Raw genomic sequence first — 57671 nt, 5'->3', positions numbered from 1 at the left:
CCAGACGGTGTGTTCGAGCGCCACACTGGTGGCCAGCCCGAGCTTTTCCGGAAGGCTACGCTTGCGCTGGTAACTCACCGAGACTACGTCTGCCCGGTCGCAGGCTTCAATCAGATATTCGTCGGATGTCTTGATCTCATCGATCAGTTTTACATCCAGCGCCCGTTTGCCGAACCAGATGTCGCCATTGGCCACCGCCGCGATGTCGAGGTCTGGCCGACGTTCGCTGACGTACTCCTTGAACAGCCCGTGGGTGTCCTCAAGGTCCTCCAGGAACTTCTGGCGGCCTTTGTCGGTATTCTCCCCAAAGATGGTGAGGGTGCGCTTGTGCTCCCCTGCAGTGAGCACCTCGAAATCGACGTCGTTCTTTTTAAGAAACCGGTGGAAATTCGGCAGCTGGGCGACCACGCCGATGGAACCGAGGATGGCGAACGGGGACGCGACAATCCGGTCGGCCACGCAGGCCATCATGTAGCCACCGCTGGCCGCAACCTTGTCGACACAGGCGGTCAGCCGAACACCCTTGCTACGAATGCGGTCCAGCTGTGCGGCCGCCAGACCATAGGAGTGTACGAGTCCACCGCCACTTTCCAGACGGATCACCACTTCGTCCCTTTCCGGATCGGCAACGCTGAGCACGGCGGTAATCGCCCGACGCAGAGGGTCGGTATCGCTGGCCTTGATATCGCCATCGAAGTCGAGCACAAAGACGCGCCCACGGCTTGAGTCCTCGTCTGACTCTTCTTTTTTCTTTTTGCTCGCCTTCTTCTCCAGCTTATCCTTCTTCTTGCGGGCCTTCTCGAACACCTTGCGTTGCTGATCAGACATCAGCCTGGCTTCAATGGCCTCCCGCAATTTCCGGTATTTCTCATTCAGTTTCCGGATCTTGAGTTCGCCCTCGCCGTCCTGATCGCCACGATCCTTCTGGGCGGCCGATACAACCACCGAGATCACCACCACGGCCGTAATCACGAAGGTGACGATCTTGGCCAAGAACAAACCGTATTCTGTGAGGAACTCCAAGGTGTTTCTCCATCTGTGTGTGCTGAAGGGTAAAGTGTAACTTACCGAAATTACGGTGATAAGAAGAGCAAAAAAATTAAAACAAGCGTTCGATCGACCTTGACAGGACCGACCACTCACCATAAAGTCGGATTGCGAGGTCGGCTCTGCCCGGGAACCCCTCAGGCTCAGGCCTCCGGGGACACCCAGCCGTCGTGATCATGAATAGACAACCATCAAAAGGGTAAAACCATGTCTGTAGCTCAGGTATTTGAACAGCTCGAACAGAATTTCAACGCAGACGCAGCGCAAGGCCTGGACCTGGTATTCCAGTTCGACATCGAGGACGACAAAACCTATCACCTGGTCATCAACGACGGCACCTGCAAGCTGCACGAAGGCGCCCATGACGATCCTTCCGTTACCCTGATCATGAGCTCCGAAACCCTTCAGGGCATCGTTTCAGGCGAAACCGATGGTATGCAGGCATTCATGGCGGGCCAACTGCGCGCCGAAGGTGACATGATGCTGGCAACCAAGCTGGGTGAACTGTTCAAGATGGGCTGATGGCCGCCTCAACGGACATCCGGAAAACCTGCGCTTTCGCGCAGGTTTTTTTATGTCTGAAGATTTATCGGGACAGAATCCAATGGGCAACGAACGGGCCGTATTTCCAGCACTACTGGTCCCAGAGCTGAACCGCCGCGCGAGCCTGCTCATTGACCGGCACTGCAACCAGCCCGGAAGCTGACAGGCGCACATCGAACATGGCCCCGTCGCGCATTGGCATGAAGGTGGCGTTGCCATACACCCCCTCTACAAACGGCAGGTTGAATTGCCGGTCCAGTTCCCAGAGATCCGGCCAGGTGGCGTCGGACAGCCCGATGACCGTACGGGGCGCGGAACGCTCCTGTTCAAGAGAGGTATACCGACCTCCGAGACGCTCTAGCCGGTACCCCGGAGCAACACCAAGCCAGCGAATCGGCCCCGCAAAGCGGATGATTCTGGCATCAATCTGCCACTGATCACCCCGAAGGGTTCGCACGGTTGGAGTGCCATCCGCTGTTTCCAGCGTCACCCGCCAGATTTGCTCGCCCTCCTGACTCGTGGAAATGGTCGCTACGGTTTTCATTCCCTCGAGGGACTGATACGCGGACAGGTTGACGGCGATCGCGAGTGCGTAGAGACCAAGGACAATAACGCCGAATACCGCCATGCCCTTGAGCCATCCGAGGAGCCAGCGCGGGCGAAGGAAAAACAGCAGACCTGCGATCACCAGTACCGCGCCGAGGGCGCCAATTACCATGGTGGCGAGGTCGTGAGACATGACTTACAAACCCACGTCGTCCAGCGACGATTCGGCCAGTTTGAGCAGATCCCGGTTGCGGTCTTCGCGCTTGCCAATGCTCTCGATGTAATACTCCAGGGAGGTCAGGGCGTCAGCCAGCGCTTCCAGAACCTGGGCGGCCGGCGATTCCTTGGCATCAAGCAGGCGCTCCTGAATGGAGGAAGCCACGCGCTCGAGGACACTGGCGGCCTCGGGATCGTTCACCATCTGTAGCCCACCCCAGATGCTGTGCAGCGTCGCGGGCAGATTCGCAAGGTGGAGTTTGTCGTAGTCCGATTCGATAAAGGCGGTGATCGCACGCTTGGCCAGTGTCAGCGCGCTGCGGGCCTCGTCGGCAACAACGTACAAGGCTTCCCTCAGGTAGACCGACTCTTCCTGTTTGCGATCGCTACCGGCAAGGGCATCGGTCTCGGAGGTGATCCCGCGGGTTACGATCTGCATGATGGCATCTTCGATGCCCAGCACAGAATCAGCCAGACGATAGAGCTCCTCATCGCCCGGGAGTCGCTTTTCCTCTTCCCATCCACGCAGCCTGACGGCCTCTTCCCGGGAAATGCCCGCCAGCTTGTGCAGATCAAGCATCACCAGGGTGTTGGCCAGGCGCTCCAGGGCGTCCGCGATGGAGGACAGCTCGGCAAGGTCAGGCTCGATTCCCCTTTCGATGATATCGAGCTTGTCCTTCAGCTGGTTCAACTCGTCCTGCAATGCGTCCGAGAGGGATTTGAGAACATCGCTGCCAGGGCCATAGAGACGGCGCGCGTGGGCCTCGAGCATGGCATCCGGAAAATCAGCGGGCGCCAGTTTGTAGGCCGACAGGACGGAGGTGACTTCCGGGTTGGCCGAACCGCTGCGATACAACAGATAAACCAGATCCCGGATCAACGAGTCCGGCGCGTCCTTGGCGGTGGCAACCTTACCCACGTAGACCACTTCCCGGGCGTATTTCTCGATGCGCATGAACATGCGCTTGCGGGCCTTGGTGAACAGCATGGCACGGTCAAGCATGGTGTCCGCGACGATGCTCACGAGGCACCACATCTGGCCCATGGGAGCGCCCTGGCAAAGACGGGCCAGGCCACGGGCAGCACGCCCGATCAGCTTCTTGTTCACCGCGTCGTTGCGCTCGCGCAGGATGCCAAGCAGCGCCACCTGGAACGTCAGGCGCATGCGCCTGGCCATGATTTCGTAATCCGCCTCGTTACCATCGAAGGGCTCAAGTGCCAGACCACCGCAAAAATCCGGACGCTCTTTTACATCGACATCAAAGAAGCAGGACTCGGGATACGGCTTTTCGCGACGTGCCTCGCGCAGGTCGTTGATGACTGGCAGCAGAAGTTCCGGATGGTCCTGCCGTTGCTGGTGGTAATACTCGACGTATCGACGGAGGATGAAGAGCGCGCTGTTGAGGGTGGTAAGCAGGATATTCTTGTCATCGTTCGCGCCAACGGGGACATCGTTGGCCATGGTGACCGCTTCCTGACAAAGCAGCGTGCCGCCGCGCAGCTCCACCAGAATGAAGATGCCCCGGAGCTGATTGATGAAGTCCACGCAGTTCTGGAGATCCTCTCCCCGTTCGCGGTTCTCCTGGAAGCGTTCAAGGCTGGATTCTGCCTGCTTGATGGTCTGCTCGATTTCACTTTTGACCAGGTCAAACGACTGCGATTTCGTCGCGAGAGACGACTGAACCATACACGCTTCCCGTTAGCTTTGCGGAGACTACCGCATCCTCTTTGGTGGACAACGGCCCGGTAAACACGGACCCGGCCTTATTGTTCTGGGCCGGGCACCCTCGTCCGGCCAAAGCGTTCGCAAAAAACTGGCGAACTTATCATTACTTATAACATAAAACTCAAGTAGCTCAAGAAAGGCGGAATGTAACATTTGGTACAGGCCAAACCAGTTCTCATTCCGCGTTCTCGAGTTTACGCCACACTGACTCGCCGGCCTGTTTCTCCAGCACGGCCATGAACTCCTCGTGAGCGGCACTTTCCTCTTCCGATGCCCGCAACACCGCAAGGGGCGATCGATCGCCGGAGAGCCGGCGAATGCCACCGGCCCCTCCCCCACTGTCAGACCCGGCGTCCAGGGACAACGCGGTCTGACCGCCGGTCAGCAGCAGATAGACATCAGCGAGTATCTCGGCGTCCAGAAGTGCGCCGTGCAGCTCCCGGTTGCTGTTATCAACGCCGTAGCGTTTGCACAGGGCATCAAGGCTGTTCTTCTGGCCCGGGTGGCGGGCCCGTGCGATGGCCAGGGAATCCACAATGCCGCAGTGATCGGCTGTCTTCCGGACGGGCTTCAGGCGGGCAAACTCCGCGTCCATGAAGCCCACGTCAAAGGCTGCGTTGTGGATGACAAGTTCCGCACCCTTGATGAACTCGAAGAACTCATCGGCAATCTCGGCAAAGCGCGGCTTGTCGGCCAGGAATTCGTTAGTGATGCCGTGCACCGTAATGGCCTCGGCTTCCACCTCACGATCGGGATTGATGTATACGTGGTAGTTGCGACCAGTGAGCTGACGTTCCATCAGCTCAACACAACCAATCTCGATGATCCTGTGGCCTTCGGCCGGATCAATGCCGGTGGTTTCGGTATCGAGTACGATCTGTCTCATGGCCTGCGTCCGATTGTCTATGTGTGCGGGAAGATGTCAGGCGTTGGTAAGCTCGTCAACGCCCCGGTTGGCAAGCTCGTCGGCCAGTTCATTGTCGGGAATACCCGAATGGCCCTTCACCCAGTGCCAGTTGATCTGATGCCTGGCCACGGCAGCGTCCAGCTCGCGCCAGAGGTCTTCGTTCTTGACCGGCTTTTTGGCCGAGGTTTTCCAGCCGTTACGCTTCCATCCGGCCAGCCATTCGGTAATGCCCTTTCGCACGTACTGGGAATCGGTGTAAAGCTCCACCTCACAGGGGCGCTTCAGGGCACCGAGCCCCCGAATGGCCGCCATCAGCTCCATGCGGTTGTTAGTGGTATTCGCCTCGCCGCCATGCAGCGTTTTCCAGGCGTCTCCGTAACGAAGCACTACGCCCCATCCGCCCGGGCCCGGATTGCCCTTGCAGGCACCATCGGTGTAAAGCGTTACCTTGCCGGCCATTGCTACTCCTGTTCTGTTAATACCATCCGTTACTCGGCCAGGCGGGCGGGTAGCTCTTCCCGGCTGCAGCCGCGGGACGCTCCGACGGTACCTGTGCCCGGTAACGCGATAACCTTGCTCTTGCGCCACACCGGGCGCCTCGGCAACCGTGCGTGTACGCGTTTTTTGGCAAGGATACAGTAATAGGCGCCCACTGGCAGGAACCGATTTCCCGAAATCCAGCGGTCCATTCGCGAACGAGGCTTGCGACCACTGCGCTGCAGGGGCCAGCGACAGAAACGCGTAACCGACGCCTCGACATTGAAACCCAGCAGATTAAGCCAGTCTTCCATGCGTCCCCGGAACAGGAAGCGCCCACCCCATGGGCCTTCCTCACTCCGTGTAATCAGTTTTCGGGCACCCCAGAAGCTGAGCGGGTTGAAACCGATCAGCACAATGGTCCCTTCGCCTCGCAAGACCCGGGCTGCCTCGCGCAGAACCTGATGCGGGTAGGGCGAGAAATCTGCGGTGTGGTGCAGCAACACGAGGTCCATGGAATCGCCCGGAAAAGCGAGTTCATCCGCATCGCAAACCGTCACGCCATCCGGAATCTGCGGCGTCCATCGAGGTGTGGTCATGATCTTCTGGGAGAAGTCCGTCCCCGTGGCCAGCGGTAGTCGATGACTCACCCCCACCTGCAGCTGCCGCGCGCCGGTCAGGCTCTGGAGCTGGGCGTCTACGAACCGCCTCTGGTCCGCCAGCAAAGCTCGCCCAAGCGGCGTCTGGAACCATCGTTCAAAACTTTCATGTCTACTGGCATAGGCGAAAGCCTGGGATTCACTCACTGTTTGGACGCTCCCGGGATCCGGACCTGTGGTTGGGGCCTCGAAGGTATTGCTCTATCATAACAGTCACACTTTCCAAGCACATGTGGGGCCCTATGCTGACAATTACTGCGATACCAGCGTTTAGCGACAACTACATCTGGTGCCTGTCGAATTCGGCCAGCGGCAAGGCCCTGATTGTCGATCCCGGCCAGGCCCAGCCAGTACTGGACTACCTGTCTGAAAACAATCTCACGCTCGATACCATTCTGGTCACCCATCACCACCCGGATCATGTGGGCGGCGTTCAGTCGCTGGTTTCCGCCTTTCCCGACTGCCGTGTCAGCGGCCCGGCTGACTCTCCGTTCAAGGGCGCAACCAACACCCTGCACCCGGGCGACGAGGTGATCTGGGAGGAGATTACCTTCCAGGTACTCGGCGTGCCTGGCCATACCCTTGACCACATTGCCTACTTCACGGATGTTGAGGTCGAAGGGCGCCCTGTGCTGTTCTGCGGCGACACCCTGTTTGTGTGCGGCTGCGGGCGGCTGTTCGAGGGCTCGCCGGAACAGATGCGCCAGTCGCTGCAAACCCTGCGCGCCCTGCCCGACAGGACAGCGGTTTACTGCGCCCACGAGTATACCCTTGCCAACCTGCGTTTTGCCCGCAGCTGGCTGCCGGAGGACGACGGCCTCCGGGAGTTCGAGGACCTCTGCAAGAAGGCCCGGGAGGCAGGCAAGCCAACCGTGCCCTCGGTGCTGGCCGATGAAAAACGCCTGAACCCGTTCCTGCGCTGGGATGATCCGCCCGTTGTGGATGCTGCCCGGGGCTATTGCGCCAGCCATGGCCTGCCCGCTGATTCGGAAAATGCAATCTTTGCGGCGATCCGTCACGGCAAGGACCACTTCTGACGCCGTGCCCTACGTACTTAACAAATCCTCTCAGAGCCGTAACGAGAGGATTCTTGACCCTTTTTGACAGGCTCCAATAGAATCAAAAGCCTTTTTTTTGAACCGTTTCCGGATGTCTTGATATGTCGCTCAGACGCTTGTCGTTTTTTTTCCTCACAGGGGCCCTGATCACCGGGTGCAGCAGTTTGCTAAACCAGAGCGGAGAAGATTTGGACAACCCGCTTGATACCGAGCAACTGGCCGTAGCCGCCGGCGATGAAGGCCTGAAGCAGGCAGTCGCTGCCGGTGATGACAACGCCGAAACCCAGGATGGCCCGTTGGACGATGCCATTGCACCGGAACTGAAAAAGGCCGCTCAGGAGGCCAGGGACAAACTCGACAACCCGGTGACCGAGCCGGAACCGGAAACCGTTGCCCGGGCGGATCTCTGGGACCGCATGAGAGCGGGTTTTGTCCTTGATCACAGCGTGGACAATGAACGGGTACGGGACCAACTGAACTGGTACGCGAGCCACCCCAAATACATCGAACGCGTGGTGGAACGCGGCAGCCGCTACCTTCATCACATACTGAACGAAACCGAAAAACGCGGCCTTCCGGCTGAATACGCGCTTTTGCCCGTGGTGGAGAGCGCCTTTGACCCCTTCGCGTACTCCCATGGCCGGGCTGCAGGTCTCTGGCAGTTCATTCCTTCTACCGGCAAGTACTTCGGACTTACCCAGAGCTGGTGGCACGACGAGCGCCGGGACGTAATTGCGGCAACCGACGCGGCCCTGACCTACCTCGAACGGCTGGCAGATCGTTTTGACGGAGACCACACGCTGGCCCTGGCTGCCTACAACAGTGGCGGCGGCACGGTTTCCAGCGCCATCAGACGCAACAATAAAAGCAACCGGCCGACCGATTTCTGGTCGCTGGAGCTTCCCCGGGAAACCCGTCACTACGTGCCCAAGCTGATCGCCCTGGCCAAGATCTTCGACGATCCCACGGCCTACGGCATCGAATTGCCCTCGCTGAAAGACGAGCCCTACTTCGAAGTTGTCGATACCGGCTCCCAGCTCGACCTCGCCCAGGCTGCCGAAATGGCGGGCGTGGACATTGATGAAATCTATCTGCTTAACCCGTCCTATAACCGTTGGGCCACGTCTCCGGACGGTCCGCACCGCCTGCTGGTCCCGGTGGCGAGTGCCGAGGCGTTTCGCGCCGCCCTGGACAAACTGCCGGTCGCCCAGCGGGTGTCCTGGCGCAACTACGTGGTGAAATCAGGCGACAGCCTCAATACCATCTCCCGCAAGTTTTCCACCACGCCGTCCGTGCTGCAGCAGGTCAATAACCTGAACAGTGACCTGATCCGGATCGGACAGCGTCTGATGATTCCTTCGGCCTCCAAAAACAGTGATGCCTATGCCCTCAGTGCCGCCCAGCGCCTGGAACGGAAGCAATCCCGGGAGCGCGATGGCAACAAGGTGCGCTATACCGTGCGTCGGGGCGACACCTTCTGGGATATTGCCCGGGAGCACCGGGTTTCTGTTCGGGAACTGGCGGCCTGGAACGGAATGGCCCCGGGTGACCCGCTGATTCCTGGCAAGGAACTGGTGATCTGGTCGAAAACCAGTCAACCGACCGTGGTGGCAGCCAACAGCCGACGCGGCGACGCCATGGTACGGAAGGTGGGCTATCGGGTACGTAAAGGCGATTCGCTGGCACGCATTGCCAGTCGTTTTTCGGTGAATGTGCGTGACATTGCAAGCTGGAACGACCTCAACACCGCGCGTTATCTGCAACCCGGCCAAAGTCTGGTACTCTACGTGGACATTCGAAACAGCCCCTGACGTGCGAGCCCCATGACAACAACTCGAACAACCTCATTCCTTACGTCCCTCTGTTCCGTAATGGCGCTGGTTGCGGCGCCGCTGTTCTCGGCTGGATCCCTGGCACAGGAAGTCACACCCTCGCACGGTCTGGCAATGCACGGTGAGACCAAGTACCCCGAGGGCTTCAGCCATTTCGATTACGTCAACCCGGAAGCTCCCAAAGGCGGCACCCTGAAGCTCGCGGTCGTGGCCAACGGATTTGATTCGTTCAATCCGTTCGACATCCGGGGCGTTGCCGCCGCAGGCATCAGCAGTTACCTGTACGACACTCTGTTGGCGTCCTCAGACGACGAGCCTTTCTCCGCCTACGGCCTGATTGCAGAATCCATCGAAACCCCGGAGGACCGCAGTTACGTGGTTTTCAACCTGCGTGAGCAGGCGAAGTTTCACGACGGCAAGCCCATCACCGCCGAAGACGTCAAGTTCTCCTTCGAGACACTGACCACCAAAGGCCACCCGTTCTTCCGCAACTACTATGCGGACGTCAGCAAGGTAACCGTTGAGGGCCCACGTCGCATCCGGTTTGATTTTGGTGAAACGAACAACCGTGAACTGCCGCTGATTCTTGGCCAGATGCCCATCCTTCCCGCCCACTACTGGGCCGATCGTGACTTCGGCGACAACGGTCTGGAACGCCCCCTGGGCAGCGGCCCCTACCGTATCGGCGAATTCGAGGCCGGCCGCAGTGTCAGCTATGAGCGGGTCAAAGACTACTGGGCCAAAGATCTCGGCGTTCGCACCGGGCGGTTTAATTTCGATCGCATTGTCTATGACTATTACACCGACGACACCGTCGCCCTGGAAGCGTTCAAGGCGGGCAGTTTTGACTTCCGGCTTGAGTCCTCTGCCAAGAACTGGGCAACCGCCTACACCGGTGAGCGGTTCAACAACGGCACCATCGTCAAGGAAGCCATTGAACACCATCGCCCCGCCGGCATGCAGGGCTTTGTGTTCAACACGCGCCGGCCCGTGTTCTCTGACCCACTGGTGAGAGAGGCCCTGGCTTATGCGTTTGATTTTCAGTGGGCCAACAAGAACCTGTTCTTCGGGCAGTACACCCGAACCGACAGTTATTTCGAGAACAGTGAGCTGGCCTCCTCCGGTCTGCCCCAGGGGCGCGAGCTGGAAATTCTTGAGCCGTTCCGTGATCGGTTGAGCGAAGACGTCTTTAATGAGGAATACCAGCCTCCCACCACGGAAGGACAACAGGGGCTCCGCCAGAACCTCAAAACTGCACTGGACCTGCTCAATGAAGCTGGTTACGAGATCCGCAACGGCAAGATGATGAACGCCGAGACCGGCAAGCCCCTGGCGTTTGAAATCCTGCTTTTCCAGAAGAGCTTCGAGCGTGTGGTGCTTCCCTTCAAGAAGAATCTTGAACGCCTGGGTATCGACGTGACCGTCAGGCTGGTGGACAGCAACCAGTATATCCAGCGCCTGCGTGAATTCGACTACGACATGATTACCCAGGTGTTCGGGCAGTCAGACTCCCCGGGGAACGAGCAACGGGACTACTGGCATTCATCCAACGTGAACACCAAAGGCTCGCGCAACTACGCCGGCGTGAGCGACCCGGTGGTCGACGAACTGGTGAGCATGGTCATTCAGGCCCCGAACCGCGAAGAACTGGTGCATCGGGTTCGGGCACTCGACCGCGTACTGCTGCACGGGCACTACGTGGTTCCACACTGGCACCTCACCAAAGACCGGGTTGCCTACTGGAACCACCTTCAGAGACCAGCCACCACCCCGAAGAACGGGATAGACCTCGACAACTGGTGGGCCAGGCCCTGAGGAAAGCGCCGTTACATGGGCATCTACATACTCCGGCGACTGGCGCTGATCGTCCCTACCCTGATCGGAATCATGCTGCTGAACTTTGTGATAGTTCAGGCAGCGCCCGGAGGGCCGGTTGAACAACTGATTGCCGAGATGCAGGGCCACGGCGGCAGCGCCCTGGCGCGCGCCTCCGGTGGTGGAACGGGCGGCGAAGTGGCGGACACATCCGGAGATTCCAGGGGTTCCCGCGGTATTCCGGATGAGCTGCTTAAGGAAATCGAGGTGATGTACGGCTTTGACAAGCCGCCCCACGAGCGTTTTATCAAGATGCTCGGAGACTACGCCACATTCGATTTCGGCGACTCTTTTTTCCGTGAAAAAAGCGTTATCGAACTGATTCTCGACAAGATGCCCGTGTCCATCTCTCTGGGGCTCTGGTCGACGCTCATCATTTACCTGATCAGCATACCCTTGGGCATCCGCAAGGCGGTTCTGGACGGCACCCGCTTCGATGTCTGGACCAGCTCTGCCATTGTGGTGGGTTATGCAATACCCGGATTCCTGTTTGCCATCCTGCTGATCGTGCTCTTTGCCGGCGGCAGTTATCTCGACTGGTTTCCGCTGCGGGGCCTGACTTCTTCGAATTTCGACGAGCTGACCTGGTACCAGAAAATCGGCGATTACTTCTGGCATCTGGCGCTGCCGGTTACCGCGAATGTGATTGGCGGTTTTGCCACGCTCACCCTGCTCACCAAGAATTCCTTTCTCGACGAGATCGGCAAGCAATATGTCGTGACCGCAAGGGCGAAAGGCCTTACCGACAAGCAAGTGCTTTACGGCCATGTATTCCGTAACGCCATGCTGATTGTCATCGCCAGCCTCCCGGGAGTACTGGTGGCCCTGTTTTTCACCGGCTCCCTGCTCATTGAGGTGATCTTCTCCCTGGATGGCCTGGGGCTGCTGGGTTTTGAGGCCGCTCTTAACCGGGATTACCCGGTAATCTTTGGCACCCTCTACATCTTTACGTTGATGGGCCTGATCCTGAAGCTGGTCAGCGACATCACCTACGTGCTGGTGGACCCACGTATCGACTTTGAAAGCCGGGAGGGTGCGTGACGTTTCGTTCCCTGACGCCTATCCAGAAGCGGCGCCTGCAAAGCTTCCGGAATAACCGCCGGGGCTTCTGGTCGCTGTGGATATTCCTGGCGCTGTTCGGTCTCTCCCTGGTGGCCGAATTGATTGCCAACGACTCGCCGCTGATCGTGTCCTATCAGGGCGAGCTCTATTTTCCGGTTGTCGAGTCCGTGCCTGAGGAAACCTTCGGAGGGTTTCTGCCAACCGAAGCGAACTACCGGGATCCGTTCATCGCCGATGAGATCAAGGCCAACGGCTGGATGATATGGCCACCCATCCGGTTCAGCTACGACACCATCAACTACGATCTGGAGGTGCCGTCGCCGGCGCCCCCCAGCGCGGAAAACTGGCTAGGCACCGATGATCAGGGGCGTGATGTGGCCGCTCGGGTCATCTACGGGTTTCGTATCTCGGTACTGTTCGGGCTGACGCTCACCATCGCAAGTTGCATTGTGGGCGTGGTGGTTGGCGCCATCCAGGGCTTTTACGGCGGCAAGGTCGACCTGTTCGGGCAGCGGTTTATCGAGATCTGGTCAGGTTTGCCGGTGCTCTACCTGCTGATCATCCTCTCGAGTATTGTGCAACCGAACTTCTGGTGGTTACTCGGGATCATGCTGCTGTTCAGCTGGATGGGCCTGGTGGACGTGGTGCGCGCCGAATTCCTTCGAGCGCGGAACTTCGAATACGTGAAAGCAGCCAGGGCCCTGGGTCTCGGCAACCGGAAGATCATGTTCCGGCACATTCTGCCCAATGCCATGGTCGCCACCCTGACCTTCCTGCCTTTTATACTGACCGGGGCCATCACCGGCCTCACATCGCTGGATTTCCTGGGCTTTGGTCTGCCGTCCGGTTCGCCATCGCTGGGAGAGCTGATCGCACAGGGCAAGGCCAACCTGCACGCCCCCTGGCTGGGTATTTCCGCCTTCGTGTCGCTGTCGCTGATGCTGACCCTGCTGGTGTTTGTCGGCGAGGCCGTCCGTGATGCCTTTGATCCGAGAAAGAGCTGACATGACCCAACTGCTTGAAATCTCCGATCTGACCATTGCCTTTGATCAGGCAGCGCCGGTGGTGAACTCGCTGTCATTGTCGATCAGCGAGGGTGAAACCCTGGCGCTTGTTGGTGAGAGCGGGTCCGGAAAGTCCATCTCGGCCCTCTCGATTCTCCGGCTGCTCGATGAACGCCACGTAAATTACCCCCGGGGCACAATTCAGTATCGCGGTGAAAACCTGCTCTCCGCCACCCCTAAACGTTTGCGGCAGATTCGGGGTCGGGAGATCGGGATGATCTTCCAGGAACCCATGACCTCTCTGAACCCCCTGCACACCGTCGAGCGACAGATCGGGGAAACCCTGGAGCTGCACAAGGGAATGCGCGGCAATCAGGCGCGCATTCGTTGCCTGGAGCTTCTGAACCTCGTGGGTATCCAGAACGCCGAGGCCAAGCTTGGTGCCTACCCACACCAGCTGTCTGGTGGGCAGAAGCAGCGAGTGATGATCGCCATGGCCCTGGCGAACGAACCGGACCTGCTCATTGCCGATGAACCCACAACGGCCCTGGACGTTACTGTGCAGAAGCAGGTGCTCGAGCTGCTCCGTGACCTTCAGAAAAAGCTGGGCATGGCCATTCTGCTGATTACCCACGATCTGACCATCGTCCGCCGCTATGCCGATCGCGTCGCGGTCATGGAGCAGGGGCAACTGGTCGAACAGGCCGACACCCGAACCCTGTTCCAGGCGCCCCGCCATGCCTACACCCGAAAACTGCTGGATGCCGAACCGCCGGAGGCACCCATAGCCCTGGAAGGCCAGGCCGCGCCCCTGCTCTCCGTCACAGACCTCGATGTTCGCTTTCCCAGTCGCAGGAATCTGTTCGGCCGGGTGAAGGAATCGTTTCACGCGGTCCAGGCCGCGAGCTTCGACCTGAAGCGCGGCGAGACCCTGGGCATCGTCGGGGAAAGCGGTAGTGGCAAAACCACCATTGGCCATGCCCTGCTCAAGCTGACCGCCAGCACCGGCAGCATCCAACTGGACGGCGAAGAGCTGGCGCGGCTCGATCAGAAGGCCTTCCGGCCCTGGCGCCGAAGAGTCCAGATTGTCTTCCAGGACCCGTTTGGCAGCCTGAGCCCCAGGATGTCGGTGGCCGAGATTATCCGGGAGGGGCTGGAAATCCATGACGCTGCCGGCGCCGAGGACCACGACCAGAAAGTGATCCGCGCCCTGCGCGATGTCGGGCTCGATCCGGAGGCCCGGCATCGATACCCCCACGAGTTCTCCGGAGGCCAGAGGCAAAGGATCGCCATCGCCCGGGCCCTCGTTCTTCAGCCCGACCTGATCATTCTCGACGAGCCCACCTCGGCGCTGGATCGCACAGTCCAGAAGCAGGTGATTGAGCTGCTGAGGGATATCCAGGCCCGTTATGGTCTAAGCTACATCTTTATCAGCCACGATCTGGCGGTGGTTCGAGCGCTCAGCCACAAGTTACTCGTGCTTCAGCACGGCCAGATCGTGGAATACGGTAACGCTGCCGACATTTTTCAGGCGCCTCGCCGGGACTACACGCGCGAGCTGCTCAGTGCGGCGTTTTTCTACCAGGACACCACTACGACTATTTGAGCGTTACCCCGGGCCCCTGAGTTCGGGGATAATGCACCAAAATCAGGAACACAGGGAGAACGACCCATGGGAATCCTCAGTGGCAAGAAAGCACTGATCGTTGGCGTAGCCAGCAAACTGTCCATTGCCTACGGCATCGCGGATGCCTTCGCCCGTGAAGGTGCGGAGCTGGCGTTTACCTATCAGAACGAAAAGCTTCAGCCCCGTGTGGAAAAATTTGCAGAAGGCTGGGGAAGCAAGCTGACCTTTCCCTGCGACGTGGCCAAGGACGACGAAATCGAGAACGTGTTCAAGGAGCTGGCTAAGCACTGGGACCACGTCGACATCATTGTTCACGCCGTTGGCTATGCCCCCGCCCACGAGCTCGATGGCAACTACGTGGACGTCACTACCCGGGAAGGCTTCCGCATTGCCCATGACATCAGTTCCTACAGCTTTGTTGCCCTGGCCAAAGCCGCCCGCGGCATGCTGCACGAGGGCAGCTCCCTGCTCACCCTGAGCTACCTGGGCGCTGAACGTGTGCTGCAGAACTACAACGTAATGGGACTGGCGAAGGCCTCCCTCGAAGCCAACGTTCGCTACATGGCCTCAAGCCTTGGCCGCGACGGCATTCGCGTGAATGGCATCTCCGCAGGCCCGATCAAGACCCTGGCCGCCTCGGGCATCAAGAGCTTCCGCAAGATGCTCGCAGAGAACGCCAAGCGGGCCCCGCTGCGTCGCAACGTAACCATAGACGAAGTCGGCAACGCCGCCGCATTCCTCGGCTCGGATATGGCCAGTGGTATCACCGGTGAGATCATGTACGTGGACGCCGGGTTCAACATTACCGGCATGGCCGAGCTGGAAGAATAACAGTCACTGTTACCTACGGAAGAAAGCAAAAAGCCGGCATCATGCCGGCTTTTTATGTTCAGCCCTGCTCCATCGCGAGGGCAACGGCCTCCACCCACTCCACATAGGCCGTGTCATCGGACTCGATGATTCTGACGCCTACCAGGAACGCCTGTTCGTGGGGACGGCACCATACCACCTCAACCATCAACAGAAACGGTTCGCGGTGGTTACCGAGGAACACCCTCGCCGGTAACAGGGCATCCAGAGACAGCGGTTCAGGCGTGGTAAGGCACAGCCCGCCGGCGGAGATGTCCCGAATACCGCAGACCAGATCCCTGTTGTCGGAAGAGGTCTGGTCGGGCTCCCCGGATTCCAGCTCCAGAATGGCTCGGGCCCGGGCGGTCAGGCGATAACTGGTCCGGTTGTCCTGGTCGACCTGGGGTTCATTGCCGGTACCAAAACTGTAGTCGTTCTCTGCCATGTTGCTCTTCCTGCGCTGACCGGCTCAGTTACGGCCCACACGAATGCGGCCGACGACCCGGCTCAGGGTGTCATCAAACTCCGCGGAGGTTCCCAGCACCCGGATTTTACCGGCGACAATGCCCGCTACCAGGTCGTCCTCCAGGAATTCTCGCCGATTCAAACCAAGCCGGTCCACAAAGACCAGTTTTCTTGAGGCGTTGATTCGAACCGCCAGCTTGAGTCGGGCGGCATCCGAATCCGGCTCCCCGGACTCTACCACAATCCAGCCGCCCAGCTTGATGCCGGCCACCTGCTTCTCGGCGAGCAAGGTTCGCTCTTTGAGGATTCGCGCCTGTTCCGCCTCTTCATCCGCGATTCTGCGAGCTTCCGCCTCCTGCCGCTGACGCTCCAGCTCGGCCTCGCGTTCCGCCTCCTGCGCCTTCCGTCGAGCCTCTTCGGCCTCTTGCTGGCGTCGCAGCTCCTCGGCCCTGACCCTGGCTGCCTCAGCCGCCTGTTCCCGTTGCTTGCGCTGCTTTTCGCAAACGTTCGCAAGCAATTCCACGGTCTCTGAGAGTACCTGTCCGAAAGGGGTCATTTTTGGGAGTGGACGGAGCTGATTGCGATCGAGTGCCGCCTGGAATTCCGACCAGGGCTGGACGCCCAGCTTGACCCCAGCGCCGTTGGTCCAGAGGATTTCGGCGGAATCTGCGAGAAAGGCAAAGCAAAAACGGCGTTGCTCGCGCGCGCCCTCACCCTCCACGAACCATTGCCCCTCAACCGCCTGGTAGGTCTCCGGGGCGGGCAGTTCGAAGCCCAGCCAGCGGCCATCCCATTGGAACTGTCCCGCCTCCTCCAGAGCGTTTACGAGCGCCGGAGTCTCGCCACGCAGGCGTGACACCATGACTGACTCAATCCCTGACAAAGCGTCGCCCGGCAGGTCGGTCTTATAGACCTTCTTCCAGACATCGAGAATGCGGTCGCCGATTTGTTCACCCACGTGGTACAGCCGGTTTCGGTCCTGGTCCGACAGCGACGGATCCCCTATCCACACTAGCCACTCAAGAAGCTTGCTGCCATGCCGGAACGCCTCGCCCTGGAGGCCGCCTTCCCACACGGCCTGTTTGATCAGGCTCTGCCAGAAATCCAGGATGAACCGGACAATCGGTACCGGTAGTTCTCTACCCTGCAACGCCCGTCCCACCAGCGCCCTTGCAGTCTGCTCTGCCCGGCGTTGCTTTGCAGCGCCCTGTTCGGTTTCCAGGAGACGCTGGCGGAGTTTTTCTGCCTGGGAATTACGTTTTACCGCGTCGGCTTCCCATTGCCGGCAAAAAACCTCGACCGGCTGGGTGCTGCCTTCCTCGAAGCTGGCAGACACAGCGATAATCAGCGCGTCGAGCTGATCCAGCAGAACCCTTGCGGAACGGCCCCCGGAGTCGCTCCAGCCGCGCCATTCCTGCAGACTGTCGAGCCACGCCACGAGCGGTGCACTGAAGGCCTTCTTGCCCTCCAGGTTCATGCGCCAGGCCAGGTACAAACGCAACCGCGCGATGCGTCGGGCGAGTGTCGGGTGCAGACCACTGGTTTTAAGAAATACATCCATGATCCGATCGGCCACGTAGGCTGCGTTGACCTGACGGGCCGACCACTCCAGGTGGACCGAGCGAATCACATGGGTCACACGCTCGTCGCGCTGCTCCGACCAGCAGGAAATCAGCAGGGGCCGCCAGTCGCTGACCGCGTCGGGCTCGAGCTTGCCCGCAGGATACGGCAGATCCGGAACCCGGATACCGGCGAGAACGTCATCAATCCGACCGGAAACCGCCTTAATGTTGGGCACTTTTTTCAGTCTCTGGTTTTGTTCCTGATCTGTTTCGCGACATCCGTTCCTCATACTCAAGAAGCGTTGAAAAGGCCCAGTAAATAACGCAGTATAACCAACTCGCCGGGGTTTACCGCAACCGTGTACCGGCGCTCATCGAGCCAAATTGACACTGTGATGGGCATGCGCTGATGCTCAACCAACGTACAGCCAACGCACAACCAGAAACAGTGACTACGATCAGAATCGGGAAGCAGAACAACATGTCGGGCAACAAACTTGAGAATCTGAACGTGGCGAGCCAGGAAACACTGATTACTCCTGAGGCGCTGAAAAAGGAGATGCCGCTCTCCGAGAAGGCCGCGGACACCGTCGCCAAAGGCCGCCAGGCCATTTACGACATCATGGACGGCAAGGACCATCGCCTGTTTGTAGTGGTGGGCCCCTGCTCCATCCACGATGTTGAGGCCGCGCGCGATTACGCCACTCGCCTGAAGAAACTCGCTGATGAAGTCAGCGATACCCTGCTGATCGTCATGCGTGTCTATTTCGAAAAGCCGCGGACAACCGTTGGCTGGAAAGGCCTGATCAACGACCCGCACCTGAACGACACCTTCGATATCGAACAGGGCCTGCACATTGGCCGTCGGTTGCTGCTGGACATCAACGAACTGGGCCTGCCGGCGGCAACAGAGGCACTGGATCCGATTTCGCCCCAGTACCTGCAGGACACCATCGCCTGGTCCGCCATCGGCGCACGCACCACCGAGTCCCAGACTCATCGCGAAATGAGCAGTGGTTTGTCCATGGCGATTGGCTTCAAGAACGGCACCGACGGCAGCCTCGATGTGGCGGTGAATGCCATGAAATCGGTATCACACCCGCACAGTTTCCTCGGCATCGACCAGCAGGGCCAGGTGGCCATCATCAGGACCAAGGGCAATAACTACGGCCACGTGGTACTGCGCGGCGGTGGTGGCAAACCCAACTACGATTCCGTCAGCGTTGCGCTCTGCGAGCAGGCGCTGGAGAAGTCCGGCCTGCGCAAGTCCATCATGATCGACTGCAGCCACGCCAACTCGAGCAAGGACCCGGCCATCCAGCCGCTGGTGATGCAGGACGTCACCCACCAGATTCTGGAAGGTAATTCGTCCATTCAGAGTCTGATGGTTGAGAGCAATATCAACTGGGGCAACCAGTCGATTCCGGACAACCTGGCAGACCTGAAATACGGGGTGTCCATCACCGACGCCTGCATCGACTGGCCGACCACTGAAAAGGCCATTCGGGACATGCGGGAGAAACTCAAGGACGTGTTGCCCAAGCGCAAGGTTGGCTGAGGCCTCCCCTCACAAAACAGTCGGGGAGCTTCAGCTCCCCGCGGTTACCCCACCGATCCAGTCAAGCCGCTCTCTCAAAGCAACAACCTGCCCGATAATCACCAGAGTGGGAGGCTGAACTTCCTCGGCCTGCACGCGCTCGACGATGTTATCCAGATTACCGGTCACCACACGCTGCTCCGGCGTGGTGCCTTTTGAAACCAGAGCCACCGGCATCTCCGGTGACATGCCGTGCGCCACAAGCTGGCGGCAGATGATGGGCAATCCAACAAGCCCCATGTAGAACACCAGGGTCTGATTATTCTGGACAAAGTCCTTCCAGGGAAGATCGCAGGTGTCGTTCTTGAGGTGACCGGTGACAAAGCGGACCGACTGGGCGTAATCACGGTGCGTCAGCGGAATGCCTGCGTAAGCGGCACATCCAGACGCCGCCGTGATCCCCGGCACCACCTGGAAACGAACACCGGCGTCGGCCAGGGTCTCGATTTCTTCGCCGCCACGCCCGAAAATAAAGGGATCGCCACCCTTGAGTCGCACGACCTTGCGGCCCTGGCGGGCCAGGTCTACCAGCCTCTGGTTGATCTGATCCTGTGGCAGGGTGTGGTTCGCACGCTGCTTGCCCACATGAATCCGCTCGGCCGATTCGGGAATCAGCGCCAGAATCTCCGGTGACACCAGTCGATCGTACAGAACCACCTCAGCGGAGGTGATCAGCCGCCAGGCCTTGAGCGTGAGCAGTTCCGGGTCGCCCGGCCCAGCGCCAACCAGAGCCACCTCGCCGGCCGAGGTGTTGGGATTCGAGGTTACCGGATTCTTCCTGTACCGGATTGGTGCAGGCGTTGCACCAACGCCCTTCCCTGGTGCGACTTCCTTCGGATCAGTCATTGGATTCGGTCAATGCCTCCCATGTATGGCTTGAGGACCTCCGGAACCAGAATGCTGCCGTCCGCCTGCTGGTAGTTCTCCATTACCGCGATCAGGGCGCGTCCTACCGCAAGCCCCGACCCGTTCAGGGTGTGCACAGGCTCCGGCTTTCCGGTGTCCGGGTTACGCCAGCGTGCATGCATGCGCCGTGCCTGGAAATCGCGGGTATTGGAGCAGGACGAGATTTCACGGAACTTCTGCTGCCCAGGCAACCACACTTCCAGGTCGTAGGTTTTTGCCGCAGAGAAGCCCATATCGCCGCCGCACAGGGCCACAACGCGGTACGGAAGTTCCAGCAGCTGAAGAACTTTTTCGGCGTGGCCGGTCAAGGCCTCGAGAGCGGCCTCGGAATCCTCCGGTCGGACAACGTGCACCAGCTCCACCTTGTCAAACTGGTGCTGCCGGATCATGCCCCGGGTGTCGCGCCCATACGAACCGGCCTCACTGCGGAAACACGGTGTATGGCAGACCATCTGCAGCGGCAGCTCGCTGGCGTCGAGGATGGTGTCCGACACCAGGTTGGTAGCCGGCACCTCGGCGGTCGGGATCAGGTAAAGCGGATTCTCCCCCTCCATCCGGAACAGGTCTTCCTCGAACTTGGGCAACTGACCGGTCCCGTAAAGGGTGTCGGCGTTCACCAGATAGGGAACGTAGGTTTCCTGATAGCCGTGGTCGCGGGTATGCAGATCCAGCATGAACTGGGCCAGCGCGCGATGCAGGCGGGCAACCGGCCCACGCATCACCGCGAAGCGGGAGCGCGCCAGACGGCTGGCGGTTTCGAAATCCAGTCCTTTGAGCCCCTCGCCCAGGGCCACGTGATCCCGGGGCTCGAAATCAAACGCCTTCGGGGTGCCCCAGGTGCGAATCTCGACGTTATCGTCTTCGTCGGCGCCCGGTGGCACGTCTTCGTCCGGGAGATTGGGTATGCCGGCCAGGAAGGCGTTCAATTCTTCCTGAAGGGCACGGAGCTCATCCTCGGCCTCGGACCTCTGCTTTTTCAGGCTCTCCACCTCGTCCAGCAGAGGCTGGATGTCCTCGCCGGCCGCCTTGGCCTTGCCGATGGATTTGGACCGTTTGTTCTGCTCGCTCTGCAGGGTTTCCGTGCGTACCTGGATGGCACGACGACGCTCCTCAAGCTGTTCAAAAGCCGCCACATCAAAATCGTAGTTCTTGATGGCCAGCTTGCGGGCGATCTCTTCTGTCTGGGTACGGACACGTTTGGGATCGAGCATGTTTATCCTGAATCTTTCGGTTATCGATGGGATGAATGACTGGCCATTATACCTGCACAGTTGCTGGTGGCTAGCGGGGCCAGAGGGACTCAGCGGTAGCGCTTGTTGGCGCTCTCTGCGTTCCGGGCATCGAGGCGCTGGCGCTTCTCCGCCAGCTTGATTTCCAGGCCCCGGTCCACAGGCTGGTAGTAACGGCGCTGGTGGATGGCCTCTGGAAGGTAGGATTCGCCAGCGGCAAAGGCGTCCGGCTCGTCATGGGCGTAGCGGTAGGTATCACCGTGACCCATGCTTTTCATGAGCTTGGTGGGCGCGTTGCGCAGGTGCACCGGCACCTCGTAGTCCGGGTCCTGGCGAATGTCGGCCATGCACTGGTTGAAGGCCTTGTACACCGCATTGCTCTTGGGCGCCAGGGCGAGGTAGGTGACTGCCTGGGCCAGAGCCAGCTCGCCCTCGGGCGAGCCCAGCCGTTCCTGTGCCTCCCAGGCATCCATGCTGAGCTGGAGCGCGCGGGGATCGGCATTGCCAATATCCTCGCTGGCAATCCGCACCAGACGACGGGCCACGTACAGCGGGTCGCAACCGCCATCCAGCATCCGGCACAACCAGTAAAGCGAACCGTCTGGATCGGACCCACGGACAGACTTGTGCAGTGCGGAGATCTGATCGTAGAAAACGTCACCGCCTTTATCGAACCGCCGCAGGCTGGTTTGCATCACCTGCTCGAGGTGCTCGGCGGTCACCCGCTCGACACCTGAAGCGTCCGGCTCTGCGAGGTCCGCGGCCACTTCCAGAATATTGAGAGCTCTTCGGGCGTCACCGCCGGAAGCCGAGGCCATCACTGCAAGAACGCCCTCATCCACCGACAGCCGTCCCCCGAATCCCTCTTCCGAAGTCAGGGCACGACTCAGCAATTTGAGGATATCGTCTTCTTCGAGATTCTTCAGGACGTAGACACGGGTGCGGGACAACAGGGCGCTGTTCAGTTCGAAGGAGGGGTTCTCGGTGGTGGCACCGACAAAAATAAAGGTGCCATCCTCAATGTGCGGCAGGAAGGCATCCTGCTGGCTTTTATTGAAACGATGCACTTCATCCACGAAGAGCAGCGTGTCGCGGCCCTGAGACTGCTTCCGGTTACGGGCACGTTCGACAACGGCGCGGATTTCTTTCACGCCACTGAGCACGGCCGAGACGGTCTCGAAGCTCAGGTCGCTGACATTGGCGAGGAGCTGGGCAAAGGTGGTTTTACCAACGCCCGGTGGTCCCCACAGAATCATCGAATGCAGCTGACCCTGTTCCACCGCCCTCCGCAGCGGCTTGCCTGGGCCCACCAGATGGGCCTGGCCCACGTAATCGTCCAGCGTTACCGGGCGCATCCGGGAGGCCAATGGACGGAAGCCCGAGGCCTCCGCGAACAGGCTATCCTGCATCAGGCCCCGTCCCGAATGATATCCACACCCTCCGGGTACTCGAGGGTGAAAGCGCTGGCCTCAACGGGTTCGTTCAAGCGAATGTCGTCGAAACTGAGGATACTGAGCTGACCCAGGGAATCCTGCATCCGCATCTCCTGGAGCTCACCGTCGAAGAAGGTCAACCGCAGCGACGTGAACAGAGAATCCGGGCTGCGTGGCTCCAGGGTATATTCCCGGGTGTGCTCACCCATGCTGCGACCGGAAACCCGGTAGGTTTTTTCGAGGTCATCCACCTCACCGCTGAGCAGAAGTGCGGGTGTGGACTGAACCCGGTCGTCAAGGTCGTGGATGGTCACCTGCTCCAGGTCAGGGTCGTAGACTTCAACCGTGTCGCCATCACTGACGATAAACTGCGACAGGGGCGCGCTGGTCTCCCAGTAGAACATCCCGGGCCGTTTGGCCTTGAGTGAGCCACGGGTTTCCTGAACCCGGTTTCCGTTTTCATTCACCACAATCTGGATGAAGTCCGCCTGATACGACTGGTAGCTCTCAAGCGCCCGCGCCAGCTCATCAGCGCCGAGTTTCACGCCATCCGCTTTAGCGGTTTCTGCGGCGGCAGCCGAAGTGGCCATCATCGCCAGTGCGAGCAGGGTAAACAGGGATTTCAGGAGGGACTGTCCCATAGGTGTTTGCTCCTAGTCTCTCGGGGGTGGAGGCGCCAGAACTTCGCGGGCACCGTTATGACCGGCAGCGCTGACCACACCGGAGGCCTCCATGGCGTCCACCAGGTTGGCCGCCCGGTTATAACCAATCTTGAATTTTCGCTGCACCGAGGAAATCGACACCCGTCTGCCCTCGGTCACAAATGCAACTGCCTCGTCGTAGAGCGCATCGCCTTCGCTGTCGCCGCCGCCTTCGGCGAGGCTGGGCACACCGGGCAGACTCTCGCCCTCGGCACCGCTGAGCACATCGTCGACGTACACCGGCTCGCCGCGGGCCTTCCAGGCGCTGACCACCCGATGCACTTCATCGTCATCCACAAAGGCGCCATGGACACGCACTGGCAAACCCGAGCCCGGCGGCAGATACAGCATGTCACCATGCCCAAGCAGCTGCTCTGCCCCGCCCTGGTCCAGCACCGTACGCGAGTCTATTTTCGAGGACACCTGGAACGACATCCGGGTGGGTATGTTGGCCTTGATCAGGCCGGTGATCACATCCACCGATGGCCGCTGGGTGGCCAGTATCAGGTGAATACCCGCTGCCCTCGCCTTCTGGGCAATCCGGGCAATCAGTTCCTCAACCTTCTTGCCAACGATCATCATCATGTCGGCGAATTCATCGATCACCACCACAATGAACGGCAGCGTTTCCAGCTCGGGCCGCTCCTGTTCATCGTTCGCCAGATACTCATCCGGCTTCCAGAGCGGGTCCAGAATAGGCTCACCGGCAGCCATGGCATCCTTGATCTTGCGGTTATAACCGGCAATGTTCCGGACGCCGAGACTGGCCATCAGTCGGTACCGGCGCTCCATTTCCGCAACGCACCAGCGCAGCGCGTTGGCGGCTTCTTTCATATCGGTGACAACCGGCGCCAGCAAATGGGGAATGCCATCGTAGATGCTGAGCTCCAGCATCTTCGGGTCGACCATGATGAACCGGACATCGTCCGGGCCCGCCTTCAGCAGCATGCTCAGAAGCATGGCGTTGACGCCCACTGATTTACCGGAGCCGGTGGTGCCGGCTACCAAGAGGTGTGGCATCTTGGCCAGATTGGCCACCATCGGGTTTCCGCCAATGTCGTTACCCAGTGCGAGGGTGAGCGGTGAACTCGATTCCTCGAAAACCCTGGCACCCAGTACTTCACTGAGACGAACGATCTCCCGTTCCTCATTGGGAATTTCGATACCAACCACGGACTTGCCGGGGATTACCTCCACAACGCGAACACTCAGCACCGCCAGTGAACGGGCAAGGTCCTTGGCAAGGTTGGAGATCTTGCTCACCTTGACCCCGGGGGCGGGTTTGATTTCAAAGCGGGTGATCACCGGCCCGGGGTTTACTTCCACCACCTCGACCGATACTCCGAAGTCCGCCAGTTTCTCTTCCAGCAACCGCGACATGTGTTCCAGGGATTCCTCGGAATACCCTTTTTCCTTGTGCTCCTCGGGCGGATCAAGAAGCGAAATCGGGGGGATCGGGCTTTCGATGTCCTCCAACAACGACGGCTGCCGGTTGTCCTTATCCTTCGCCTTGGCCGGCTGCTCGTCTTTTTTGAACGGCGAGATCTTCACCGACCGGGAAGCCGGCTGCGGCGAGCCTTTCGCGGCGCTGAGCCGGGGCTCGACATCGGCCACCGTATCGTCGCGGGAGCTGAAGCTTTCCAGCCTTGCCGGCTCCGGATCGTCGCCGGCGGAGAATCCGCCCAGCGCCGGTTCTTTCCTGTCAAGGGAATCATCGGGAGTAGAGCCTGCCTTGGCGGCCTGTTTGGGCCGGAAACCGGGAATACGCTGCCACCAGCGGAGCTTGTCCCCACGCGGCTTTTCAGAACCGGTACGGGTCTTTTTCCGCTCGGGTTCCGCAACCCGGTCGCTGACCACCGGTGGCTCCTTGGCTGGCGGAGAAGTCCGGGCAGGCGCCGGCTGAGGGCGCGCCGGTGTTTTATCGGCCTTGCCTTTGCCAGCGAAGAGGTTACGAATGGCCTGACCGCTCTTCAGGGTTAGCCCGCCGACCTGATCCATCAGCCAGAACCAGGACAGACCAGTCGTCACCGTCAGGGCAAACAGGAAGATCGCTATCAGCAGCAAGGTGGTGGCAGGCAGGTTGAAGAACCGCACCATGGCATCAGCCACGGCGGTACCCAGCACGCCGCCGGAGGACACACCGAGCCCGAACACGGAATACAGCGACAGCAGACTGGTTGCAGACAGGAGAATCAGAATGAAACCGCCGAACCGCATCAGGAAAAGCGGCCAGTGGAGGTCCAGGGAATCATTGCGACGGCGGATCAGCATCAACGCGTAACCGGCGATCATCAGCGGGAACAGATAGGCAACCTGTCCGAAGAAATCCATAAACAGGCTGGCCAGCCAGGCCCCGGTTCTGCCCGCATAGTTATCCACGCGGGTGTCATGGCCGATGCTGGCCCAGCCGGGATCAGAGGGGCTGAAGGTCACCAACGCCATGGCCAGGTAGATCGCCAGGGCGATCAGGGCAATCACTGCACCCTCGCGGGCACCCTGTGCGGCAAGGCGGCGAAAGCGCAGCTGCTTCTCTGTCAGTTCCTGTGGTGCTTTCTTCGCTTTTGCAGATTCGGCCATGAATGCTCAGACGTTTTCGTTTCGTGCGTTCCGAAGCGCCTGGAACCCCCGATTGAGGTCGGTTTTCAGGTCTTCGACTGCCTCGATGCCGACAGATATCCGGATCAGGTTCTCCGTGATGCCGGCCCGCTCCTTGTCTTCCGGCGACAACCGCCCGTGAGTGGTGGTGGCCGGATGAGTAATGGTGGTCTTCACGTCGCCCAGATTGGCAGTAATGGAAATCATCCGGGTTGCGTCAATAAAGCGCCAGGCCTCATCACGCGCACCCTTGACCTGGAATGACAGAACGCCACCGAATCCGCTCTGTTGCTTTTTCGCCAACGTGTGCTGTGGGTGGCTTTCAAGCCCGGCATAGAATACCTGCTCAACCTCCGCCTGCTGCTCGAGCCACAGGGCCAACTCTAACGCATTGTCACAGTGGGCGCGCATACGGATTGGTAAGGTTTCCAGACCCTTCTGGAACACCCACGCGTTGAAGGGGCTCATAGTGGGCCCGGCGGATCTCAGAAAGCCATAAACCTCTTCCATGGTCTTGTGATCACCGACCACCACGCCACCAACGCAACGGCCCTGGCCGTCCAGGTATTTGGTGGCGGAGTGGATCACGATGTCGGCCCCTTGCTCCAATGGCCGCTGCAGCACCGGCGTGCAGAAACAGTTGTCCACTACGAACAGCGCGTCGTTCTCGCGGGCAAGTCGTGAGAGAGCGTCCATGTCAGCCACTTCGCACAGCGGATTGGAGGGCGTCTCGATAAACAGCATACGGGTCTCGGGGCGAATCGCCGACGCCCACTCCTCGAGGTCCGTCAGGCTCACAAACGTTGTCTCCACACCGAAACGGGCCAGATATTTCTGGAAAAGCACATTGGTTGTGCCAAACACGCCCCGTGAACAGATCACATGGTCACCGCTTTTGAGCAATGCCATGCAGGTGCTGAGGATGGCCGCCATGCCCGAAGCCGTTGCCACCGCACGCTCTCCCCCTTCCATGGCGGCTATCCGGGCCTCGAATGCCTGTACCGTGGGATTGGTGAAACGGGAGTAGATGTTGCCCGGCTCATCGCCACCAAAGCGCGCGGCAGCCTGGGCCGCGCTCCCGTAGACAAAGCTGGAGGTCGGATAGATCGCATCACTGTGCTCCAACTGCCCTGAGCGGATCTGCCCTGCCCTCACCGCCAGGGTATCAACCGACATTCCCTCCAGATCCGATTCCGGAATCCAGACAGTTTCTTCGCGGCGAAAGGTCATGAACGTCTCCTGCCCCCGTGGGCTACTTCAGTCTTCGTCATTGTACAGGTCAATAATGGCATTATCGCCGGAGGTGGCGCCCGCACTCTCGAAACGCTTCTCGTCGTTGCGCATCTCTTCCAGCCGGTTCAGGTAGGCGTCGTCCACGTCTCCAGTGACATAGTTCCCGGTGAACACCGAACACTCCCAGCCTTCGATGTTTTCATTAACGTCACTGACGCAGGTCACCAGATCCTCAAGGTCCTGATACAAAAGCCAGTCAGCACCGATCAGCTCCCGGATCTGTTCTTCGGTACGGTCGTGGGCGATCAGCTCACTGGCCGAAGGCATGTCGATACCGTAGACGTTGGGGTAGCGCACAGGAGGCGCCGCAGACGCAAAGTAAACCTTGCGGGCACCGGCGTCCCGCGCCATCTGGACAATTTCCTTGCAGGTAGTGCCCCGCACGATGGAATCGTCCACCAGCATCACGTTCTTGCCTCGGAATTCCAGGTCAATCGGATTAAGCTTCTGACGCACCGACTTCTTGCGCATCTTCTGGCCGGGCATGATGAAGGTCCGACCAATGTAGCGGTTCTTGATAAAGCCTTCGCGGAATTTGACGCCCAGCCGATGAGCCATCTGCATGGCGGAGGTGCGACTGGTGTCAGGGATCGGCATGACCACGTCGATATCATGATCCGGGAAATCCCTGAGCACCTTTTCAGCCAGCGTCTCGCCCATGCGCAGGCGGGCCTTGTACACCGACACCTTGTCTATGATCGAGTCCGGGCGCGCGAAATACACGTGCTCGAAAATGCAAGGATAGAGGTGTGGATCTTCTGCGCACTGCTGGGTGTAAAGGGTGCCGTCGGTTTCAATGTAAACCGCCTCACCCGGTGCAATGTCGCGCACCAGGCTGTAACCGGCGGCGCTAAGGGCAACGCTTTCGGAGGCAATCATGTATTCCTTGCGTCCGTCCTCGGAGGTGCGCTCGCCATAGCACGCGGGGCGAATACCATTGGGGTCCCGGAATCCGACAATGCCGTAGCCGGTGATCATCGCGATTACCGCGTAGGCGCCCCGACAGCGCTTGTGCACGGCACGAACGGCCGAAAAGATTTCGTCCTTGGTGGGGTCCAGCTTGCCCAGCTTCTGCAATTCGTGGGCAAACACGTTAAGCAGGACTTCCGAATCAGAATTGGTGTTGATGTGCCGCAGGTCGGTACGGAACAGGTCACGGCTCAGTTCATCGGCGTTGGTGAGGTTGCCGTTGTGGGCCAGGGTTATGCCATAGGGGCTGTTGACATAGAACGGCTGGGCCTCTGCGGAACTGGAGCTTCCGGCGGTCGGGTACCGGACATGACCGATACCGACATTGCCCACCAGCCGGCGCATATGACGGGTATGGAACACATCCCGTACAAGGCCGTTGTCCTTGCGCAGATAGAAGCGATCATCCTGAAACGTAACAATGCCCGCCGCGTCCTGGCCCCGGTGCTGAAGTACAGTCAGCGCATCATAAAGCGACTGATTGACGTTGGTAGTACTGACGATGCCGACAATGCCACACATGGATAAGGAAGTCTCCGAGTGTTAAAACTGAATGTTAGCGGGACGCGGACGCAGGTTCCACGCCTTCTTGCAGTAGATCTGTATCCGGTACCGGCGCCTGCTCCGGTGCCGGCCCCAGAAACCGGGCAAATTCGTCGCCCAGGGTTCGCCGCGACCAGTCCTCAACCACTGCCAGACGATCGATGATGATCGATGTCCGCCACCAGGTGTCCTGTGCCAGAGGCGTGTAGCGGGTGAAGGCAATCGCCACGATCACCACCACCACACCGCGCAGCAGACCGAACCCCATGCCAAGAACCCTGTCGGTGGCGGACAGGCCGGTCGCCCGGACCAGATGCCCGATCATGTTGTTGATGATCGCACCAATGATGAGGGTTCCGAAGAACAGAATGGCGAAAGCCGCGATAAGACGCACCAGCGGGGTCTCGACGGTGCTTTCCAGCAGGGTTTGCATCTGCGGATGAAACGTTCGGGCCAGAATGAACGCGCCGACCCAGGTCACCAGAGAAAGAGCTTCTTTGACAAAGCCCCGCTTCAGGCTGATGAGCGTGGAAACTGTAATCAGGGCGATGATGACCCAGTCAATCCAGATCAGCGCTTCCATGGAAAACCCGGTGGAGAAAAAGAAGCGCGAATTCTATCAGGAAACCCCCGCTCACCAAACCGCCTTGAGCACATAAAGGCTGCCGCAAGGCGTTATTTTCCGCCGGAGGTTACCAGACTGTTCAGGCCAAAGGCGTCGTCGAGCGCGCGCTTGGCAGCCTTGGCCTCGGATTCCGTGGCAAAGGGACCGCTGAATACGCGTGTGAAGGTCGTGTCACCCTGCGTGACCTGCTGCAGATGGGAACCGTATCCCTTCTCCCGGACACGGTCGCGAAGACGCCTGGCGTTATCCGCATTGCCAAAGCTGCCCAGCTGAACCACCCAGGCGCCCTCTAGAGAACGCTGGTACTCGGCGGACTCCGGTTTGGTGCTTTCCGCCTCACTGCTTTCTGTTTCAGCAGGTTCAGGGGCTGCGGTTTCGCGGGCGGCAGATTCGCCGGTCTCGGCAACGGGCTGATCTGTCTTCACGGCTTCGCCAGAAGTGTCGCGTTCCGGCGCCGCCTGTTCAGGCCCGGCAGTGGAAGTCTCCGGTGGCGCTTCTTCAAGAATCCGGTATCCGGGTTCATCAGACTGGCCGGGGGGTTGTGCGGGCGTCGCCGGCAGCGTGGTTTCCGGTGCCTCTACCTCAGGAAATGGCGGCTCTTCAGGGATATTGATGGTGGTGGAGGTGCGCTCGGTATGGGGCTCATCGAAGAGCATGGGAACGAAGATAACCGCGAGGGAAACAAGGACCAGTGCCCCGATGATTCTCTGCTTCAATCCATCCACGTTCTAGGCTCCCCACTGTTGTCGCCGCGCTGGCAAAAGCGCTTACCCGCAGATACTAACGGTCCCGCCGGTCGAACTCAAAGTCTCACAGCCCGGCATGGACAAAGTTTAAGACGGAATGGCCGCCAATGAACCGGACGCTGCCGCCAGATAGTCTCTCGCCTCTGCCACGGTGAAAAAAGAGCCGAACGCAATCACGAGGTCGGCGGGCCCGGCACTCGACAATGCGGCCTGGAGGGCTTCGGTGACCGTTGCAAAAGCCGTTACCTCTGGCAACTCTGCCGTGGCCAGTCGGTCCTCAAGCGCACGGTCAGACAACCCCCTGGGAACGGACAGACCACCAAGGTACCAGGCGTCCACCACACCCGAGAGGGCGGCAGCCACCCCTTCCACATCCTTATCCGACAGGGCACCGTACACGCCGTGAATACGCACCCCGGGACGTTTCAATCGGTTCAGGCGCCCCGCAAGCCAGGTGGCGGCGTGGGGATTGTGCCCGACATCCACGTAGACGGCTGGCTCACGACCGAGCTGTTCAAACCGACCTGGCACTCGGAGCCCGCTCAGCGCCTTCTCGACCGTCTCAGTAGCCAGATCAGGTTCCAGACGACGAATGGCAACCACCGCTGCGGCAACGCTGTTCACAGGCAGCGGTCCATCCGGAATTCGAATGGTCTCTCCCCGGTAACGCAACAGCAGATGTCCCGGGCCAGCTTGAGCGCCGTCCGGATCAGAAAGTGTATAGTCCCGGTTCAGCATGGCCAGTCCGACCTTTTGGGCGGCCACCTGCTGTAGCACCGATGATGGCGGATCGACATCCGCGTACACGGCCGGAATGCCCGGGCGGAGAACACCGGCTTTCTCGAAGCCAATAACCTCCCGGTTGTCGCCGAGGTAGGCGACATGATCGATATCGACCGATGTGAGAATGACAAAGTCGGCGTCCAGGGTATTCACGGCATCCAACCGTCCGCCCAGACCGACTTCAAGAATCCAGTCCTGGACACCCGCTTCTGCGAAAGCGACAAAGGCCGCCAGGGTTCCGAACTCGAAGTAGGACAACGACACTCGTCCCCGGGCCTTCTCCACGGCCTCGAAGGCCCGGATCAGCGCCTGGTCCGATATGTCAGTACCATCAAGACGCACCCGTTCGTTATAGTTCTGCAGATGCGGAGAGGTGTAGGCCCCGGTACTGCGCCCGGCGGCCCGAAGCAGCGTCTCAAGAGCGGCCACCGCGCTGCCCTTGCCGTTCGTACCGGCGACCGTAATGATGCGGGCCGAAGGTTTTCGAGGAAAGAGCTTACGCAGCACCAGCAGCACACGATCCAGTCCAAGATCAATCTCTTTCGGGTGGATCGCTTCCAGGTAGGCAAGCCACTGATCGACAGTGGAGCCGGGCCCTGGGGAAGCCAGGGCCGCGGAGGTGTTACTCGGTCGGGGCATCGGTTTCGGGCTTTTCAGACACTTCGAACTCGATGGGCTCTTCGGTTCCGGGCCGCTCCTGACCGGTAAACTTGGCCAGAACGTGGGCGATGCGCTCGCGCATCTGGTGCCGGTGCAGGATCATGTCGATGGCCCCGTGATCCAGCAAGAATTCACTCCGCTGGAAGCCTTCCGGCAACTGTTCCCGGACCGTCTGTTCGATAACCCGGGGGCCGGCAAAGCCAATCAGGGCGTTGGGCTCGGCAATGTTCAGGTCGCCCAGCATCGCCAGACTGGCTGACACACCGCCAAACACCGGATCGGTCATCACGGATATGTAGGGAATGCCCTCCTGTTTCATGCGCTCCAGCACCGCAGCGGTCTTGGACATCTGCATCAGGGAAAGAATGGCTTCCTGCATCCGGGCACCGCCACTGGCCGAGAAACACACCAGGGGGATGCGCTCTTTCAATGCCACGTTGGCTGCCTGAACGAACTTCTCGCCAACCACCTGCCCCATGGAGCCGCCCAGGAAGTTGAACTCGAACGCGCAGGCCACCAGCGGAACCCCCATCGTGGCGCCTTTCATGGCCACTAGCGCATCTTTCTCACCGGTCCCTTTCTGGGCCTGGGAGAGGCGATCCTTGTAGCGTTTGCTGTCCTTGAACTTGAGTCGATCCCACGGCTCCAGTTCCGCGGCAATCTCCTCACGACCGTCTTCGTCGAGGAAGATATCCAGACGCCGGCGGGCGGACACGCGCAGGTGGTGATTGCACTTGGGGCACACGTCCAGATTTTTCTCGAGTTCCGGCTTGTAAAGAAAGGCACCGCATTTGGGGCATTTTTTCCAAAGCCCCTCGGGAACGCCCGTCCTTTGCTTGGATTCCGAGCGAATCTTGCTCGGCATGATCTTGTCCAGCCAGTTACTCATGATGTCATCCTGTCCTTTGATGCCTGTCTGCCCCGCCGCCCGGATATCAGGAGGCGAGACTGTCCAGTGCTTCGCGCATCGGGTGAAGCAGATCGGTCAAGGCCCGTTTGAGCTGATCGGTATCTGCCTGATTTCTGGCTATTGTATCGACCAGGACACTGCCAACAATTACACCATCGGATACCCGACCAATGGCAGCAGCCGTCTCGGCGTCGCGAATACCGAAGCCAACGCCCACCGGCAACGCCGTCAATTCGTGAATATGGCTCACCCTGGCAGCCACTTCGTCGACGTTGATGGTAGCCGAGCCCGTTACGCCCTTGACAGAAACATAGTACACATAGCCGGAAGAGTGTTCGCTGATTGCGCGAATACGCTCATCGGTGGTGGTCGGCGACAGCAGGAAAATGGCATCCAGGTTCCTCTGTGTAAACAGGGGTGCCACTTCGTCCGCCTCTTCGGGTGGCAGGTCAACGGTCAATACACCATCCACGCCCGCTTCCTTGGCAGCCTCGGCAAACGTCTCATATCCCATGGCTTCCATCGGGTTAAGGTACCCCATCAGTACCACGGGCGTATCGTTGTCGGTTTTCCGGAACTCCCGCACCATGGCGATTACCTGCCGCAGGGAGGTGCCATGCACGAGGGCCCGCTCGCAAGCCAGCTGGATAACCGGGCCATCCGCCATGGGGTCAGAGAACGGCACTCCCAGTTCAATAATATCGGCACCGGCCTTAACCAGTGCGTGCATCAGATCAACGGTCACATCCGGATGTGGATCGCCCGCAGTAATGTAGGGAATAAGTGCCCTGCGCCCCTGCCCTTTGAGGGCCTTCATAACCCCTTCAATTCGGCTCATGCCTGCTCCTGTCAATTGTTCAGATCTCGATGCCTTCGAGTTTGGCGACCGTGTTGATGTCCTTGTCGCCGCGGCCAGAGACGTTGATCACAACGGTCTGGTCCTTATCCATGGTGGCGGCCAGTCGAATGGCATAAGCCACGGCATGCGCCGTCTCCAGGGCGGGCATGATACCCTCGACCCGGGTCAGCTTACGGAACCCTTCCATGGCTTCGTCGTCGGTGACAGACACGTACTGCGCGCGACCGATGTCTTTCAGCCAGCTGTGCTCGGGCCCAACTCCCGGATAGTCAAGACCGGCGCTGACCGAGTGTGTACCCGCAATCTGCCCGTTCTCATCTTCCATCAGATAGGTCCGGTTACCGTGCAGCACGCCGGGACGACCGGCGCACAGGGGCGCGGCGTGTTTACCGGTTTCAATACCCAGCCCGCCGGCCTCAACGCCGTACAGTTGCACGCTCTCGTCGGCGAGGAATGGATAGAACATGCCAATGGCGTTCGAACCGCCACCGACACAGGCCACGAGCGCATCGGGTAGCTTGCCGGTTTTCTCGAGGGCCTGACGACGGGTCTCGCGACCGATCACCGACTGGAAATCACGAACCAGCAGCGGATACGGGTGCGGACCGGCCACAGTGCCGATGATGTAAAAGGTATCGTCGACGTTTGCCACCCAGTCACGCATGGCGTCGTTCATGGCATCTTTCAGTGTCTTGGTACCGCTCTGAACCGCATGAACCGTGGCCCCGAGAAGCTTCATACGGAACACGTTCAGAGACTGGCGCTGAACATCCTCGGCCCCCATGAACACGTGGCACTCGAGGCCCAACCGCGCGCATACGGTCGCGGTTGCAACGCCGTGCTGTCCGGCACCGGTTTCGGCAATGATTCGCTTCTTGCCCAGAAAACTGGCGAGCAGCGCCTGCCCGATGGTGTTGTTAACCTTGTGAGCGCCCGTGTGGCAGAGATCCTCCCGCTTGAGCCAGATCTGGGCACCGCCGGTCTCCCGGGTGAGACGCTCGGCAAAATACAGCGGCGTCGGGCGGCCCACATAGTCCGCAAGCTCTTTATCAAAACGCGCCTGGAACTCAGGATCCTTTTTAAGCTGGGCATATTCCTTCTCCAGCGTCATCAGGGAATCCATCAGGGTCTCGGATACAAACCGCCCCCCGAAGGCCCCGAAATGACCCCGTGCATCCGGCAGTGCGCTCAGCATTTCTTCAGTCAGTTTTACAGACACGGTGAACCTCGTTAATAAAGTGACAGATTTTCCGGATATCCTTGATGCCCTTGTCTTTTTCTACACCACCACTGACATCGACAGCCCAGGGACGGACCTGTTCCACAGCGGCAAATACGTTATCAGATGACAATCCGCCGGCCAATATGAGCGGCAGTGGGCGCTCTTCGGGAATCAGGTCCCAGTTGAATACTTTTCCGGTACCACCATAGCGATCGGGATCCCAGGCATCGACCAGCAGACCTGAGGCTTCGTGATAATCCGCAAAGGCCCGCTCAATCTGACCCGGCTCCCTGACCCGTATGGCCTTGATCCAGCGGCGAGCGAATCCGGCACAGAACGACGGCGTTTCGTCCCCATGGAACTGAAGCAGGTCCAACGGCACCTGCTCAAGAACCGACTCAACATCTTCACGGGTGGGATTGACGAACAGACCAACAACCGTCACAAAGGCGGGTACCTCCTTTGCCAGAGCCCGCGCCTGGGCAGGGGACACGCTTCTGGGGCTGGGCGGATAGAACACCAGACCAATCGCATCGGCTCCGCTTTCCACTGCGGCCCGAATATCCTCGGGGCGGGTCAGCCCACAGATTTTCACCCGTGCAATCATTGTGCTGTCACCCGTTGTTTAGGATGAATGTGTGTCGGGGCGAACGGGCTGTTTTCTGAACGGGTGAACCACGGCCTCAGAAACCCGGGCCCACACTCGGCTTCCGGCACGCCGAACTCGCCTGGATAACCCACGTCGACCAGGTAGAGACCATGTGGCGGCGCGGTCACACCGGCAACTGTCCGGTCCTTCTGGTTCAGTATCTCACGAATTGACTCGACAGACTCCTTGCCGGACCCGACCGCCATGAGCGCACCGGCAATGTTTCGAACCATATGATGGAGAAAGGCATTCGCCTGAACATCGATTACGACAAAGTCCCTTTTTCGGCTTACCGATATCCGCTCCAGAAAACGGATTGGTGTCCTGGACTGGCAACCCGCTGCCCGAAAGGACGAGAAATCGTGTTCGCCCACCAGTGCCTGGGCCGCCAGATGCATCCGGTCGGCATCCAGCGGCCGGAACGTCCAGCTCACCTGCCCCCTCTGAATGCCGGGTCGGACCGGATGGTTGTAAATGATGTACCGGTAACGCCGGTAGGTCGCCGAGAAGCGCGCGTGAAAATCGCCAACACCGTTACCCGCCCAATGAACGGCAATATCCTCGGGAAGTGCAGTGTTGATACCCATGACCCACGAGCGAAGGTTACGCACCGAAGGCGTATCGAAATGAGCAATCTGGTAGCTGGCATGAACCCCGGCATCGGTCCTGCCGGCACACACCAGCTCAACCGGGTGATCGGCAACCTTGCTCACGGCACGGGCCAGCTCGGATTCCACCGACCGGACACCGGACTTCTGCAACTGCCAGCCGTGAAAACCCCGGCCGTCGTATTCAAACGCAATAATCACGCGCCCGTTGCCTATGGCGTTATCGGTGGTCAATGGCGGGTTCTGGAGGAACAAATGCTGGCCCGGAATGAGTGTTGCCCTGAAAAGCAAAGCGCCGGCTTGATACCGGAATTGCTTCCGGTTGCCGGCGCTTGCTGCCTGAACCTGATTATAACGAATCAGGACAGATTTTTAAGGAGATCTTGCGCTTCCGCCTTCTGCTCCTCGTTACCCTCAAGTGCGACTTCCTCGAGGATGTCTCGGGCACCGTCAGTATCACCCATCTCGATATAGGCGCGGGCAAGATCCAGCTTGGTGGCCGCTTCGTCGGTTCCGGCGAGGAAATCAAAATCATCGTCGTCACCGAGTTCGCTCTCGTCGATGTCAGCGACCGCGGATTTTTTCTCGCTGCCACCCACCTCGTCGGAGGCTACCGGGAGTTCGGGTTCGTCTTCGGCGTCTTCCCCGGCGCTCGCGTCAGCGGACTCTTCGGCAGTCTCCAGCGTATCCAGCCCTTCCTGCTCGAGATCCTCCGCGCTCTCTACGGTCTCTTCGGGACCTGCGCCAGCGGCATCGCCCAGGGTATCGTCTTCACCCAGGGCATCCTCCAGTCCGAGCTCTTCGTCCAGCGACTCCTGCTCATCATCCCGGTTAGCAGAGTCACCGGAATCGGAGATCTCCTCCATCAGCGCCAGGTCTTCATCAGAGACGTCCAGCTCGAGGTCATCCAGCGAAGACTCCTCCATTTCGCTGCCGCCAAGCTCGTCATCTTCGCCTGCCACCTTGTCGAGTTCCGCATCCAGGTCATCCAGGAACGACTCGTCCAGCGACTCCAGGTCGCTTTCGGATTCTTCCTCGCTCTGACCCGATTTATCCGACGCGGTATCTTCTTCCGCAACAGTTTCCTCGTCAGTCAGGTCCGACGCCTCGAAATCGAGACTCAGATCTTCTTCCTCGGACAGATCATCGGGAACTTCAGTCTGAGCGGATTCTTCAACATCGGTCTCGAATTCGGAGGAAAGATCCCACTCGCCGGATTCACCCGTCTCGGTTACTTCTTCCGAGGAAGCGGATTTGTCGACGTCCGATTCAAGTTCGATACCCGACAGGTCGAACTCGATCATGTCGTCATTGCTTTCTTCTTTTGACGTTTCAGCCTGATCGGATTCCTGTTCTTCGAACTCACTCAGGTCAACGTCTGCAAAGTCCGTATCGAACTCCCCAAATTCGTTTTCCTGCGGCTCTTCCTTCTCGGCGTCGAACTGATCGGCCAGAAGCTCATCGGAGGCCGGCTTGTCTTCGTCGCCGGCTTCTTCTGTTTCACTGGCAAATGCGCTCTCGAAATCGGCGCTGTAATCCGACTCATCCTCATCGGCAGCCTCTCTGGAAGCCGTGAAGGAATCGGAACGCAACTCAGACTCCAGATCGTCGATGCTCGGCATGGATTCGGCTTCTTCAAGCCGTGCACGCAGCTCGTTCGCACTGGCAACGGCGTCTTCGTCGTCGAGCGCCTCAATTTCACCAAACTGCTTTTCGAAGGAGTCCCGATCCTGGTTATCGGCATACACGCTCAGAAGCTTCAGCCGAAGGTCGGTACGGCTGGGCTCACGGGAGATGGCGTTTTCCAGGGTTTGAGCCGCCTGATCGTGGCGGCCATAAGCGATATAAGCATCAGCTTCGGCAATCGCATCGCCCTCTGCAGATTCCTGGCCCTCATCCTCAAGACTGAGATCGAAGGAATCCGCACCCTCGTCTGACTCGCTATTGAGCTGCTCGTAAAACGCTTTTTCGCGGTTTGCGTTCCTGCGGGCAAGCAGCAGCAACAACAGGAGCAGGACAATGAGGCCGCCACCAAGAGCAATCTGGTACATGGGATTGCTGGTGATGGCATCAATGATATTGCCCGGGAACCCTTTATCTGCGGCCGGCTGACTTGGCTTGGGTGCCGGCTGCTGGGCCTCCGGCTGAGACTGAGCCGGCTGGGTTGCCGCAGGGGCGGTCTCTGCCGAGGTATCGTCCAGATCCGAGGGATCAGAATCGGCCGTGGCATCAGCATCCACGGCCACCGGCTGCTCCGGTTCCTGAGCCGTGTCGGCGGGCACTTCTGCGGTGCTTTCCGCAGACGCCTGCGCCTCAGCGCCGTCGGTTTCGGTATCCGCCGTGTCACCGGAGACATCGTCGCCCTCGGCCGGTGTTGTCTGCTCACCACTTTCTACAGACACTTCCGCCTCTGTCTGGCTCGCTCCGGCATCGGCCCCGGCTTCGGCTTCGGCTGATGCAGTATCTGCAGGCTCACCGGCGCCCTCGGCAGCCTCATCGCCCGTCGCAGCGGACTGCTGCATTTCGGCCAACTGGGTATTCTTCAGCTCAAGCAAACGCTGCAGGGTTTCAACCTGATCCTGCAGGTCTTCCACGCGGCTGTTCAGTTCGGCGTTCTCGCGCCGCGCACTCTCGAGCTCTTCCATGGCGACTGCGGTGCCCGCATCAACGCCACCGGGCAGCTGGCCGTCGCCACCGGCTGAGCCGCTGTCTGATGGCTGCTGGTCGCCGTCATCCGCTACGATCAGTTTGAGCTCATCACCACCTGTACCGCCGGCGCCCTGTGCTGCCGAACCTGCGGACTGCTCTGCAGTGGCGTCTACGGTGCGCCGAGGTGACTGGAAGGCTTGATTCTGCTGGGCCACCAGGCGGGTGGCTTCGGCACGGGAGCGGCTCTGGATCTGGTCCATGGAAGGAATCCGGAGAACCTCACCCCGCTTCAAACGGTTGATGTTGTTGCCCATGAAGGCGTCTGGATTCAGATCCTGGATTGCCAGCATCACCTGCTGCATGGACACGCTGTCGTCCGGGCGAACTTGCGAGGCAATTGTCCAAAGGGTGTCGGACGGACCGGTGGGACCGAAGGTGTTGGCGCGGTAGCCGGAGCTGAGAGACTGCTCGGCCCGGGCCTGACGCCTGGCGGACTCGGCACTGCGTGCGGCGGTCGGTTGCTGAGCTGTCTGTGTCGAGCTCACGGTGGGTGCACTGACCTGCTCCTCGACACCGGACTCTTCGGCATAAACGGGCGGATCAACCAGCACCGCGTATTCCCGCAACAAACGGCCATTCGGCCAGGTCAGCTCAAGCAGGAAATTGAGGTACGGTTCACGCAGGGGCTCGCGAGAAGAGACGTTGATGATAAGACGACCATCGTTACCCGGCACCACCTGGAACCTGAGCTTGCTCAGAAACTGGTTACGATCCAGCCCCACGCGCTCATAGGCCTCGGGTGAAGCAATATTGACGAACACGTCCGCTGGATTGATGCCTCGGCTCTGAGGCAAAGTGATCTCCGCGTCCAGTGGCTCGTTCAGATAGGACTGAAGTTCGAGTTCACCCAGTCCCAGGGCCTGTGCGACGCCGGATCCGAGCCCTCCCGCCAGAGCCAGGGCAACCGCAAGCTTGCGTACCTTCATGCTTTTTCCTTTCCAGTCTCCGTTATTCGTTACTGCTTTTTTCAAACAGAATCGGACGAGGTTGGATGACTTCCGTCTGGATCGTTCTCGTTATTATGTGTTCTTTTTAATATTCAGTCCGGCAAGTATTGTTGATAAAACCTCTTTTATCAATCAATCAGCCGCAATCCTTGTACCGATTTTTTATCAATCACGCGGAACTGCCTAGCGCTCTTGAAAATAACAGGGGCGGAGACTGAAATCAGCCTCCGCCCCCTTACCGGTTCATTGAAACCGGACACAGTTGGCATTTATTGCCTCTGTGTAACAATTTTTAACGCTCCTGAAGAATCCGGAGCATCCGGCGCAGCGGCTCGGCAGCGCCCCACAGCAGCTGGTCACCCACGGTGAACGCGGAGATGTACTCCGGCCCCATGGACAGCTTGCGGATACGGCCGATGGGCACGCTCAGGGTGCCGGTGACCTTCGCCGGGGTGAGCTCCTCAATGGTCGCATCACGCTCATTGGGGATGACTTTCACCCAGTCGTTCGCCTTGGCCAGGATCGACTCGATTTCCGAAACCGACAGATCCTTCTTGAGCTTGATGGTCAGCGCCTGACTGTGGGAGCGCATGGCACCGATCCGCACACAGATACCGTCGATAGGAATCGGATTGGCGGAGCGACCGAGAATCTTGTTGGTCTCAACGCCGGCTTTCCACTCTTCCTTGCTCATGCCGTTATCGAGTTGCTTGTCGATGAACGGAATCAGACTGCCAGCGAGCGGAACCTGGAAGTGCTCGGTGGGAAAATCACCGGAGCGCATCGTTTCGGTAACCTTGCGGTCAATCTCCAGAATCGCGGAGGATGGATCCTCAAGCTCGCTCTTCACGCTCTTGTTGAGCTCGCCCATCTGATTGAGCAACTCACGCATGTTCTGGGCACCGGAGCCGGAAGCCGCCTGATAGGTCATGGGCGACACCCACTCGATCAGGTCCTGCTCCAGCAGGCCACCGAGGGCCAGCATCATCAGGCTGACAGTACAGTTGCCACCGATATAGTCTTTGACGCCTTTTTCAAGCGCGGCATCAATGACGTTCCGGTTCACCGGATCCAGCACGATCACGGAATGATCGGCCATCCGCAATGTGGATGCCGCATCAATCCAGTAGCCCTGCCAGCCAGCATCGCGCAACTTCTGATAAACCTCACCGGTGTAGTCGCCGCCCTGACAGGTAACGATCACATCCATGGTTTTCAGAATGTCGATGTCAAAGGCGTCCTGCAGAGGGGGTACGCCCTCCTTGCCCACATCGGGTGCAGGCTTACCCGCCTGGGATGTGGTAAAGAACACCGGCTCGATGTCTGCGAAATCGTTTTCTTCACGCATGCGCTGCATGAGGACAGAGCCCACCATGCCACGCCAACCTACAAGTCCAACTCGCTTCATGGGCGATCTTCAGACCTCGTTTTATGCCCGCCCGCTACCGTTATCGCTGGCAGGGACAGGGTGGATGATCCCGCGGCAACTGCATCCCGTTACCGTCGGGTCTCAAATTCTCGGATTGTTCAGCGGCTGATTATAACGCAGCGAGAACAGCCTCTCCCATTTCCCGGGTGGACACCTTGTTCGCACCCGCGGACATGATGTCCGCTGTTCGCAGCCCCTGATCGAGCACCTTGCTGACCGCAGCCTCGATCGCTTCGGCCGCTTTCTCTTCGTTCAGACTGTAACGAAGCATCATGGCGGCACTGAGAATCGTGGCCAGAGGATTTGCGACGCCTTTGCCGGCAATATCCGGTGCCGAACCATGGCAAGGCTCGTACATACCCTGCTTCCGGGAATTCAGGGAAGCCGAGGGCAACATGCCGATAGAACCCGTCAGCATAGCCGCTTCGTCCGAAAGAATATCACCAAACATGTTGCCAGTCACAATCACGTCGAACTGCTTGGGCGCCCGAACCAGCTGCATGGCGGCATTGTCCACGTACATGTGGGAAAGCTCGACATCCGGGTATTCCCGGCGCAGATCGTTCATGATTTCCCGCCACAGAACCGTGACTTCCAGCACATTGGCCTTGTCTACGGAGCACAGCTTTTTGCCCCGCTGTTGGGCCGCTTCAAAGGCAACGCGACCGATTCGGCGAATCTCGGATTCCTTGTAAGCATAGGTGTTATACCCCTGGCGCTCTCCGCTCTCAAGCTCCCGAACGCCTCGTGGCTGTCCAAAATAGATACCGCCAGTGAGCTCCCGCACGATCATGATGTCGAGGCCAGAGACCACTTCGGGCTTGAGGGAGGACGCTGAAGCCAGCTGCGGATACAGGATCGCCGGGCGCAGGTTGGCGAACAGCTCAAGGTTGGAGCGCAAGCCCAGCAGCCCCTTCTCCGGCCGCTTGGCCATGGGCAGACTGTCCCACTTCGGTCCACCGACCGCACCAAGCAGAATGGCGTCGGCGGCCTTCGCTTTCTCCAGGGTTTCGTCCGGAAGCGGCGTATCGGTGGCGTCGATGGCGGCGCCACCCACCAGTCCCGCCTCGAACGTGAGACCGAGACTGAACTGATCGTTAACCTTGTGAAGGACCTTTTCCGCTTCCGCGACAATTTCCGGACCGATGCCGTCGCCGGGAAGCATGAGGATTGTTCTGGACATGTTATTTCCTTGTTGAATTCCTTTATGTCGGATTACGCTGCGCTAATCCGACCTACTAGGGAGCTTGCGAACATTTCGGGATCGTAGGTCGGATTAGCGCAGCGTAATCCGACACCAAAGTCAGCTGCCGGCGCCAAACAACCAGGGAGCGGTCTTGCGACGGCTCTCCTCGTAAGATCTGATAGCATCCGCGTCTTCCAGCGTGACGCCAATATCGTCCAGACCGTTCAACAGACAATGCCGGCGGAAGTCGTCCACTTCGAACGTGAAAGTCTCACCGGTGGGGGTCGTGACGGTCCTGGCCTCCAGATCCACCGACAGCTGATAGCCCTCGCTCTGGTCTACTTCCTCGAACAAACGATCTACAACTTCCTCAGGGAGAACAATAGGTAACAGACCGTTCTTGAAGCAGTTATTGTAGAAAATATCGGCAAAGCTCGGGGCAATGATCACCCGAAAACCGAAGTCTTCAAGCGCCCAGGGCGCGTGCTCGCGACTGGACCCACAACCAAAGTTGCGACGGGCCAGCAGCACGCTGGCGTTCTTGTAGCGATCCTGGTTGAGCACGAAATCCGGATTGAGGGGCCGGGTGGAACAATCCTGATCCGGCTTGCCTTCGTCGAGGTACCGCAATTCATCAAACAGGTTCGGGCCAAAGCCCGTGCGCTTGATGGATTTGAGGAATTGCTTGGGAATGATCATGTCCGTATCCACATTGGAACGGTCCATGGGGGCAACAATACCCTGGTGTTGCGTAAATGCGCGCATGGTTCTCTCCTGTGGATCAGTGCATCAGCTCACGAACATCAACAAAATGGCCGGTAACCGCGGCCGCAGCGGCCATGGCCGGGCTCACCAGATGCGTCCGCCCGCCAAAGCCCTGACGGCCCTCAAAGTTCCGGTTCGAGGTGGAGGCACAATGCTCTCCCTGCCCCAGCTTGTCGGCGTTCATGGCCAGGCACATGGAACAGCCCGGGTCGCGCCACTCAAGACCGGCCTCGATAAAGATCTTGTCCAGCCCTTCCTGCTCGGCCTGGGCCTTCACCAGACCCGAACCCGGTACCACCATCGCCTGCTTCAGGCTCGGTGATACCTTGCGGCCTTTCACCACCGCCGCCGCCTCGCGCAAATCCTCAATCCGGCTGTTGGTGCAGGAGCCGATGAATACGCGGTCCAGCTTGATCTCAGTGATCGGCATATTCGGCTTCAGACCCATGTATTTAAGGGCACGGACAATGCCTTCACGCTTGATCGGGTCGGCTTCCTGCTCCGGGTCCGGCACATTGCCATCAACACCGGCGACCATCTCGGGCGAGGTGCCCCAGCTGACCTGCGGTTTGATCTCGGAGCCTTCCAGCTCCACCACTTTGTCAAACTCGGCGTCATCATCACTGCGCAGCGTGCGCCAGTACTCAACCGCCGCATCCCACTGCTCACCCTTGGGGCCGAACGGGCGGTTACGGACGTACTCGATGGTGGTGTCGTCCACCGCCACCATACCTACCCGGGCGCCGGCCTCGATGGACATATTGCAGATGGTCATCCGCCCTTCCATGCTCAGGCCCTGAATGGCCTCGCCACCAAACTCAATGGCGTAACCGGTACCACCGGCGGTGCCGATCTTGCCGATGATGGCCAGCACCACATCCTTGCCAGTGACACCCGGCCCGAGCTTGCCGTTCACCTTCACCAGCATGTTCTTCATTTTCTTCTGCACCAGGCACTGGGTGGCGAGCACGTGCTCCACCTCGCTGGTGCCAATACCATGAGCCAGACAGCCGAAAGCGCCGTGGGTGGAGGTATGGGAGTCACCACAGACGATGCTCATACCCGGCAAGGTGGCACCCTGCTCTGGCCCAATCACATGCACAATGCCCTGGCGCTGGTCCTTGATCTTGAACTCCAGAATCCCGAACTCGTCGCAGTTCTTGTCCAGGGTTTCCACCTGGATCCGGGACACCGGATCAACAATGCCTTCCACGCCACGTTCGCGATCGGTGGTCGGCACGTTATGGTCTGGCGTGGCAATGTTGGCATCAATACGCCACGGCTTCCGGCCGGCAAGACGCAGGCCCTCAAACGCCTGAGGCGAGGTCACTTCGTGCAGCAGGTGACGGTCGATGTAGATCAGCGCGGAGCCATCGTCCCGCTGTTTGACCAGATGGTCGTCCCACAATTTGTCGTATAAGGTTTTGCCCGCCATGGTTCTCTCTCACTCTCTGGGGGTTTCTGGTTCGTGCGTTACGTTAGTCTAATATTAACGCCGGGCCACGAATAACCGCAATTCATGTTTTTTATTCATCGCATTCCATCCGGTTATTACATATCCTTGGGAGCAGGTCGCATGGAGGGATCAACCGCCCAAAACACGCCCGTAAATACATCCCTGTAGGGCTCGGTCGCGCCATCCCTGGCGCTCCACGGTTTTGGGCGGTTGATCCCTCCACGCTCCTCCAGATCGGGGGTAACCCGACAATCCATGGGGAGCGGGATGGGAGAGCGTTTTCAAAACTGTAGAGGGCCAGGGATGGCCCGATTCAAGCCCACACGGACGTGCTTGTCGGCGTGTTTTGAAAACGCTCTCCCATCCCGGGACCTTCATCATTGTTCAATGCCGGTACCCAAGTTATGGATTCGAACGCGTTAAAAGCCTTTCTGACAATCGTCGACCAGGGCTCCTTCTCGGAGGCGGCCGAAACTCTGCACCTGACGCAGCCGGCCATTTCCAAACGCCTGGCCGCCCTGGAAAACCAGCTCGGCACCACTCTGATCGACCGCAGCCACCGCCAGATACGGCTCACCGACGCCGGCAGCCGGCTGCTGCCGCATGCCCGCAAGATACTGGATGAAATCCACAACGCCCGGGTCGCCCTCTCCCCGGACTCCGGTGAGGTAGAAGGCGAACTGCAGATCATCGCCAGCCACCATATCGGCCTGCACCACCTGCCCAACTGGTTACGGCGGTTCAAACGGGTATACCCGCAGGTATCGATCAACCTGCAGTTCATGGAGTCGGATGCGGCTTACGAGCAGATGCGCAAACGCAATGCCGAACTTGCTTTCGTCACCCTGAGCGACAGCATGGAGCCGAGCTTTCAGGTCTTTGCCCAGTGGCCGGACGACATGGTGTTTGTGGCCGGCGCGGAGCATCCGCTGTCCCAGCTGGCCCAGCCAACGCTGGCCGACCTTGCCGGGCATCCGGCGCTGCTCCCAGATACAAGCACGGCCACTTATCGCGTCGTCAGTCGGCTATTCCTTGAGGCCAATCTGCCGCTGAATCCGCAAATGCCCACGAACTACCTCGAAACCATCAAGATGATGACCAGCGTGGGCCTCGGGTGGAGTGTGCTGCCCACTCGCATGCTCGACGCCAGTCTGCGGGTTCTGGACATTGGAACGCCGGTATCACGGGTATTGGGAGGCATAGGCCTGGCTGGCAGGCAGTTGAGCAACGCATCGAGAGCCCTGCTTGAGATCGTGCAGCAGGAAGAAAGCGCCTGACGTTCAGTTCTGGATCGGAACCGGTGGCGGCCGCAGGCCCCGCCAGGTAATCACAATAGCGATCAGCATGGCCGCGGCCCCGCCCCAGAACGCGGCGGACGTGTCAAACCCATCCACGAGGAAACCGGACAACCAGGCGCCGATAGCGCCGCCAGCACCGAAGGTCAGCCCGCTGTAAAGCGCCTGGCCCTGGCCATGGTGATGCTGCCCGAAAAAGCCCTGGATGTACTGAACGGACAACGCGTGCAGGGCCCCGTAGGACGCAGCATGGAGCAGTTGCGCAAACAACAGCACAACCACCACATCCGTAACCTCGGCGATCAGGATCCAGCGGATCATGGTGAGGGTCAGCGCCCCGATGGCGATCTGCCGAACGGTAAAGTTCCGGGTCAGTCGGTGCATCACCAGGAACAATGCAATTTCAGCAAACACCCCCAGGGACCAGAGCAGACCAATGGACAACTTGCCATAGCCGTGCTGTGCCAGATGGATACTGAAGAAGGTGTAGTAGGCACCGTGCGAGACCTGAAGAAGGAAGTTCATCAGGAAGAATGTCACCACCGCCGGGTGGGTCACGATGGCTTTCAGGCTGCCTTTCGGCGCGGGCGGCTTGCGCTCTCCCCGCTCCGAAGGAACCAGAAACGCCGATACCGCAATGCCGGCAAACACCGGGAGCAGCAACCACGGCAGCGACTGAATAGGCATCAACTCCAACAGGCCACCCACCAGAGCCACCGCGCCAATAAAGCCCACCGAGCCCCAGAGCCGCACGCGGCCATACTTCTCTTTCTGGGTGCCCAAAGTTCGAAGCGTAATCACTTCATAAAGGGGCAGGATGGCGTTCCAGAAAAACGTGAACGCCAGCATAACCAGCAACAAACCGTAGAAACCCGGCTCCAGAAACACCCCGGCAAAAAACAGCGACCCGGTAATGGCGCCAAATCGCACCAGCCGCACCCGCTGCCCGGTTCTGTCCCCGAGCCAACCCCAGACACTGGGCGCAACGATCTTGGTGAGCTGGATGGTCGCCATGAGCGTGGCGATCTGGAGATAGGAAAAACCCTGGCCCTCAAGATAGAGAGACCAATATGGGAGGAGCCCGCCAAGTAGAGCGAAGAACCAGAAATAGAGGTTAGAGAGTCGAAAGTAAATAGCGAAACCCCTGTCAGCCTACCCCGGATGCCCGGTGGCTTTGGTGGGATCGATTGCCCAAAAATGTGGAGCGCCAAGGATGGCGCGACCAAGCCCTACATGGACGTATTCACGGGCGTTTTTTGGGCAATCAATCCCACCGAAGCCGCTTCTCCAAATCCAGCGGTCAAAGCTGCCCAATCACCGGCGTAGAAACCGAAACATCCGCATTCTGGCCCCGATGCCGCAGGTAATGATCCATCAACACGATGGCCATCATGGCCTCGGCGATCGGCGTAGCGCGAATCCCAACGCACGGGTCATGGCGACCGGTCGTGATCACCTCGCAGGGATCGCCGTTCACATCGATGCTGCGCCCGGGAAGCCGCAGGCTGGAAGTCGGCTTCAGGGCAATGCTCGCCACAATCGGCTGCCCCGAGGAAATTCCGCCCAGCACACCACCGGCGTTGTTGGACAGAAAGCCCTCCGGCGTCATCTCGTCACGGTGCTCAGTGCCCTTCTGCTCTACGCAGTCAAACCCGGCGCCAATCTCCACGCCCTTCACCGCATTGATGCTCATCAGCGCATGGGCAAGATCCGCATCCAGGCGATCAAAAATCGGCTCGCCAAGCCCCGGTGGCACACCGTCTGCCACCACATTGATGCGAGCACCGATGGAATCGCCTTCCTTTCGGAGGGCATCCATGTAGGCTTCCATCTCCGGCACCTTGTCGGCGTCCGGGCAGAAGAACGGGTTCTGGTGCACCTGGTCCCAGTCCAGCTTCTCCGCCCGGATCGGCCCCAATTGTGACAGATAGCCCCGAATGCGGATGCCGAGGCGCTGCTCAAGGAACTTCCTCGCCACCGCCCCTGCCGCTACCCGCATGGCGGTTTCGCGCGCAGACGAACGGCCACCGCCACGGTAGTCCCGCACGCCGTACTTGTGCATGTAGGTGTAATCGGCGTGAGCGGGGCGGAACTGCTCGGCAATCTTGGAGTAGTCCTTGGAACGCTGGTCGGTATTCTCGATGATCAGACCAATCGGTGTCCCGGTCGTCTTGCCTTCGAATACCCCGGAGAGAATGCGCACCTCGTCCGCCTCGCGACGCTGGGTTGTGTGCCGCGAAGTACCGGGCTTTCGGCGATCAAGGTCGCGCTGCATGTCGGCTTCCGAGAGCTCAAGCCCCGGAGGACAGCCGTCGATGATACAGCCCAACGCGGCGCCGTGGCTCTCACCAAAGGTGGTTACGGTAAACAGTTTTCCGAAGGAATTTCCCGACATAATTCAGTATCTTGTTAAACAATTGTAAGAAACAGGATTAACGTGAAGCCAACCACTGCCGCAGCTCGGCTTCGCCAATCACGAAAACACCATCGCCGCCGTTCTCGAACTCCAGCCAGGTCAGCGGCAGATCCGGGTAGGCGTCATCAAGCGCCGCGCAGCTATTGCCGACCTCCACTACCAGCAAACCGCCAGGGGTCAGATGGTCAGCCGCTTCGGCAATAATTCGGTGCGCAATGTCCAGACCATCCTGCCCGGCTGCGAGGCCCAGTTCCGGTTCGTGCCTGTATTCGTCAGGCATATCCGCCAGGTCTTCAGCATCCACATACGGCGGGTTACTGACGATGACATCGAAACGTCCCTCAACCTTCTCGAACACGTCGGATTGGACGGTACTCACCCGGCCACGCAGACCGTGAAGGTCAATATTCGATTCCGCCACCTCCAGCGCATCCGCTGAAATATCCGAGAGCACCACTTCGGCATCAACAAACACCGACGCCGCCCCGATTCCGATGCAGCCGCTCCCGGTACACAAATCCAGAATCCGCTCAACAGGCCGGTCACCCAGCCAGGGCTGGAACCCATTCTCGATCAGCTCACCAATGGGTGAACGCGGTACCAGGACACGTTCGTCCACATGGAAAGGCATGCCCATGAACCAGGCCTCACCCAGCAGATACGCCAGGGGAACCCGTTCATTCACGCGACGATCAATGCGCTCAAGGATGGTATTCCGCTCTTCGCAGGTCAGCCTGGCATCCAGAAAAACGGTATTGTTCTCAAGCGGCAGATGCAGGCTGCGCATTACCAGTTGAACCGCCTCATCCCAGACGTTGTCGGTGCCGTGGCCAAAGAACAGCGGCGAGGCGGCGAAGCGGGAAGACGCGTAGCGAAGGTAATCCCGAACGCTGTGAAGGTCGTCGATGGGGCTGGTCACAAAGTCTGTCCTGTCCGTGAGCGTGTCAGCGCCGGATTATACGCTGTTTGGGGGCGACACTGCAGCCTTGAGACCCACCCGATGAGCAAGTTTGTCAGATCGCCAGTGGCCCGGAACTGTTGCGACTCTCTTCGAACCGGTCCAGTGCAACAGCCATGCGCTCCCGGCCGAGCTGAATCAACTCCGGTGCCTTGTGGTAGTCGTAGCTTCGACAGGCGTTCTTGGGAATATTCACCAGGAGATCCGGCGGATAACCGGCAATCTTGTACTGAACCAGCGCGCTTTGCATGGTCTCGATGGTCAGGTTCATGACGTCAAACTTGCCGATACCCAGCTTGTCCCAGTCAATGGTCTCGTGCTCTTCCTGGGTTTTCGGGTCCAACGACTTTCGCTCAACGTGCTTTTGCTGTTCTTTTTTACTGACCTCCCGGCTGAGCTTCTCTTCCGGGCTGTCATCGTTGCCGGCCTTGCGCGCACCGAGGGATTTCAATGTGTCCCAGTCAAACCAACGAGAAGCCTTCTCACGAATGGCATCCACCCATTCATCCATATCACCGCCTTCGTCATCGTTACTGCTGAAGGCCGCGTCCGGGATTCGACGGCGGCGGTCATCCTCGCCGCTGAGGTTGACGGCAACAATCAGGTCCGCGTGCGATGAAATGGTCGGAATAATCGGCAAGGGATTGAGCAAGGCGCCATCCACCAGCACACGTCCGTTGAGAACCAGTGGCGTAACCACACTCGGTATGGCCACCGAGGCCCGAATGGCCTGGTCCAGCGGCCCCTCCTGAAACCAGATTTCCTTGTGCGCCAGAAGATCGGTGGCCACCGCTGTGTAGGCGATGGGCAGGTTCTCGATGCGGGTGTCACCCAGCATTTCGCGCACCACGGAGAAAATCTTCTCGCCACGTATGGCGCCCACCGAATTAAAGGTCACATCGAGGAGTTTCAGTACGTCGAACTGGCCCAGCCCGGTCACCCAGTCCTTGTAGTCCTGCATCTTGCCAGCACCGAACATTCCGCCGATGAGTGCCCCCATGGAGCACCCGGAAATGGCCACGATGTCGTAGCCCCGCTCGACCAGAATCTCGATGGCGCCGATATGGGCATAGCCCCTGGCCCCGCCACTACCAAGGGTGAGCGCAACGGTTTTCCGGCGCTTCCCCGAAACAGCGCCCTGTTCGGAACTCGCCGGCGCCTGACTCGCAGAGATATCCGAACTTTTGAGCACCGTCGACGCGTGATCTCTGGGCTCGTCGTCCTGGGCCAAGTCACTTTTCTGCGGGTCGTCGTCCTGTGATCTACCCATTACCTTCACCCCGATACGACAATTAATTCCACCCGGTTGCCCTGGCGATCCGGGTCCTTGAATACCCCCGCCGGCCCCGGCACGATGATGGTCTGCTGGTTCCGGGGCACGCCGGTCTTGGTCAGCACCTCCGACAGGGATTCGGCGGCCATTCGGGCGCGCTCCCGCGCTTCGCTAAAGGATTCGTCGGTTTCAAGTTCAGAATAGCCTACCAGGACAACCACTGCTCCTTCCTGGGAGGCCAGATCCGACAACCGGCGCCGATCAGATCCGCGCCAGTCAAAACGGTAGGTGACGCCGCCTCGCCAGGGCACAATGATAGGGCCTTTGACCCGTTCATCCACCGTTCCCAGGCCGGGAATCGTCGCACCCGCTCCGACCCGAAGGTGCTCCACCCACACATACTCACGAAGGTTGCCGCGGGTAACCGTGTACACCAGGGTCAACCACCGGGCGCCATCCTCCGCGATAGAACCGGCTACCAGATAGTCCTGGGTATCGTCCCGACCAAGCAGCGTGCGCTGGCCAAAAATCTGATTGGCCCAGACGTTGCTGCGACCACAGCGGATGCCCGCGCAGTCAAACAGAACCTGGGCATTGCGCTCGTTCAGTACCCGCTGGTAGTGATCCCGTGCGCTTTCCCGGCTGGCGTCCCGCGACAGCTGATAGAGACGCCCCTCCCCCTCAACCGGCAACCGGGCAAGGCTTTCGGAGCGAATCTCATCGTTCACTTCCCTCACCGGGCTGAACAGGACAAGGTGCCCGGTGGACTGAATCTCCACGGTGTTTTCCAGCGTGGATTGGGCGAACGGGACTGGAAAATCCGCGAGCGAGGCGGAAACCAGGGACGGCATCGCCAATGGGACAAGAGCGAGAACGAGGCGGGCGTAAAGCGTTTTAATCAAAGGATGACTCACCTTCAAGAAAATGGACGACGGCATCAGCAACCGGAGCGGTGTCTCCGTCCAGATGACAGTGATGGCCGCCGCGTACCCGAGCGGTCTGAAGCCGTGCAATCGCATGGGCCCGGGCATCCAGGTCTTTTCTGTACGAAAGAAGTCCGGCATCGGCCCTGATAAACAGCGTCGGTGTCTCAATGGCCTCCAGGGTGGCCAACACCTGCTCCTCGGTCATCATCAGTGGCGAGGGGTGGCGCAGGCGCGGATCGGTCCGCCAAACGTAACCCCCTTCGACAGATGTCAGGTTGCGGGGACTCAGGGTCAATGCGGCCTCAGGACTCAGGGGGCTCAATCCACCCTCGCGGGCCCTTGCTGCAGCGGCCATATCCGGATAGACAGGCGGCTGCCCGGAGCCGGAAATGCGCTTCTTGATGGCCTTGCGCAGCTGCGGAACGGTTTCCGAGGCCGGCCGGCTGATGGCGCCGAGGCTGTCAATCATCACCAGTCGACGGGCGCGCTCCGGGAATGTGGCCGCGTACAGGGCGCACACGATACCACCGAGGGAATGGCCCACAAGGTTGACACAGCCATCCTCGGTTTCCTGGAAATAGCGTTCAACCAGCTCCGCCAGATCGGCGACATAATCCATCAGCAGATAACTTTGCCCGTCCGGGCGGTGGCCGGAGTGCCCGTGGCCGGCGAGATCGATGGCATGAACCGGCCCGATTCGCGCCACGTCCGGCGCCAGCCTGGCAAAACTCAGGCTGTTATCGAGCCAGCCATGGACAAGGAGCGTTGGTGTGTTGTCGTGAACACCCGGTTCACAGGGCCAACTCAGACCGGCCAGGGTGATATACCTGAGTTTCCACTCAGCCTCACGGCAAACTGGCGACCCCTCATCGGCCAATCCGGAAGCGCCCTCGCTGGCAACCGTAGAAAGCGGTGTTGCCGTGTCACTCATCGGCGGCTCCCTCACATGGTGTGTGTCGGGCGATCAGAGCTCAGCGAGCCTGCCAGGTAGGATTCAATTTTGGTCCGGGCCGTTTCGTCGTCGCCATTGAACTGCACGCCGATGCCAGCCGCACGATTGCCCTGCGCGCCCTTGGGCGTAATCCAGATCACCTTGCCGGCCACCGGAATTTTTTCCGGCTCATCCATCAGGTTGAGCAACAGGAACACCTCGTCGCCCAGCTGATACTGCTTCTGGGTGGGAATAAACAGGCCGCCCTGACGGATGTACGGCATATAGGCAGCGTACAGTACCGCCTTATCCTTGATGGTCAGGGTGAGAATGCCACTGCGCGCGCCAAAACCGGGCCCCATATCTGACACCTTTCTCCGGAATTATCATTAGGTTGGAAGGGATCCTGAACATCCCTTTCATCAGGCAATCATAGCAGCTGTTGCGTACAAAGGCGCAACCCTGTGCGTTGCCGGGCAGCGTCTACGCCGACCGCTTTGCCGGCATCAGGGCCTGCCAGGCCATCAATAGCCGGCTTGCCTCTAGCTCCGGGCTGGCGTTGTAGACACCGGCAGCCCTGGCGTCCCGCACCATCTCCAGCAGCTCGTGGGCTCGCCAGGCGGGCGTTGTCCTGGACAGAAAACCAATCATATCAGCGGAATCCGTATCCTTCGCAGTACCCCCGGCAATCATGCGGGCAAGGTCTGCAGCCCAGGTTTCGAACAACCAGAGCGTATCCTCAAGCCCCATGGCCTTGAACGCCCGGGCGGCTTCCCCGAGCGGAATGCGGGATTTCATGAATTCCTTGAAGCGTTCCAGCGCCTCGTCCCTGAGGCCGATAAAATCGCCAGTCGCATACTCGAGGGCCAGTCTCGGAGCATTACCGGCCAGCATCAGCGCCTTGGCAAGGGCGTCAGCGGCGGGCCGCTCGCCCTCAGGCATCTGCCCGACCTGGTTGACCAGCCACTGGTTGGCCTCCGCGTTGCCAGGCACCGGTATCGTGAGTGTCTGGCACCTTGAGCGAATAGTCGGCAGCAATGGTCGACCGCTCTCCTGCAGAAGAATCAGGGTAACGTCAGGCTGCGGCTCCTCAAGGGTCTTGAGCAGGGCGTTGGCGGCATTGATGTTCAACTGATCGCCCCGGTCGATTATGGCGACCTTGTGGTGTCCCACCTGGGGAGAAGCCACGGCGAACGCCGACAACGCCCTCACCTGGTCCACTTTGACCATGCGGGACTTTTCCGGCCCATAGACCCGTACGTCGGGATGGCTGGCTGCGCCGTACAGCTCACATTGTTTGCACCGGCCACAGGCCACGAGATTCCCGCTTTCCTGTCCTGAGGGGCGCTCGCACACCAGCAATCCAGCAACGGCATCAGCCCAGGCCCGCTTGCCGATGCCGCGCTCGCCGGAAACGATCAGCGCATGGGGCAGCCGGTCTTCGGCAACCCGGTTCTGCACGGTTTGCCAGGCTCTGGCCAGCCAGGGCATGTCTTGAACAATGTCGGTCACTGACTATTTCCGCGAAGTTGTTGCTGGTGAGTCGAAGACAAACCGCGACCACGACCTGTCGGTTTCTTTCGGGCGCCACGGCGGCGTAACTGACGCTTCATGGTCGCCAGTAAACGGCGCATGCGCTTCAGCTCCTGGCCGTCAGCCAGGTCCCTGTCCGCGCTATAGTAATGGCTGTTTACCATTCGGGCAAAAAGCCTGGCCGAGTCGGCCGCAGCCGGCTCGGCCCTCGCCAGTCGCGCCGCCAGCCCGGAAGGCGTTTCGCCGTGCCGGACCGGAACGCCAACGCGTTTACAGAGCTGGTGCCAGTTGTCGACCATCCTCCGGAACGCATCACGGCGCTCGCCCCTACGCAACTGCAGCGCGGAGACCAACCCGGCCACCAGCAGCCCCGCGCCCACGATGCCGGCGGTCAGATACCCGAGTTCCCGGATGCCAAAACCGCCAGGAAGCCGCGACATCAGATCCATCTGGCTCTGGCCCTGGTAGCCCACGACCCAGCGCTGCCACTGATAATTGATGCGGTCCAGCTGCAGGCTGGCCCACTGCACCAGCGCCACATCGGCATAACGCTGGGGCGAGGTCCAATTATTCTCCAGGAAGGATCCCTCTTCCGCCACGGCGTCCCGCAGGCCCGATTCGATACGATTCGGTGCAATGGCGGCGGTCGGGTCGATCCGGACCCACCCCCTGCCGGCAATAAACGCCTCCACCCAGGCATGGGCATCATATTGGCGAACAATGAGGTACTCGCCCCCGGCACCGGCTTCGCCTCCCTGGTAGCCAACCACGATTCGTGCGGGAATGCCGGCGGCCCGAAGCACGAAGGTTGTTGCACCAGCGTAGTGGGCACAGAATCCACGCCTCACATCAAACAGGAGCGCATCAATCCCGTTTTCCGGCATCGCCGGTGGCCGCAACGTGTAGAAATAGGGCTGCTGTCGGAACCGCTCCAGCAGATTCACCACAATGTCTTCGTCCGCCATCTCCCGACGCAGGTCTGCTGCCAGCGCCCTGGCCCGGGGATTGCCATCGGGCGGCAGCTGCAGATAGCGCCGGCGTTCCGTGGCACCCAGCTCCGTGGCTTCGTCCGGCTCCGACTGCAGGGCCAAACGGTAGCGCACCGGGCTGTCTGCAGGCCGGGGGAAGCGAAACAGATCGGCACTGGCTTCGTAGACGTTGTCGGACACCGCCTCGGAACCTTCCAGCGCAAACGCCCAGCGCTGGTCCGTTGGCTCCAGCAGCACATCGTATTCGCTAGCCTTGAGTTCTCCGACGCCACCGTCCACCGCAACCCGACCAAGAGGCCGGAAAGGTTCTCTCTGGCCTTGCCGCCAGGTTTCTCCATCGAGGTAGTCGAGAATAAGCCCCCGCCAGTAGCGGTCACGGTGTGGCGGAATCTCACCGCCGAAGGTCACACGGAAGGCACGCTCGCTGCTCTGGGCCAGATTGGATATGTCCCCGGGCCGCATGGAATCGCTGATACCGGTGCGCGCCTCGCCGGATACCAGTGGCACACTCCACAGCGGAGCCATCCTGGGGAAGAACACGAACAACAGCACAACAACCGGGAGCGTCTTCAGGAACAGCATGCCGAGCCGGCGCCAGCCCGAGGTCATACCGGCGGGCAGATCCGGGGCATTGAGTACCTGCAGACCCACCAGCAGAAAGGCAATACCGGTGAAATTCAGTAGCGCCCAGAGAATTTCCTGGTGGAACAGAAAATTCACTGTGGCCAGGTAGACCAGGATGAAGAAAAGCACATAGAAATCCCGCAGGGAGCGGGTTTCGAGCCACTTCAGGCCCACCGCCAGCACAAAAAACGAAGCCGCTGTGTCCACGGTAAATCGGCCCTGGACCGTGGCGAGGTAGACACCCACCAGCACCAGCATGATGGCCGTGCGCAGCCATCGCCCCGGCAACCTCACCCGTCCGGTCTGCGCCAGCCAGCGCCAGGCCGCCAATACCGCGCAGGCCGCCATCAGCCAGAGGGGCAACCGGTCCCACTGTGGCAATAACAGAAGCACAAAACTTCCAATCAACCAGAGCAATGCCCGGGACGGCAGCACCCTGGAATCCTCCGGCTCGGGAGCCGATCGTAACCCTGACAACAGTCTCAAACCTGCCCCTCCGTCATGGATGCCGATGATCCAAGGGATCGTTTCCGGCGGGTGCCATGGGCTTCCACCGTGGCATCGCGGGGACGCTCCTCCCCCCAGGTGGCCAACACCCGGAGGCATCGGGCTACGTGGGCTGAGCCCGAGTCCGGCTCGATCATCTGCCCGGGCAGGCTGAGCCCGAATCGGGCCCCGCTTTTACCACGTTCCGTGGCCAGAAAGGCGAGGTAACTCAAGCGCAACTCATGATCGACCCCCGGGTAAGCATTGAAATCCAGCCAGTGCGGACTGCCCTGCTCGCCCTCCCAGTCCGCTACCACCATCTGACCGGTCCGGGCGAACCGCTTCCACTGCACCCGCTGGCTCAGGTCGCCCTCCCGCCAGGGCCGGATATCGGCGTGATCATTGCCCTCGACAGACCGGGCCTGTTCAGACTCCTCGCCGTCATCCACCAGGCTCAGGCTGTCCGGCGCGGCAATGGGCCTCGGAAACACAACACCCGCGGAGACCGGCCGAAGCCAGGACCAGGCTTTTAACAGGCCAAAGGGAAATCGGGTTTCTACCCGAATGCGGTCGGGACGCAAGTAACCCCGATGCGCCGAGTGCACCGGCAAGACCAGATCTTCAGCCTGGCCGGAGCGCACGTGGATCGGCGTGTGCCGGGAGTCGTCGCAGGAGATAACCACAGCGACCGCATCGTCACGGCCCGCCTTGAGCCTGAGACGAAAAGGGATGTCATCGCCTGCAAACCCTTCTCCAGGCTGAATCAAGCTCAGTTCCAGGCCAGAGAGATTTCGGTGGGTCTGATGCATCGCACCCACGAAAACAGCGCCCAGCAGGAACGTGGTGAGATAAATGAGACTGTTCTGGTAATTGATGCCCGTGAGCAGCATGATCACCAGTAACAGACCGAACACCACCCCAGCGCCCGTGGGCAGGATAAAAATGGTCTTTTGACTGAACGTCTGCAGATCCGAGCGTGGAATGCGACGGTTTATCCAGCGTTGCCAACGTTGTCTGAAAAGGTTGTTCATAGTGTCCCTGAGGCCGCCACTGCCGGGAAAAGTTTCCGGCATCCCTTAAAAGATACCCCTGAATCAAAGATTCTGATCACACAAACGGGGTTTCCAGCTTGAATTCCTGTCCTACAAACCGAATACTCGATTATAGAGGGCGATAGTCCAACCACGAGGGCCAAACCATGAAACGCCACAATCTGCTTGCCACGGCCGTGGGTAGCATAACAGCCATCAGCGGCATGACCTTGTCTCTGCCAGCCGTGGGCGGCGTTCAGGCGCTCACGTCGGACGAAATGGTGGAGACTTACGTCAAGGACTCTGCGGTTATCGTGGTGCCTAAAGAAAAACGGAAACCCGAGGCCGACCGCCAGCGCATCATCCGCGCCCTGACCATATCCCCGGGCGAGCCCGTGCTTACCGAAGCCGAAGAGGAAGCCTACCGCGAAGCGCTCCAGCGTTACATAGAAGAAGGTAAATCCGACGCCCTGGAAAACGCCGAAGACGAATTCCTTCGCCGCGCCCTGCTGCTTCCCCAGGAAGAGCTGGCCCGAGCCCAGCCTCCGGCAGAATTTACGCCGACCATTCCGCCTCTGATTTTTGGCCAGCAGGCCCAGATTCCGGAGGAGCCGTTCACCCAGACCTTCCTGAATGACCAGCTGGGCATTGGCTTTGACGGGCAGAACCTGAATTTCAGCATCGGCAACCCGCCGGGCATCGATCAGATTCAGATTCCCGAGGCGATCAACGAGGGGCCGATTACACTTACCCCGCGGCCAGGTGGCGGGTTTGATCTCTCGATTGCAGTGCCGGATCAGTAAGTAGCGATTCTAAGGCGTCAGGAAGGGGCGGTCGCCGAGTGGTCGCCCCTTTTTTGTTGGCTGATTTTTTATCAGACATCGAGTAGGAGGGGGAGTTACCTCCCCCGTCCTCTCACACCACCGGGCATACG

The 57671-nt window shown here is 59.8% G+C and carries 48 protein-coding genes and 1 pseudogene (1 of these 49 running past the window's edge); 11 read left to right on the top strand and 38 right to left on the bottom strand.

Features of this window, described 5'->3' with window-relative positions:
* Positions 1-1023 carry the 5' portion of a protease SohB gene (gene sohB / locus ACFC20_RS10765; protein WP_375193011.1) on the bottom strand. The gene continues 39 nt to the left of window position 1, outside the view, so only the first 1023 of its 1062 coding nucleotides appear in the window; its start codon is at positions 1021-1023; its stop codon lies off the left edge, out of view.
* Between the two features lie 231 nt (positions 1024-1254).
* On the opposite strand from sohB, the gene ACFC20_RS10760 reads away from it, so the two are divergent.
* Entirely contained in the window at positions 1255-1569 is a 315-nt protein-coding gene (locus ACFC20_RS10760; protein ID WP_091985448.1) for an SCP2 sterol-binding domain-containing protein, read from the top strand.
* A gap of 112 nt (positions 1570-1681) precedes the next feature.
* Here ACFC20_RS10760 and ACFC20_RS10755 read toward each other — a convergent pair whose 3' ends face one another.
* From ACFC20_RS10755 to ACFC20_RS10735, 5 genes are all read right to left on the bottom strand, one after another.
* Positions 1682-2329, bottom strand: a complete 648-nt coding sequence (locus ACFC20_RS10755) for a multidrug transporter (RefSeq protein WP_375193010.1) — start codon at positions 2327-2329, stop codon at positions 1682-1684.
* A gap of 3 nt (positions 2330-2332) precedes the next feature.
* On the bottom strand, positions 2333-4039 hold the full coding sequence (locus tag ACFC20_RS10750) for a chemotaxis protein (protein WP_375193009.1): 1707 nt from the start codon (positions 4037-4039) through the stop codon (positions 2333-2335).
* 214 nt (positions 4040-4253) lie between these two features.
* On the bottom strand, positions 4254-4964 hold the full coding sequence (gene dnaQ, locus ACFC20_RS10745) for a DNA polymerase III subunit epsilon (protein ID WP_375193008.1): 711 nt from the start codon (positions 4962-4964) through the stop codon (positions 4254-4256).
* Positions 4965-5000: 36 nt separating this feature from the next.
* Entirely contained in the window at positions 5001-5444 is a 444-nt protein-coding gene (gene rnhA, locus ACFC20_RS10740; RefSeq protein ID WP_375193007.1) for a ribonuclease HI, read from the bottom strand.
* A 29-nt stretch (positions 5445-5473) separates the two neighbouring features.
* Positions 5474-6268 carry a class I SAM-dependent methyltransferase gene (locus ACFC20_RS10735; RefSeq protein WP_375193006.1) on the bottom strand — a complete coding sequence of 265 codons (795 nt, stop codon included), beginning with the start codon at positions 6266-6268 and terminating at the stop codon, positions 5474-5476.
* Between the two features lie 95 nt (positions 6269-6363).
* Between ACFC20_RS10735 and gloB the strand changes: the two genes are divergently transcribed.
* The 7 genes from gloB (at position 6364) to ACFC20_RS10700 (ending at position 15410) form a co-directional block, all read left to right on the top strand.
* A complete protein-coding gene (gloB, locus tag ACFC20_RS10730; RefSeq protein ID WP_375193005.1) occupies positions 6364-7158 on the top strand; it encodes a hydroxyacylglutathione hydrolase in 795 nt (264 codons plus the stop codon).
* A gap of 122 nt (positions 7159-7280) precedes the next feature.
* Positions 7281-8990 (top strand): LysM peptidoglycan-binding domain-containing protein, encoded by a 1710-nt coding sequence (locus ACFC20_RS10725; RefSeq protein WP_375193004.1) that lies wholly within the window; start codon positions 7281-7283, stop codon positions 8988-8990.
* A gap of 12 nt (positions 8991-9002) precedes the next feature.
* Positions 9003-10826: an extracellular solute-binding protein gene (locus tag ACFC20_RS10720; RefSeq protein WP_375193003.1), complete on the top strand. Its 1824-nt coding sequence runs from the start codon at positions 9003-9005 to the stop codon at positions 10824-10826.
* 15 nt (positions 10827-10841) lie between these two features.
* Complete coding sequence (locus ACFC20_RS10715) at positions 10842-11927, top strand: microcin C ABC transporter permease YejB (protein WP_375193002.1); 1086 nt, start codon at positions 10842-10844, stop codon at positions 11925-11927.
* Entirely contained in the window at positions 11924-12952 is a 1029-nt protein-coding gene (locus ACFC20_RS10710; protein WP_375193001.1) for an ABC transporter permease, read from the top strand. Before ACFC20_RS10715 ends, ACFC20_RS10710 begins: the two co-directional genes overlap by 4 nt.
* 1 nt (position 12953) lies before the next feature.
* Positions 12954-14558 carry an ABC transporter ATP-binding protein gene (locus ACFC20_RS10705; protein ID WP_375193000.1) on the top strand — a complete coding sequence of 535 codons (1605 nt, stop codon included), beginning with the start codon at positions 12954-12956 and terminating at the stop codon, positions 14556-14558.
* 66 nt (positions 14559-14624) lie between these two features.
* Positions 14625-15410, top strand: coding sequence for an enoyl-ACP reductase (locus ACFC20_RS10700; RefSeq protein ID WP_091985475.1), 786 nt, complete (start codon positions 14625-14627; stop codon positions 15408-15410).
* A gap of 58 nt (positions 15411-15468) precedes the next feature.
* Here the strand turns inward: ACFC20_RS10700 and ACFC20_RS10695 are convergent, their stop codons facing one another.
* A complete protein-coding gene (locus ACFC20_RS10695) occupies positions 15469-15873 on the bottom strand; it encodes a PilZ domain-containing protein (protein WP_375192999.1) in 405 nt (134 codons plus the stop codon).
* Between the two features lie 24 nt (positions 15874-15897).
* Entirely contained in the window at positions 15898-17691 is a 1794-nt protein-coding gene (locus ACFC20_RS10690; RefSeq protein ID WP_375183293.1) for a DUF1631 family protein, read from the bottom strand.
* Between the two features lie 245 nt (positions 17692-17936).
* Here ACFC20_RS10690 and ACFC20_RS10685 point away from each other — a divergent pair, with 245 nt between their 5' ends.
* The gene (locus ACFC20_RS10685; protein ID WP_091985480.1) at positions 17937-19013 is read left to right on the top strand and encodes a 3-deoxy-7-phosphoheptulonate synthase; all 1077 of its coding nucleotides are present in this window, start codon (positions 17937-17939) and stop codon (positions 19011-19013) included.
* Positions 19014-19043: 30 nt separating this feature from the next.
* Here the strand turns inward: ACFC20_RS10685 and cobA are convergent.
* From cobA to leuC, 20 genes and pseudogenes are all read right to left on the bottom strand, one after another.
* A pseudogene (gene cobA / locus ACFC20_RS10680) lies at positions 19044-19799 on the bottom strand (uroporphyrinogen-III C-methyltransferase); the annotation flags it as partial.
* Positions 19800-19894: 95 nt separating this feature from the next.
* A complete protein-coding gene (gene serS / locus ACFC20_RS10675) occupies positions 19895-21169 on the bottom strand; it encodes a serine--tRNA ligase (protein WP_375192998.1) in 1275 nt (424 codons plus the stop codon).
* An 89-nt stretch (positions 21170-21258) separates the two neighbouring features.
* Entirely contained in the window at positions 21259-22596 is a 1338-nt protein-coding gene (locus tag ACFC20_RS10670; RefSeq protein ID WP_375192997.1) for a replication-associated recombination protein A, read from the bottom strand.
* Complete coding sequence (lolA, locus tag ACFC20_RS10665; RefSeq protein ID WP_375193031.1) at positions 22596-23213, bottom strand: outer membrane lipoprotein chaperone LolA; 618 nt, start codon at positions 23211-23213, stop codon at positions 22596-22598. The genes ACFC20_RS10670 and lolA overlap by 1 nt, the downstream gene beginning before the upstream one ends.
* A 60-nt stretch (positions 23214-23273) precedes the next feature.
* Positions 23274-25898 carry a DNA translocase FtsK 4TM domain-containing protein gene (locus ACFC20_RS10660; protein WP_375192996.1) on the bottom strand — a complete coding sequence of 875 codons (2625 nt, stop codon included), beginning with the start codon at positions 25896-25898 and terminating at the stop codon, positions 23274-23276.
* Positions 25899-25904: 6 nt separating this feature from the next.
* Positions 25905-27146: an O-succinylhomoserine sulfhydrylase gene (locus ACFC20_RS10655; protein WP_375192995.1), complete on the bottom strand. Its 1242-nt coding sequence runs from the start codon at positions 27144-27146 to the stop codon at positions 25905-25907.
* 27 nt (positions 27147-27173) lie between these two features.
* The gene (purF, locus tag ACFC20_RS10650; RefSeq protein WP_375192994.1) at positions 27174-28700 is read right to left on the bottom strand and encodes an amidophosphoribosyltransferase; all 1527 of its coding nucleotides are present in this window, start codon (positions 28698-28700) and stop codon (positions 27174-27176) included.
* A 34-nt stretch (positions 28701-28734) separates the two neighbouring features.
* On the bottom strand, positions 28735-29304 hold the full coding sequence (locus tag ACFC20_RS10645) for a CvpA family protein (protein ID WP_375192993.1): 570 nt from the start codon (positions 29302-29304) through the stop codon (positions 28735-28737).
* A 92-nt stretch (positions 29305-29396) separates the two neighbouring features.
* Positions 29397-30071 carry an SPOR domain-containing protein gene (locus ACFC20_RS10640; protein ID WP_375192992.1) on the bottom strand — a complete coding sequence of 225 codons (675 nt, stop codon included), beginning with the start codon at positions 30069-30071 and terminating at the stop codon, positions 29397-29399.
* Between the two features lie 108 nt (positions 30072-30179).
* Positions 30180-31514 carry a bifunctional folylpolyglutamate synthase/dihydrofolate synthase gene (locus tag ACFC20_RS10635; protein WP_375192991.1) on the bottom strand — a complete coding sequence of 445 codons (1335 nt, stop codon included), beginning with the start codon at positions 31512-31514 and terminating at the stop codon, positions 30180-30182.
* Positions 31498-32424 carry an acetyl-CoA carboxylase, carboxyltransferase subunit beta gene (gene accD / locus ACFC20_RS10630; protein ID WP_375192990.1) on the bottom strand — a complete coding sequence of 309 codons (927 nt, stop codon included), beginning with the start codon at positions 32422-32424 and terminating at the stop codon, positions 31498-31500. The genes ACFC20_RS10635 and accD overlap by 17 nt, the downstream gene beginning before the upstream one ends.
* A gap of 46 nt (positions 32425-32470) precedes the next feature.
* Positions 32471-33283 (bottom strand): tryptophan synthase subunit alpha, encoded by an 813-nt coding sequence (gene trpA, locus ACFC20_RS10625; protein WP_375192989.1) that lies wholly within the window; start codon positions 33281-33283, stop codon positions 32471-32473.
* 19 nt (positions 33284-33302) lie between these two features.
* Positions 33303-34511: a tryptophan synthase subunit beta gene (gene trpB / locus ACFC20_RS10620; protein ID WP_375193030.1), complete on the bottom strand. Its 1209-nt coding sequence runs from the start codon at positions 34509-34511 to the stop codon at positions 33303-33305.
* A complete protein-coding gene (locus tag ACFC20_RS10615) occupies positions 34504-35133 on the bottom strand; it encodes a phosphoribosylanthranilate isomerase (RefSeq protein WP_375192988.1) in 630 nt (209 codons plus the stop codon). Before ACFC20_RS10615 ends, trpB begins: the two co-directional genes overlap by 8 nt.
* Positions 35130-36038, bottom strand: a complete 909-nt coding sequence (gene truA, locus ACFC20_RS10610; protein ID WP_375192987.1) for a tRNA pseudouridine(38-40) synthase TruA — start codon at positions 36036-36038, stop codon at positions 35130-35132. The genes ACFC20_RS10615 and truA overlap by 4 nt, the downstream gene beginning before the upstream one ends.
* Positions 36039-36142: 104 nt before the next feature.
* Complete coding sequence (locus tag ACFC20_RS10605) at positions 36143-39418, bottom strand: FimV/HubP family polar landmark protein (RefSeq protein WP_375192986.1); 3276 nt, start codon at positions 39416-39418, stop codon at positions 36143-36145.
* Between the two features lie 313 nt (positions 39419-39731).
* The gene (asd, locus tag ACFC20_RS10600; protein WP_375192985.1) at positions 39732-40847 is read right to left on the bottom strand and encodes an aspartate-semialdehyde dehydrogenase; all 1116 of its coding nucleotides are present in this window, start codon (positions 40845-40847) and stop codon (positions 39732-39734) included.
* A gap of 130 nt (positions 40848-40977) precedes the next feature.
* On the bottom strand, positions 40978-42051 hold the full coding sequence (gene leuB, locus ACFC20_RS10595; RefSeq protein ID WP_375192984.1) for a 3-isopropylmalate dehydrogenase: 1074 nt from the start codon (positions 42049-42051) through the stop codon (positions 40978-40980).
* 120 nt (positions 42052-42171) lie between these two features.
* Positions 42172-42819, bottom strand: a complete 648-nt coding sequence (gene leuD, locus ACFC20_RS10590) for a 3-isopropylmalate dehydratase small subunit (protein ID WP_375192983.1) — start codon at positions 42817-42819, stop codon at positions 42172-42174.
* Positions 42820-42835: 16 nt separating this feature from the next.
* A complete protein-coding gene (gene leuC, locus ACFC20_RS10585; protein ID WP_375192982.1) occupies positions 42836-44254 on the bottom strand; it encodes a 3-isopropylmalate dehydratase large subunit in 1419 nt (472 codons plus the stop codon).
* Between the two features lie 425 nt (positions 44255-44679).
* Between leuC and ACFC20_RS10580 the strand changes: the two genes are divergently transcribed.
* On the top strand, positions 44680-45552 hold the full coding sequence (locus ACFC20_RS10580; protein WP_375183130.1) for a LysR family transcriptional regulator: 873 nt from the start codon (positions 44680-44682) through the stop codon (positions 45550-45552).
* A gap of 3 nt (positions 45553-45555) precedes the next feature.
* Here the strand turns inward: ACFC20_RS10580 and ACFC20_RS10575 are convergent, their stop codons facing one another.
* From ACFC20_RS10575 to ACFC20_RS10530, 10 genes are all read right to left on the bottom strand, one after another.
* A complete protein-coding gene (locus ACFC20_RS10575; RefSeq protein ID WP_375183134.1) occupies positions 45556-46704 on the bottom strand; it encodes an MFS transporter in 1149 nt (382 codons plus the stop codon).
* A 166-nt stretch (positions 46705-46870) separates the two neighbouring features.
* Entirely contained in the window at positions 46871-47965 is a 1095-nt protein-coding gene (aroC, locus tag ACFC20_RS10570) for a chorismate synthase (RefSeq protein ID WP_375192981.1), read from the bottom strand.
* 37 nt (positions 47966-48002) lie between these two features.
* Positions 48003-48905, bottom strand: a complete 903-nt coding sequence (prmB, locus tag ACFC20_RS10565) for a 50S ribosomal protein L3 N(5)-glutamine methyltransferase (RefSeq protein WP_375183131.1) — start codon at positions 48903-48905, stop codon at positions 48003-48005.
* Positions 48906-48999: 94 nt separating this feature from the next.
* A complete protein-coding gene (locus tag ACFC20_RS10560) occupies positions 49000-50214 on the bottom strand; it encodes a patatin-like phospholipase family protein (RefSeq protein ID WP_375183132.1) in 1215 nt (404 codons plus the stop codon).
* A 5-nt stretch (positions 50215-50219) separates the two neighbouring features.
* Complete coding sequence (locus ACFC20_RS10555; RefSeq protein WP_375193029.1) at positions 50220-51068, bottom strand: DUF4892 domain-containing protein; 849 nt, start codon at positions 51066-51068, stop codon at positions 50220-50222.
* Between the two features lie 43 nt (positions 51069-51111).
* Entirely contained in the window at positions 51112-52074 is a 963-nt protein-coding gene (locus ACFC20_RS10550; protein WP_375192980.1) for an alpha/beta fold hydrolase, read from the bottom strand.
* A gap of 11 nt (positions 52075-52085) precedes the next feature.
* Positions 52086-52436, bottom strand: coding sequence for a PilZ domain-containing protein (locus ACFC20_RS10545; protein WP_008171779.1), 351 nt, complete (start codon positions 52434-52436; stop codon positions 52086-52088).
* A gap of 121 nt (positions 52437-52557) precedes the next feature.
* Positions 52558-53586 carry a DNA polymerase III subunit delta' gene (locus ACFC20_RS10540; protein WP_375192979.1) on the bottom strand — a complete coding sequence of 343 codons (1029 nt, stop codon included), beginning with the start codon at positions 53584-53586 and terminating at the stop codon, positions 52558-52560.
* Positions 53583-55706 carry a DUF3488 and DUF4129 domain-containing transglutaminase family protein gene (locus ACFC20_RS10535; protein WP_375192978.1) on the bottom strand — a complete coding sequence of 708 codons (2124 nt, stop codon included), beginning with the start codon at positions 55704-55706 and terminating at the stop codon, positions 53583-53585. Before ACFC20_RS10535 ends, ACFC20_RS10540 begins: the two co-directional genes overlap by 4 nt.
* On the bottom strand, positions 55703-56737 hold the full coding sequence (locus tag ACFC20_RS10530) for a DUF58 domain-containing protein (RefSeq protein ID WP_375192977.1): 1035 nt from the start codon (positions 56735-56737) through the stop codon (positions 55703-55705). Before ACFC20_RS10530 ends, ACFC20_RS10535 begins: the two co-directional genes overlap by 4 nt.
* A gap of 167 nt (positions 56738-56904) precedes the next feature.
* Here ACFC20_RS10530 and ACFC20_RS10525 point away from each other — a divergent pair, with 167 nt between their 5' ends.
* Entirely contained in the window at positions 56905-57540 is a 636-nt protein-coding gene (locus ACFC20_RS10525; RefSeq protein WP_091985557.1) for a hypothetical protein, read from the top strand.
* The last annotated feature ends 131 nt before the right edge of the window (positions 57541-57671 follow it).

The organism is Marinobacter sp., assembly GCF_041984545.1.
In the GTDB taxonomy this organism is placed as follows: domain Bacteria; phylum Pseudomonadota; class Gammaproteobacteria; order Pseudomonadales; family Oleiphilaceae; genus Marinobacter.
The sequence above is the reverse complement of the archived record's forward strand: the minus strand, read 5'-3'. Positions and strand labels throughout refer to the sequence as shown.

Coding starts and splice junctions, on each gene's coding strand:
- ACFC20_RS10725 (WP_375193004.1), top strand. CDS start 7,281: ATGTCGCTCAGACGCTTGTCGTTTTTTTTCCTCACAGGGGCCCTGATC.
- ACFC20_RS10615 (WP_375192988.1), bottom strand. CDS start 35,133: ATGATTGCACGGGTGAAAATCTGTGGGCTGACCCGCCCCGAGGATATT.
- ACFC20_RS10580 (WP_375183130.1), top strand. CDS start 44,680: ATGGATTCGAACGCGTTAAAAGCCTTTCTGACAATCGTCGACCAGGGC.
- ACFC20_RS10760 (WP_091985448.1), top strand. CDS start 1,255: ATGTCTGTAGCTCAGGTATTTGAACAGCTCGAACAGAATTTCAACGCA.
- trpA (WP_375192989.1), bottom strand. CDS start 33,283: ATGAGCCGAATTGAAGGGGTTATGAAGGCCCTCAAAGGGCAGGGGCGC.
- ACFC20_RS10560 (WP_375183132.1), bottom strand. CDS start 50,214: ATGGGTAGATCACAGGACGACGACCCGCAGAAAAGTGACTTGGCCCAG.
- ACFC20_RS10635 (WP_375192991.1), bottom strand. CDS start 31,514: ATGCCCCGACCGAGTAACACCTCCGCGGCCCTGGCTTCCCCAGGGCCC.
- leuC (WP_375192982.1), bottom strand. CDS start 44,254: ATGGCGGGCAAAACCTTATACGACAAATTGTGGGACGACCATCTGGTC.
- ACFC20_RS10655 (WP_375192995.1), bottom strand. CDS start 27,146: ATGACCTTTCGCCGCGAAGAAACTGTCTGGATTCCGGAATCGGATCTG.
- aroC (WP_375192981.1), bottom strand. CDS start 47,965: ATGTCGGGAAATTCCTTCGGAAAACTGTTTACCGTAACCACCTTTGGT.
- ACFC20_RS10695 (WP_375192999.1), bottom strand. CDS start 15,873: ATGGCAGAGAACGACTACAGTTTTGGTACCGGCAATGAACCCCAGGTC.
- dnaQ (WP_375193008.1), bottom strand. CDS start 4,964: ATGAGACAGATCGTACTCGATACCGAAACCACCGGCATTGATCCGGCC.
- ACFC20_RS10700 (WP_091985475.1), top strand. CDS start 14,625: ATGGGAATCCTCAGTGGCAAGAAAGCACTGATCGTTGGCGTAGCCAGC.
- ACFC20_RS10605 (WP_375192986.1), bottom strand. CDS start 39,418: ATGAAGGTACGCAAGCTTGCGGTTGCCCTGGCTCTGGCGGGAGGGCTC.
- lolA (WP_375193031.1), bottom strand. CDS start 23,213: ATGATGGCCACTTCGGCTGCCGCCGCAGAAACCGCTAAAGCGGATGGC.
- ACFC20_RS10645 (WP_375192993.1), bottom strand. CDS start 29,304: ATGGAAGCGCTGATCTGGATTGACTGGGTCATCATCGCCCTGATTACA.
- ACFC20_RS10720 (WP_375193003.1), top strand. CDS start 9,003: ATGACAACAACTCGAACAACCTCATTCCTTACGTCCCTCTGTTCCGTA.
- ACFC20_RS10755 (WP_375193010.1), bottom strand. CDS start 2,329: ATGTCTCACGACCTCGCCACCATGGTAATTGGCGCCCTCGGCGCGGTA.
- leuD (WP_375192983.1), bottom strand. CDS start 42,819: ATGCGCGCATTTACGCAACACCAGGGTATTGTTGCCCCCATGGACCGT.
- ACFC20_RS10715 (WP_375193002.1), top strand. CDS start 10,842: ATGGGCATCTACATACTCCGGCGACTGGCGCTGATCGTCCCTACCCTG.
- ACFC20_RS10670 (WP_375192997.1), bottom strand. CDS start 22,596: ATGCAGGATAGCCTGTTCGCGGAGGCCTCGGGCTTCCGTCCATTGGCC.
- accD (WP_375192990.1), bottom strand. CDS start 32,424: ATGAGTAACTGGCTGGACAAGATCATGCCGAGCAAGATTCGCTCGGAA.
- leuB (WP_375192984.1), bottom strand. CDS start 42,051: ATGTCCAGAACAATCCTCATGCTTCCCGGCGACGGCATCGGTCCGGAA.
- gloB (WP_375193005.1), top strand. CDS start 6,364: ATGCTGACAATTACTGCGATACCAGCGTTTAGCGACAACTACATCTGG.
- ACFC20_RS10705 (WP_375193000.1), top strand. CDS start 12,954: ATGACCCAACTGCTTGAAATCTCCGATCTGACCATTGCCTTTGATCAG.
- ACFC20_RS10660 (WP_375192996.1), bottom strand. CDS start 25,898: ATGGCCGAATCTGCAAAAGCGAAGAAAGCACCACAGGAACTGACAGAG.
- ACFC20_RS10555 (WP_375193029.1), bottom strand. CDS start 51,068: ATGCCGTCCCTGGTTTCCGCCTCGCTCGCGGATTTTCCAGTCCCGTTC.
- purF (WP_375192994.1), bottom strand. CDS start 28,700: ATGTGTGGCATTGTCGGCATCGTCAGTACTACCAACGTCAATCAGTCG.
- asd (WP_375192985.1), bottom strand. CDS start 40,847: ATGAAGCGAGTTGGACTTGTAGGTTGGCGTGGCATGGTGGGCTCTGTC.
- rnhA (WP_375193007.1), bottom strand. CDS start 5,444: ATGGCCGGCAAGGTAACGCTTTACACCGATGGTGCCTGCAAGGGCAAT.
- ACFC20_RS10545 (WP_008171779.1), bottom strand. CDS start 52,436: ATGGGGCCCGGTTTTGGCGCGCGCAGTGGCATTCTCACCCTGACCATC.
- ACFC20_RS10525 (WP_091985557.1), top strand. CDS start 56,905: ATGAAACGCCACAATCTGCTTGCCACGGCCGTGGGTAGCATAACAGCC.
- ACFC20_RS10685 (WP_091985480.1), top strand. CDS start 17,937: ATGTCGGGCAACAAACTTGAGAATCTGAACGTGGCGAGCCAGGAAACA.
- ACFC20_RS10550 (WP_375192980.1), bottom strand. CDS start 52,074: ATGAGTGACACGGCAACACCGCTTTCTACGGTTGCCAGCGAGGGCGCT.
- serS (WP_375192998.1), bottom strand. CDS start 21,169: ATGCTCGATCCCAAACGTGTCCGTACCCAGACAGAAGAGATCGCCCGC.
- ACFC20_RS10750 (WP_375193009.1), bottom strand. CDS start 4,039: ATGGTTCAGTCGTCTCTCGCGACGAAATCGCAGTCGTTTGACCTGGTC.
- ACFC20_RS10530 (WP_375192977.1), bottom strand. CDS start 56,737: ATGAACAACCTTTTCAGACAACGTTGGCAACGCTGGATAAACCGTCGC.